Source organism: Streptomyces sp. NPDC003720 (assembly GCF_042875075.1).
Classification (GTDB): domain Bacteria; phylum Actinomycetota; class Actinomycetes; order Streptomycetales; family Streptomycetaceae; genus Streptomyces.
Genome location: NZ_JBIANZ010000012.1, coordinates 1 through 56,394 on the forward strand (window position 1 = coordinate 1; position 56,394 = coordinate 56,394).

Annotated in this window: 53 protein-coding genes and 1 rRNA gene (1 of these 54 only partly in view); 37 read left to right on the forward strand and 17 right to left on the reverse strand. The window is 72.6% G+C overall.

Annotated features, from left to right (window positions below; genetic code table 11):
- From rrf to ACFYU0_RS29880, 10 genes are all read left to right on the forward strand, one after another.
- Positions 1–92: ribosomal RNA gene (gene rrf, locus ACFYU0_RS29835) — 5S ribosomal RNA — on the forward strand; the annotation flags it as partial.
- A gap of 71 nt (positions 93–163) precedes the next feature.
- Positions 164–808 (forward strand): HAD family hydrolase, encoded by a 645-nt coding sequence (locus tag ACFYU0_RS29840; RefSeq protein WP_389305172.1) that lies wholly within the window; start codon positions 164–166, stop codon positions 806–808.
- A gap of 93 nt (positions 809–901) precedes the next feature.
- Positions 902–1,642, forward strand: a complete 741-nt coding sequence (locus ACFYU0_RS29845) for a VC0807 family protein (protein ID WP_389305174.1) — start codon at positions 902–904, stop codon at positions 1,640–1,642.
- Between the two features lie 81 nt (positions 1,643–1,723).
- Positions 1,724–2,938 (forward strand): MFS transporter, encoded by a 1,215-nt coding sequence (locus tag ACFYU0_RS29850; RefSeq protein WP_351667501.1) that lies wholly within the window; start codon positions 1,724–1,726, stop codon positions 2,936–2,938.
- Positions 2,889–4,061: an acetoin utilization protein AcuC gene (locus tag ACFYU0_RS29855; protein ID WP_351667502.1), complete on the forward strand. Its 1,173-nt coding sequence runs from the start codon at positions 2,889–2,891 to the stop codon at positions 4,059–4,061. Before ACFYU0_RS29850 ends, ACFYU0_RS29855 begins: the two co-directional genes overlap by 50 nt.
- Before the next feature lie 84 nt (positions 4,062–4,145).
- Positions 4,146–4,961 (forward strand): phosphatase, encoded by an 816-nt coding sequence (locus tag ACFYU0_RS29860; RefSeq protein WP_351667503.1) that lies wholly within the window; start codon positions 4,146–4,148, stop codon positions 4,959–4,961.
- Between the two features lie 129 nt (positions 4,962–5,090).
- Positions 5,091–5,303: a helix-turn-helix domain-containing protein gene (locus tag ACFYU0_RS29865; protein ID WP_004984898.1), complete on the forward strand. Its 213-nt coding sequence runs from the start codon at positions 5,091–5,093 to the stop codon at positions 5,301–5,303.
- A 133-nt stretch (positions 5,304–5,436) separates the two neighbouring features.
- A complete protein-coding gene (locus tag ACFYU0_RS29870) occupies positions 5,437–5,535 on the forward strand; it encodes a 30S ribosomal protein bS22 (RefSeq protein ID WP_003948845.1) in 99 nt (32 codons plus the stop codon).
- Positions 5,536–5,776: 241 nt separating this feature from the next.
- Positions 5,777–6,838, forward strand: coding sequence for an NAD-dependent epimerase/dehydratase family protein (locus ACFYU0_RS29875; RefSeq protein ID WP_389305177.1), 1,062 nt, complete (start codon positions 5,777–5,779; stop codon positions 6,836–6,838).
- A gap of 14 nt (positions 6,839–6,852) precedes the next feature.
- The gene (locus tag ACFYU0_RS29880; RefSeq protein ID WP_351667505.1) at positions 6,853–7,908 is read left to right on the forward strand and encodes a lysophospholipid acyltransferase family protein; all 1,056 of its coding nucleotides are present in this window, start codon (positions 6,853–6,855) and stop codon (positions 7,906–7,908) included.
- Positions 7,909–7,992: 84 nt separating this feature from the next.
- Here the strand turns inward: ACFYU0_RS29880 and ACFYU0_RS29885 are convergent, their stop codons facing one another.
- From ACFYU0_RS29885 to ACFYU0_RS29895, 3 genes are all read right to left on the reverse strand, one after another.
- The gene (locus ACFYU0_RS29885) at positions 7,993–9,216 is read right to left on the reverse strand and encodes a DUF5667 domain-containing protein (RefSeq protein WP_389305180.1); all 1,224 of its coding nucleotides are present in this window, start codon (positions 9,214–9,216) and stop codon (positions 7,993–7,995) included.
- A 235-nt stretch (positions 9,217–9,451) separates the two neighbouring features.
- On the reverse strand, positions 9,452–10,231 hold the full coding sequence (locus tag ACFYU0_RS29890) for an ECF subfamily RNA polymerase sigma factor, BldN family (protein ID WP_351667507.1): 780 nt from the start codon (positions 10,229–10,231) through the stop codon (positions 9,452–9,454).
- 303 nt (positions 10,232–10,534) lie between these two features.
- Positions 10,535–11,455 carry an HAD-IB family hydrolase gene (locus tag ACFYU0_RS29895; RefSeq protein ID WP_351667508.1) on the reverse strand — a complete coding sequence of 307 codons (921 nt, stop codon included), beginning with the start codon at positions 11,453–11,455 and terminating at the stop codon, positions 10,535–10,537.
- 94 nt (positions 11,456–11,549) lie between these two features.
- Here ACFYU0_RS29895 and ACFYU0_RS29900 point away from each other — a divergent pair, with 94 nt between their 5' ends.
- From ACFYU0_RS29900 to ACFYU0_RS29940, 9 genes are all read left to right on the forward strand, one after another.
- Entirely contained in the window at positions 11,550–11,834 is a 285-nt protein-coding gene (locus ACFYU0_RS29900) for a glutaredoxin family protein (RefSeq protein WP_351667509.1), read from the forward strand.
- A gap of 266 nt (positions 11,835–12,100) precedes the next feature.
- A complete protein-coding gene (locus ACFYU0_RS29905; RefSeq protein ID WP_351667510.1) occupies positions 12,101–12,865 on the forward strand; it encodes a redox-sensing transcriptional repressor Rex in 765 nt (254 codons plus the stop codon).
- A complete protein-coding gene (locus tag ACFYU0_RS29910) occupies positions 12,862–14,577 on the forward strand; it encodes a glutamyl-tRNA reductase (protein WP_389305183.1) in 1,716 nt (571 codons plus the stop codon). The genes ACFYU0_RS29905 and ACFYU0_RS29910 overlap by 4 nt, the downstream gene beginning before the upstream one ends.
- On the forward strand, positions 14,574–15,533 hold the full coding sequence (gene hemC, locus ACFYU0_RS29915) for a hydroxymethylbilane synthase (RefSeq protein WP_389305185.1): 960 nt from the start codon (positions 14,574–14,576) through the stop codon (positions 15,531–15,533). The genes ACFYU0_RS29910 and hemC overlap by 4 nt, the downstream gene beginning before the upstream one ends.
- A complete protein-coding gene (locus ACFYU0_RS29920) occupies positions 15,530–17,236 on the forward strand; it encodes a bifunctional uroporphyrinogen-III C-methyltransferase/uroporphyrinogen-III synthase (protein WP_351667514.1) in 1,707 nt (568 codons plus the stop codon). Before hemC ends, ACFYU0_RS29920 begins: the two co-directional genes overlap by 4 nt.
- A gap of 103 nt (positions 17,237–17,339) precedes the next feature.
- Entirely contained in the window at positions 17,340–17,744 is a 405-nt protein-coding gene (locus ACFYU0_RS29925; protein WP_389305188.1) for a hypothetical protein, read from the forward strand.
- 207 nt (positions 17,745–17,951) lie between these two features.
- A complete protein-coding gene (locus ACFYU0_RS29930; RefSeq protein WP_351667518.1) occupies positions 17,952–18,386 on the forward strand; it encodes a VOC family protein in 435 nt (144 codons plus the stop codon).
- Between the two features lie 73 nt (positions 18,387–18,459).
- Complete coding sequence (gene hemB, locus ACFYU0_RS29935; protein ID WP_389305191.1) at positions 18,460–19,452, forward strand: porphobilinogen synthase; 993 nt, start codon at positions 18,460–18,462, stop codon at positions 19,450–19,452.
- Positions 19,453–19,730: 278 nt separating this feature from the next.
- Positions 19,731–20,096 (forward strand): DUF805 domain-containing protein, encoded by a 366-nt coding sequence (locus tag ACFYU0_RS29940; RefSeq protein WP_351667522.1) that lies wholly within the window; start codon positions 19,731–19,733, stop codon positions 20,094–20,096.
- A 123-nt stretch (positions 20,097–20,219) separates the two neighbouring features.
- On the opposite strand, the gene ACFYU0_RS29945 is transcribed toward ACFYU0_RS29940, so the two are convergent.
- Positions 20,220–21,062 carry a DUF4253 domain-containing protein gene (locus tag ACFYU0_RS29945; protein ID WP_389305193.1) on the reverse strand — a complete coding sequence of 281 codons (843 nt, stop codon included), beginning with the start codon at positions 21,060–21,062 and terminating at the stop codon, positions 20,220–20,222.
- Between the two features lie 63 nt (positions 21,063–21,125).
- Positions 21,126–22,355: a GNAT family N-acetyltransferase gene (locus ACFYU0_RS29950; RefSeq protein ID WP_389305195.1), complete on the reverse strand. Its 1,230-nt coding sequence runs from the start codon at positions 22,353–22,355 to the stop codon at positions 21,126–21,128.
- 141 nt (positions 22,356–22,496) lie between these two features.
- On the opposite strand from ACFYU0_RS29950, the gene ACFYU0_RS29955 reads away from it, so the two are divergent.
- Positions 22,497–24,482: a P-loop ATPase, Sll1717 family gene (locus ACFYU0_RS29955; RefSeq protein ID WP_389305197.1), complete on the forward strand. Its 1,986-nt coding sequence runs from the start codon at positions 22,497–22,499 to the stop codon at positions 24,480–24,482.
- A 13-nt stretch (positions 24,483–24,495) separates the two neighbouring features.
- A complete protein-coding gene (locus ACFYU0_RS29960; protein ID WP_389305199.1) occupies positions 24,496–26,121 on the forward strand; it encodes a protein kinase in 1,626 nt (541 codons plus the stop codon).
- A gap of 30 nt (positions 26,122–26,151) precedes the next feature.
- On the opposite strand, the gene argS is transcribed toward ACFYU0_RS29960, so the two are convergent.
- Complete coding sequence (gene argS / locus ACFYU0_RS29965) at positions 26,152–27,915, reverse strand: arginine--tRNA ligase (protein ID WP_351667530.1); 1,764 nt, start codon at positions 27,913–27,915, stop codon at positions 26,152–26,154.
- A 140-nt stretch (positions 27,916–28,055) separates the two neighbouring features.
- Between argS and lysS the strand changes: the two genes are divergently transcribed.
- Positions 28,056–29,798: a lysine--tRNA ligase gene (gene lysS, locus ACFYU0_RS29970; protein ID WP_351667532.1), complete on the forward strand. Its 1,743-nt coding sequence runs from the start codon at positions 28,056–28,058 to the stop codon at positions 29,796–29,798.
- A gap of 108 nt (positions 29,799–29,906) precedes the next feature.
- Here the strand turns inward: lysS and ACFYU0_RS29975 are convergent, their stop codons facing one another.
- From ACFYU0_RS29975 to ACFYU0_RS29985, 3 genes are all read right to left on the reverse strand, one after another.
- Positions 29,907–31,157 carry a DUF2637 domain-containing protein gene (locus tag ACFYU0_RS29975; protein ID WP_389305404.1) on the reverse strand — a complete coding sequence of 417 codons (1,251 nt, stop codon included), beginning with the start codon at positions 31,155–31,157 and terminating at the stop codon, positions 29,907–29,909.
- A gap of 99 nt (positions 31,158–31,256) precedes the next feature.
- Positions 31,257–32,159 carry a DUF3558 family protein gene (locus ACFYU0_RS29980; protein WP_351667536.1) on the reverse strand — a complete coding sequence of 301 codons (903 nt, stop codon included), beginning with the start codon at positions 32,157–32,159 and terminating at the stop codon, positions 31,257–31,259.
- A 128-nt stretch (positions 32,160–32,287) separates the two neighbouring features.
- Positions 32,288–33,112, reverse strand: coding sequence for a DUF3558 domain-containing protein (locus ACFYU0_RS29985; RefSeq protein WP_351667538.1), 825 nt, complete (start codon positions 33,110–33,112; stop codon positions 32,288–32,290).
- A 227-nt stretch (positions 33,113–33,339) separates the two neighbouring features.
- Here ACFYU0_RS29985 and ACFYU0_RS29990 point away from each other — a divergent pair, with 227 nt between their 5' ends.
- Complete coding sequence (locus ACFYU0_RS29990; protein ID WP_389305203.1) at positions 33,340–34,533, forward strand: RtcB family protein; 1,194 nt, start codon at positions 33,340–33,342, stop codon at positions 34,531–34,533.
- Between the two features lie 7 nt (positions 34,534–34,540).
- On the opposite strand, the gene ACFYU0_RS29995 is transcribed toward ACFYU0_RS29990, so the two are convergent.
- From ACFYU0_RS29995 to ACFYU0_RS30010, 4 genes are all read right to left on the reverse strand, one after another.
- On the reverse strand, positions 34,541–36,163 hold the full coding sequence (locus tag ACFYU0_RS29995; RefSeq protein ID WP_389305205.1) for an alpha/beta hydrolase: 1,623 nt from the start codon (positions 36,161–36,163) through the stop codon (positions 34,541–34,543).
- A 158-nt stretch (positions 36,164–36,321) separates the two neighbouring features.
- Positions 36,322–36,468, reverse strand: coding sequence for a hypothetical protein (locus ACFYU0_RS30000; protein ID WP_351667546.1), 147 nt, complete (start codon positions 36,466–36,468; stop codon positions 36,322–36,324).
- A complete protein-coding gene (locus ACFYU0_RS30005) occupies positions 36,468–37,244 on the reverse strand; it encodes an SDR family NAD(P)-dependent oxidoreductase (RefSeq protein ID WP_351667548.1) in 777 nt (258 codons plus the stop codon). The genes ACFYU0_RS30000 and ACFYU0_RS30005 overlap by 1 nt, the downstream gene beginning before the upstream one ends.
- Before the next feature lie 52 nt (positions 37,245–37,296).
- Entirely contained in the window at positions 37,297–37,635 is a 339-nt protein-coding gene (locus ACFYU0_RS30010) for a YnfA family protein (RefSeq protein WP_389305208.1), read from the reverse strand.
- Positions 37,636–37,750: 115 nt separating this feature from the next.
- Between ACFYU0_RS30010 and ACFYU0_RS30015 the strand changes: the two genes are divergently transcribed.
- The 7 genes from ACFYU0_RS30015 to ACFYU0_RS30045 all read left to right on the forward strand — a co-directional run bounded on the left by ACFYU0_RS30015 (position 37,751) and on the right by ACFYU0_RS30045 (position 43,686).
- Positions 37,751–38,221 (forward strand): hypothetical protein, encoded by a 471-nt coding sequence (locus ACFYU0_RS30015; RefSeq protein WP_351667552.1) that lies wholly within the window; start codon positions 37,751–37,753, stop codon positions 38,219–38,221.
- Between the two features lie 199 nt (positions 38,222–38,420).
- Positions 38,421–38,900, forward strand: coding sequence for a MarR family transcriptional regulator (locus ACFYU0_RS30020; protein WP_351667554.1), 480 nt, complete (start codon positions 38,421–38,423; stop codon positions 38,898–38,900).
- 93 nt (positions 38,901–38,993) lie between these two features.
- Positions 38,994–40,079 carry an LLM class flavin-dependent oxidoreductase gene (locus ACFYU0_RS30025; RefSeq protein WP_389305211.1) on the forward strand — a complete coding sequence of 362 codons (1,086 nt, stop codon included), beginning with the start codon at positions 38,994–38,996 and terminating at the stop codon, positions 40,077–40,079.
- A gap of 8 nt (positions 40,080–40,087) precedes the next feature.
- Entirely contained in the window at positions 40,088–40,684 is a 597-nt protein-coding gene (locus ACFYU0_RS30030) for a CE1759 family FMN reductase (protein ID WP_389305406.1), read from the forward strand.
- Positions 40,685–40,781: 97 nt separating this feature from the next.
- Positions 40,782–41,516 (forward strand): response regulator transcription factor, encoded by a 735-nt coding sequence (locus ACFYU0_RS30035; RefSeq protein WP_351667560.1) that lies wholly within the window; start codon positions 40,782–40,784, stop codon positions 41,514–41,516.
- Complete coding sequence (locus ACFYU0_RS30040) at positions 41,516–42,949, forward strand: HAMP domain-containing sensor histidine kinase (protein ID WP_351667562.1); 1,434 nt, start codon at positions 41,516–41,518, stop codon at positions 42,947–42,949. Before ACFYU0_RS30035 ends, ACFYU0_RS30040 begins: the two co-directional genes overlap by 1 nt.
- A gap of 173 nt (positions 42,950–43,122) precedes the next feature.
- Positions 43,123–43,686: a GNAT family N-acetyltransferase gene (locus ACFYU0_RS30045; RefSeq protein ID WP_389305214.1), complete on the forward strand. Its 564-nt coding sequence runs from the start codon at positions 43,123–43,125 to the stop codon at positions 43,684–43,686.
- Here ACFYU0_RS30045 and ACFYU0_RS30050 read toward each other — a convergent pair.
- The 3 genes from ACFYU0_RS30050 to ACFYU0_RS30060 form a co-directional block, all read right to left on the reverse strand.
- On the reverse strand, positions 43,670–45,448 hold the full coding sequence (locus ACFYU0_RS30050) for a phosphatidylglycerol lysyltransferase domain-containing protein (RefSeq protein ID WP_351667566.1): 1,779 nt from the start codon (positions 45,446–45,448) through the stop codon (positions 43,670–43,672). The two genes, ACFYU0_RS30045 and ACFYU0_RS30050, sit on opposite strands and share 17 nt — an antisense overlap.
- A 98-nt stretch (positions 45,449–45,546) precedes the next feature.
- On the reverse strand, positions 45,547–45,828 hold the full coding sequence (locus tag ACFYU0_RS30055) for a hypothetical protein (protein ID WP_351667568.1): 282 nt from the start codon (positions 45,826–45,828) through the stop codon (positions 45,547–45,549).
- A 135-nt stretch (positions 45,829–45,963) separates the two neighbouring features.
- Positions 45,964–46,449 (reverse strand): hypothetical protein, encoded by a 486-nt coding sequence (locus tag ACFYU0_RS30060; RefSeq protein ID WP_351667570.1) that lies wholly within the window; start codon positions 46,447–46,449, stop codon positions 45,964–45,966.
- A gap of 216 nt (positions 46,450–46,665) precedes the next feature.
- On the opposite strand from ACFYU0_RS30060, the gene ACFYU0_RS30065 reads away from it, so the two are divergent.
- From ACFYU0_RS30065 to ACFYU0_RS30095, 7 genes are all read left to right on the forward strand, one after another.
- Positions 46,666–48,099, forward strand: coding sequence for a chloride channel protein (locus ACFYU0_RS30065; RefSeq protein WP_389305218.1), 1,434 nt, complete (start codon positions 46,666–46,668; stop codon positions 48,097–48,099).
- Positions 48,096–49,061 carry a cyclase family protein gene (locus tag ACFYU0_RS30070; RefSeq protein ID WP_389305220.1) on the forward strand — a complete coding sequence of 322 codons (966 nt, stop codon included), beginning with the start codon at positions 48,096–48,098 and terminating at the stop codon, positions 49,059–49,061. The genes ACFYU0_RS30065 and ACFYU0_RS30070 overlap by 4 nt, the downstream gene beginning before the upstream one ends.
- A 111-nt stretch (positions 49,062–49,172) precedes the next feature.
- A complete protein-coding gene (locus ACFYU0_RS30075; RefSeq protein ID WP_389305222.1) occupies positions 49,173–50,753 on the forward strand; it encodes a GMC oxidoreductase in 1,581 nt (526 codons plus the stop codon).
- Between the two features lie 174 nt (positions 50,754–50,927).
- Positions 50,928–51,767: an SDR family oxidoreductase gene (locus ACFYU0_RS30080; RefSeq protein WP_389305224.1), complete on the forward strand. Its 840-nt coding sequence runs from the start codon at positions 50,928–50,930 to the stop codon at positions 51,765–51,767.
- Positions 51,768–51,803: 36 nt separating this feature from the next.
- On the forward strand, positions 51,804–53,225 hold the full coding sequence (locus ACFYU0_RS30085) for a cytochrome ubiquinol oxidase subunit I (protein ID WP_389305226.1): 1,422 nt from the start codon (positions 51,804–51,806) through the stop codon (positions 53,223–53,225).
- Positions 53,222–54,262 (forward strand): cytochrome d ubiquinol oxidase subunit II, encoded by a 1,041-nt coding sequence (locus ACFYU0_RS30090; protein WP_389305228.1) that lies wholly within the window; start codon positions 53,222–53,224, stop codon positions 54,260–54,262. Before ACFYU0_RS30085 ends, ACFYU0_RS30090 begins: the two co-directional genes overlap by 4 nt.
- A 36-nt stretch (positions 54,263–54,298) precedes the next feature.
- A complete protein-coding gene (locus ACFYU0_RS30095) occupies positions 54,299–56,065 on the forward strand; it encodes a cation:proton antiporter (RefSeq protein WP_351667584.1) in 1,767 nt (588 codons plus the stop codon).
- 12 nt (positions 56,066–56,077) lie between these two features.
- On the opposite strand, the gene ACFYU0_RS30100 is transcribed toward ACFYU0_RS30095, so the two are convergent.
- On the reverse strand, positions 56,078–56,394 hold the 3' end of the coding sequence (locus ACFYU0_RS30100; RefSeq protein WP_389305230.1) for a glycoside hydrolase family 15 protein. Its footprint extends 1,522 nt past the window's final position; 317 of the gene's 1,839 nt are visible here — the last part of the coding sequence; its start codon lies beyond the right edge, outside the window; it ends in the stop codon at positions 56,078–56,080.

Consider the following 56,394-nt stretch of genomic DNA (forward strand, 5'->3'; position numbering starts at 1 on the left):
CGCCCGGTTACATTCCGAACCCGGAAGCTAAGCCTCACAGCGCCGATGGTACTGCAGGGGGGACCCTGTGGGAGAGTAGGACGCCGCCGAACAATTGTTGGGAAAACCCCCGCATCGAAAGATGCGGGGGTTTTCTGCGTTCCGGGTCGTTTAGGGTCTGGGTATGCGCTACGACCTCGTCATCTTCGACAACGACGGTGTTCTCGTCGACAGTGAGCCGATCTCCAACCGGATTCTGGCCGCCCATCTGACGGAGCTGGGGCACCCGACGACGTACGAGGACTCCATCCGGGACTACATGGGGTCCGCGATGCACCGGATCCACGATCTGGTCCTGGAGCGGACGGGGCAGCGGCTCCCGGACGACTTCGACGACGTCTTCCACGCCCGTGTGTTCGCCGCGTTCGAGCGGGAGTTGCAGCCCGTCGTCGGCGTAGACGGAGTGCTGGAGAAGCTGGCCGCGGACGGGGTGCCCTACTGCGTGGCGTCGTCCGGGAGCCACGAGCGGATCAGGGTGGGGCACCGGACGACCGGGCTCGACCGCTGGTTCACGCGGGACAGGATCTTCAGCTCCCAGGACGTCGGCCGGGGCAAGCCGGCCCCCGACCTCTTCCTGTACGCGGCCGAGCGGATGGGCGCCGCACCCGGGCGCTGCCTGGTGGTGGAGGACTCCCCGCTGGGCGTCCAGGCGGCCGTGGCGGCCGGGATGGACGTGTACGGGTTCACCGCGATGACCCCGCCGGCGAGGCTCACGGGCGCGAACCAACTCTTCTCCACCATGGGCGAGTTGGCCGACCTGCTGGTATGACCGGCGGCACCCGGCGGTGACTGACATTTGTCATGGGGACCACCGGACGATCGTTCCTACCGCCGGACCCCGCCCGGCGGCGAACCTTGGAGCATGACGAAGACCACGGGGAACCAGGACCGGACCGAGAACCCGAGCCGCGGGCAGCGCACGGGCAGACTGCGGACTTTCAAGCCGCTGCTGGTGGACGTGGCGCTGCCGATCGGCTCGTACTACCTCCTCAAGGAGGCCTTCGGGATGAGCACCTTCGGGGCGCTCGCCTGGAGCAGCGTGGTGCCGGCGGTGCGGACGGTGTGGGGCGTGGTCAGGGAGCGCACGGCCAACGCGTTCGCCCTCCTCACTCTGGTGGTGAACGTCGTGAGCCTGGTGGCCGGCTTCGTGTCCGGCGATCCCCGGCTGATGCTCGCCAAGGACGGTGCGGTCAGCAGCACTCTGGCGATCGGCATCCTGGTCTCGGTCGCGCTCGGCAAGCCGGCCATGACCGCGGGGATGAAGCCCTTCCTCGTCAAGGGCGACGCCGGCCGTGAGGCCGCCTGGGAACGGCTCGCCTCGGGCGCGGCTGCCGGTTCGGACGCCTTCCGGCGCAAGGAGCGGACCTTCTCGCTGGTGTGGGGGACGGCCCTGCTGCTCGAGTGCGTCGCCCGGGTCGTCGGCGCCTACACCCTCCCGGTCGACACGATGGTCTGGCTCGGCACGGTCGTCATCGCGGTGGTGCTGACGGCGGCGTTCGTGGTCGGCGGTGGCCTCGCGGCCGAGCCGATGGCGCGGCTGCTCACCGCCGAGGCGAACGCCGGCAAGGCCGGCCGGCGCCCCGAAGTGGCCGTCGCCGCCTGATCCGCCGGACGGCGAAGGTGAGGGAAACTCACCTTTGGCTGGATCTACCCACAGGTAGCCCGGGGCCCTACGCTCGCCGCCATGACTGATGTGCTGCGGCGCGGCAGGGCCTCGCTGGCGTTCAGCTTCTTCGCGCAGGGCGTCGCGTTCGCGCTGCTGGTGACGCGCATCCCGGCCATCCAGGACCGCTACGGGATATCCGACGCGCTGCTTCCGGTCTTCCTGGCCGCCGTCCCGATCCTCGCCGGGGCCGGCAGTGTGACGACCGAGCAGCTCGTGAAGCGGATCCGGCCCAGCCGGCTGCTGCGCTGGTCGCAGCCGGTGGTGCTGCTGGCCCTGGTCGGCGTCGGAGCCGGTGACGGGCTGGCCGGACTCGGCGTGGCCCTGGCGGTGTTCGGTCTCTCCGTCGGCGCGCTGGACGCCTCGATGAACATGCTCGGGGTGAGCCTGCAGCGGACGTACGGGCGCAGCATCATGCTGAGCTTCCACGCGGTGTACAGCCTGGGCGGAATCGTCGGCGCCTCGCTGGCCTGGGCCGGGGCGCACTGGCATCTCGCGCTGTGGGTGTCGTACCTGCCGGTGGTGGCCGTGCTGCTGCCGGCGGCGCTGGTGGGCAGCCGGTGGTACGTCGACGGGGTGGCGGAGCCGGTGGCCGACCGGCCGGCCGGGCAGGGCGGGGGTCTCGTCTTCAAGCTGCTGCTGCCGCTGTGCCTGGTGATGACGTTCGCGTACATCGGGGACTCGACCGTCTCCAACTGGAGCGCGAAGTACCTGAAGGACGTGCTGGGCAGTTCGGAGCAGCTGGCGACCGTGCCGTACAACGTGTACATGGTGACCACGCTGGTCGGCCGGTCCATCGGGGACTTCGGGGTGCGGCGGTTCGGCGCGGCCGCGGTGGTGCGGCTCGGGGCGCTGGTGGCGGCCGCCGGGTTCGCGGTGGTGTCCGTGGCGCCGGACGCGTGGCTGGGGATGCTCGGGTTCACCCTGCTGGGGCTGGGGCTCTGCGTCCTGGTGCCGCAGACGTTCGCGGCGGCCGGCCGGCTGTTCCCGGACGCCTCGGACGCGGCGATCGCGCGGCTCAACATCTTCAACTACGTGGGGTTCCTCGTCGGTTCGCCGCTGGTGGGTGCGCTCGGGGACGCCTGGAGCTACCGCGGGGCCATGCTCGTGCCGATGGTGTTGGTGCTGGTGACGCTCGTGTACGCCAGGTCGTTCGCGGCTCAACCGGACCGATACGGTGGCGGGCATGAGCGGCCGCGCACAGCTGATGTGGGACGAGGCAGTAACGGGCTATGACTTCGGCCCGGACCATCCGATGGATCCGGTCCGGCTGGAGCTGACCCGGAGGCTGGTGGGCGCCTTCGGGCTCGACCGGGAGCTGCGGGTCGTCGCGGCGAAACCGGCCGGTGAGTCGACGCTGCGGCTGGTGCACCGCCCGGACTACATCGACGCCGTGAAGGCCGCTTCCGCCGACCCGCGCTCGGCCCGCGGGGCGTACGGCCTCGGCACGGAGGACGATCCCGCGTTCGCCGGGATGCACGAGGTGTCCGCGCTGATCGCCGGGCAGTCGGTGGGCGCGGCGGAGGCGGTGTGGCGCGGGGACGCACTGCACGCGGTGAACTTCACCGGCGGGCTGCACCACGCGATGCCGGGCGGCGCCTCGGGGTTCTGCATCTACAACGACGCGGCGCTGGCCATCGCGCGGCTGCTGGAGCTGGGCGTCGAGCGGGTCGCCTACGTGGACGTCGACGTACACCACGGGGACGGGGTGCAGGCGGCGTTCTGGGAGGACCCGCGGGTGCTGACGGTCTCGCTGCACGAGCATCCCCGTACGTTGTTCCCGCAGACCGGGTGGCCGCAGGAGACCGGCGCGGGCGAGGGCGAGGGCACCGCGGTGAACGTGGCCCTGCCGGCCGGGACCGGGGACGCGGGATGGGTGCGGGCGTTCCACGCGGTGGTGCCCGAACTGCTCGCCGGGTTCCGGCCCCAGGTGCTGGTCTCGCAGCACGGCGCGGACACGCACTTCGAGGATCCGCTGGCGCATCTCGCGGTGTCGCTGGACGCCCAGCGGGCGGTGCAGGTGGCGTGCCACGAGCTGGCGCACGAGTACGCGGACGGCAGGTGGGTCGCGCTCGGGGGCGGTGGCTACGCGGTGGTCGAGGTGGTGCCGCGGTCGTGGACGCACCTGGTGGGGATCGCGGCGGGCCGTGAGGTCGATCCGGCGGCGGAGATTCCCGAGGAGTGGCGGCAGGAGGTGTTCGCGCGGACCAGGCAGCCGGCGCCGCGGCGGATGACCGACGGGCGGTGGCCGGTGTCGTTCGCCTCCTGGGAGGAGGGCTACGACCCCGCCGATCGCCTGGACCAGGCCGTCCTCGCCACCCGCCGCTCGGCGTTCCCGCTGCGCGGGCTGCTGCCCTGAGCGCCGGGGCGGCCACTGGGCCAACCGTGCGGTGTTCGCCCGTTCCGCCACCGGGCCGCCGCCCGGTGCGTCAGCATCGCAAGCGTGTGGACCGCCGAGGGCCTTCGTGCGCATCTGCTGGCCGCCCGGCTGGCCGGTGAGATCGGGACGTCCCGTGAGGCCAGTCTCCGCCGGTACCGGCTGTTCGCGGCCCGGGACCCGCGGGCGCTGATCGGAATCGACCCCGAGTCGCCGTGGGGGCAGCGGGAGTTGCTCGCCCTGATGGCGGCCAGGTGCGGGGTTTCGGCCGATCCCCGGTGCACCTCCGGCCCGGACGTGATCGATCCGGAACGGACGCTGGCGGCGCTGGACGCGTTCGCGGAGCGGATCCGGAGGGTGGCCGGGCGGGGCGCGCCGGTGCTGCTGGGCACCGGGCATCCGCATCGGCTGCTCGGGTTCTACGGCGGCTTGGCGGACGCGCTGTCGGCGGCGGGATGTGAGGTGCTCACCTCCGCGCAGGGTCGCTGTGTCGACATATTGACCCGGTTCGGTCTACGCACGTACCGAGTCGACTACGTCCGCGGGGTTGCCCTGGTGCGGGAACCGGACGGCGGGCGCCCCGGTTGTGAGCCGGGTGCGCACTGCCACTCGCCGCTCCCGGTTCGGGTGGTCCTGGCCGCCGCCGCCGAGGCCGGCGGACCGCTGCCGGAGCTGGTGATCGGCGACCACGGCTGGGTCTGCGGTGCTGGTCAGCTGGGGTTCGAGGCCATCGGACTGGCCGACACCGACGATCCGGCGCTGTTCGTGGGGGAGGCGGAGGGAGTCGTGTCCGTCGTCGTTCCGGTTGACGACGGCATGCCGTCTGGTCACTATCTGCCGCTGGCCCGCTACGTACTCAATCGAGCCCGTCTGTCACAGTAGGCCGCCGATGGGTGCACCTCTTCCCCACTCGCATCACCCGCCCCTACATTGGGGAGTGAGCACGCAACGACGAAGAGTCACCGGAAGGGGAAGCCGGTGGCCGTCGAGTGCGGAAGGTTCAGGTGTGTCATGGCTGCAGCTGGCGAGAGGCCTCTGAACGAGGTCCAGTTCCTTACCGTGGCGGAGGTCGCCTCGGTGATGCGAGTGTCGAAGATGACCGTGTACCGGCTGGTGCACAGCGGTCATCTGCCCGCGATCCGGGTGGGGCGGTCCTTCCGCGTCCCCGAGCAAGCGGTACACGAGTACCTCCGCGAGAGTTATGTGGGGGTGGAGACGGCCTGACGGCGCTCGGGAAGACCCCGGGCAACCCCTCGATTACGGGCTCGGCGCTCGACCGGGTAGGCTGACCCCTCGTAGGTCGTGTGGGCCCATGGCGCCCAAACAACCGAGTGATGAGAAGTGAGCGAGGGTAGTCGTGGGCTCTGTTATCAAGAAGCGGCGCAAGCGGATGGCCAAGAAGAAGCACCGCAAGCTGCTCAAGCGCACGCGCGTTCAGCGCCGCAACAAGAAGTAAGCGGCGCCGCGAGAGCGTGTTCTGTGGCCCCCCACCTGAAAAAGGCGGGGGGCCACAGTCGTGTCCGGACCCGGGCGCCCGCCGGCCTTCGGCGGGGTCGGCATGTTCCGACTGGGGAAATTCCGTCACTTCACGCATCGGGTGGCCATCACAGCGCAACATCGACCCGCTAAGTTTGCCGACACGGGGAACGCGGCAGGGGCCAGGTCCCGTACGAGGTCGGGAAGGGAAGGCGCTGATCTTGGGCAAGGTCGTGCTCGTCACCGGAGTGGCCCGGCAGCTCGGCGGCCGGTTCGTACGGCGGATCCTGCGGGACCCGGACGTGGACCGGGTGATCGCCGTGGACGCGGTGCCGCCGGCGCATCATCTGGGCGGAGCCGACTTCGTCCAGGCCGACATCCGGCAGCCCGGCATCGCCCGGGTGCTCGCCGAGACGGGCGCCGACACGGTCGTCCACCTGGACGTGACCGGTACCGCGCTGGGCGGCGGCAGCCGGGCCACGGTCAAGGAGACCAACGTCATCGGCACCATGCAGTTGCTCGGCGCCTGCCAGAAGTCGCCGAGCGTGCGCCGGCTGGTGGTGAAGTCCAGCACCAACGTCTACGGGTCCGCGCCGCGCGACCCCGCCGTGTTCACCGAGACGACCCCGGCCAAGTCGCTGCCCAGCGGCGGGTTCGCGAAGGACACGGTGGAGGTCGAGGGGTACGTCCGCGGGTTCGCGCGGCGGCGGCCGGACGTCGCCGTGTGCGTGCTGCGCTTCGCCAACATCCTCGGGCCGGCCGCCGACACCCCGCTCGCGGCGTACTTCGCGCTGCCGGTGCTGCCGACCGTGTTCGGCTACGACCCGCGGCTGCAGTTCGTGCACGAGGACGACGTCGTCGAGGTGCTGCGGCTGGCCTCCCACGAGCCGCGCCGGGGCACGCTGAACAGCGGCACCTTCAACATCGCCGGGGACGGCGTGCTGCTGCTCTCGCAGTGCTCGCGGCGGCTCGGGCGGCCCACGGTCCCGTTGCTGCTGCCCGCCGTCACGTGGGCCGGTTCGCTGGTGCGTACGCTGGGAATGACGGACTTCTCGCCCGAACAGATCAGGCTGCTCACCCACGGCCGGGTGGTGGCCACCGACCAGATGCGCGAGACGCTGGGCTTCCGGCCCAAGTACACGACGGCGGAGACGTTCGCGGACTTCGCGAGCGGCCAGGGCCCCGGCCTGCTGCCGCCGGAGGCCCTCGCGGGGGCCGTGGACCGGGTCGCCGCGCTCGCCGCGAAGAGCGGCGGGCACCTCCCGACGCAGAGCGCCAACTGAGGAGCGCAGCAACGATGGCGGACGCCAAGGTCATTCCGTTCGACGACGACCGGTCCCGCGGGAGCGCCGCCCAGCGGCCGTCGCGGCGCCGCGGCGCGGGGAACCGGCGCGGGGCGGCCGGGGAGGCCGGGCCGGTTCGTGAGGTCCAGCCCCTGCCCACCAGTGCGGCCGGGCAGGATGATGTCCCGGTGACCGCAGAGGAAGGGCCGCCCGCCGCGCCGCACGACGACGGCGGTCTCGAGCGGCGCATCGCGAGCGGTCTGTCGTTCCTGCGCCGCCGGCTCACCGGGGACTACGAGGTCGACGACTTCGGCTACGACGAGGAGCTGACCGACCAGGTCCTGATGTCGCTGCTGCGGCCGGTGTACGAGAAGTACTTCCGGGTCGAGGTGAAGGGCGTCGAGAACATCCCGGCCGACGGCGGGGCGCTGATCGTCGCGAACCACTCCGGGACGCTGCCGCTGGACGGCCTGATGATGCAGGTCGCCGTGCACGACCACCACCCGGCCGACCGGCATCTGCGGCTCCTCGCGGCCGACCTGGTGTTCGTGCTGCCGGTGGTCAACGAGCTCGCCCGCAAGCTGGGCCACACCCTGGCCTGCGCGGAGGACGCCGAACGGCTGCTGGCGCAGGGCGAACTGGTCGGCGTCATGCCGGAGGGCTTCAAGGGCATCGGCAAGCCGTTCAGCGAGCGCTACAAGCTCCAGCGGTTCGGCCGCGGCGGTTTCGTCTCCACGGCTCTGCGACAGGGAGTGCCGATCATCCCGTGCTCGGTCGTCGGCGCCGAGGAGATCTACCCGATGCTCGGCAACGCCAAGACCCTGGCGCGGCTGCTGGGCTTCCCGTACTTCCCGCTGACCCCGACCTTCCCGTGGCTCGGGCCGCTCGGGGCGATTCCGCTGCCCACCAAGTGGACCATCCAGTTCGGCGAGCCGATCCCCACGGACGGCTATCCGCCGGAGGCGGCCGACGACCCGATGCTGATGTTCAACCTGACCGACCAGGTCCGCGAACAGATCCAGCACACGCTCTACAAGCTGCTGGTGCAGCGGCGGTCGGTGTTCTTCTGACGGCTGCTCCGCCGGCCGTGCGACGGTACGGCGACGGGGGCGCCCCTGCTCGGAAAGGGGCGCCCCCGTCGCCGTCGTACCGCGCTAGTCCGCGTTCTGGCCGTCGATGCCCAGGCCGGGCAGCAGGCCCGGGAGGAGCGGCGGAAGGGTGACGTCCGGCGCGCTCGTCGGGGACTTGCTGGGGGTCGGGGAACCACCGTCGCCGCCGATCTTCGGCGGGTCGAGCAGACCGCCCGTGCTGCCCCCGATCAGGCTGTCGTCGCTGTCGCGGGTGGCCGATCCGGTCGGGCTGCCGGAGCCGGTGCGCCCGGTGGACGGCGTGCCGCCGGTGCTGGGCGCCGTCGGACGGTGGCTGCGGGAGGAGCCGGTGGACGCCTCGCCGGAGCCCTGCCGTTTGCCGTCGCCCGTCGAAGCGGGCGGCTGCGGCAGCAGGGACTGCAGCGGGGCGACCTCTTCGTCTATGGCGTCGAAGACCGACGACACCTGCTGTTTGACGTCGCCCAGCTGCACGGGCAGCTTGTCGCTCAGCGCGCTCCAGGCGTCCCGGTGGGACTCGGAGAAGCTGGAGAGCGCCTGGATGGGCCCGAGGGAGTCCGGGTCCCGCTCGTAGGCCTCGTGCAGCAGGCGGTGGCCCTCGGTGACGTCGTGCCGCATCCCGGACAGGGTGCGGCGGATCTCACCGATGGACTCGTGGTCGAGCTGCTGTCCGCCACGGGCGCGCTCCATCAGCCGGCGGGCCTCGCTCAGCCGGGTGGAGGCCTGGTCGAGGTACGTCTGGCCGCGCTGGTCCTCGCCGTCGCTCAGGTAGTTGAGCCTGAAGTCCTCGATGCCGCGCTTGAGGCCGTACAGCGAGTCGCCGGGCAAGGCGTCGGAACTCGCGGCGGCGACTCCGCCGAAGGCCCCGGCGGCCACGCCGACGCTCAGTCCGCCGGCCGCGAGCCCCTTGGTCAGTCTGGAGCGCGGCTGGAGCTTGCCCAGCGGGCTCGCCCGGTGTGCGCCGCGCCCGCGGGAGCGCTGTTCGGGTACGGCTGTGTCCGCCGCCCCGCCCTCCTGGAGCATGGCCTCCATCGCGGCCACCAGCTGGGCGCGCTGGACGACCTTGACCTCGGGGTCGAGCTGCGGCCTGGGCAGTGCGCCGAGGTCAGCGGCCAGGGCCAGGAGCTCGCCCCGCTCGGACTGTTCCTCGGCGGTCGGCGGCGGTCCCGCCGCCGCTGTGGACTGCTCGGCCGCCATGTCCCGGTCGGACTGCTCCTCCAGGGCCTGGGCGAAGGCGTTCGCCCGCCGGTGCGCCGATACGTTCGCGATCACTGGCGGCACCTCCTCTCGTCATCACGGTCGACTCCCCAGGGGGTCCTGAGGGTTGCACGCCCACGACCTCTTCCACACGATCGAGCGATGGAGTCGGCCGGGACGTGACCACAGGGAGCCTGTATCCCGCACAACGAGCGGTCCGGCACTTGGGTTACGGACGGCGGATGATCGGGTCGGAAAGTCAACGGGCCGCGACCGGGTGTGAGTTGGTGGTGGCTGAGTGTCGCCGGCGTCAGCGGGCGTCGTCCGGCAGGAGCCGGGCGAGCGTCCGCACGGCGCGGTACTGGAGGGTCTTGATGGCGCCTTCGTTCTTGCCCATCACACGGGCGGTCTCGGCCACCGAGAGGCCCTGCAGGAAGCGCAGGGTCACGCACTCCTGCTGCTGGGGGTTGAGCCGGCGCACGGCGTCCAGCAGCGCCGCGTTGGAGAGGGACTCCAGGACGGAGTCCTCCGGGGAGCGCTCGACCTCGTTGGCGTCCAGCATCTCGCCGGTGGTGACCTCGAGCCGGAACCGGCTGGACTTGAAGTGGTCCGCCACCAGGTTCCGGGCGATCGTCACCAGCCAGGCGCCGAAGTCGCGGCCCTGCCAGGTGAACGTGCCGATCCTGCGGAGCGCCCGCAGAAAGGTCTCACTCGTCAGGTCCTCGGCGGTCGCCTTGCCGCCCACCCGGTAGTAGATGTAGCGGTACACGGTGTCGCTGTACTGGTCGTAGAGGCGGCCGAAGGCCTCGGCCTCACCGGCCTGGGCGCGCTCCACGAGGTCCATCATCCGGGCGCTGTCGCTGTCCGCGGCCGGTCGGCGGGCGGTGGCCGCGCCGGTGGCGCGGCCGCGTCTGCCGACCGCGGCGCTGCCCTCGGCCAGTGCGTAGCACGGGCCCAGGGGGGCGGCGGTGGCGAAGGCGGGGACGGCGTACGCGGTGGGGACGGCGCCGCGCAGCGTCTCTTTGACCGCCGCGACCGTCGCGCGCAGCGTAGCCAGGCCCGAGGCGTCAACCCCGACGTGTGGGTACACGGGACTCCCAGAGGCAGAGCTTGCATCACGTGCAGTGCGGAACCGTTCACCCGTCGTAGCGACGGAGGGGTACCGGATTGCGTCTGAGGAGAATAACGCTTCGTACAGGCACTGCTACACCGAGTTGCTCAAATCACCGATTGCGTCGCTTCTGTTGCCGATTGGCGGCTCATCAGGCGTCGCTAGTTGACCGGTTGTTGATCGGAAAAGGGCGTATTTCGGCGAAGTGCGGGGCGTGTTGGGGGCGGGGCGGCATAATCCGGGGTTCTCCGCACCGCCCAGGCGTGTCGCGGCCGGCGAGCGCTAGCGCCGGCGCCGGCTCAGGGCGATGGCCGCCGCGGTGCCGCCGGCGACCGCGCCGACGCCCGCCGCCGCCGGGATGCCGACCTTCGCGGCCTTGCGCCCGGTGCGGTAGTCCCGCAGCCGCCAGTCCTGCTCGCGGGCGTGCCTGCGCAGCTTGGCGTCCGGGTTGATGGCGTACGGGTGCCCCACCAGCGACAGCATCGGGATGTCGTTGTGGCTGTCGCTGTAGGCGGCGCAGCGGTTCAGGTCCAGGCCCTCCGCCGCGGCCAGGGCCCGCACCGCCTCCGCCTTGGCCGGCCCGTGCAGGGGTTCGCCCACCAGCGCGCCGGTGTAGACGCCGCCGACCGACTCCGCGACGGTGCCCAGTGCGCCGGTCAGGCCGAGCCGGCGGGCGATGACCTGGGCGATCTCCACGGGGGCCGCGGTGACCAGCCACACCTTCTGGCCCGCGTCCAGGTGCGCCTGGGCCAGGGCCCGGGTGCCCGGCCAGATGCGGTCGGCCATGTACTCGTCGTAGATCTCCTCGCCGATGGTCTCCAGCTCGGCGACCCGGTGGCCCTTGACGATGGAGAGCGCCGAGTCGCGCGCCTCCTGCATGTGCTCGGGGTCCTCGACGCCGGCCAGCCGGAACCACGCCTGCTGCCAGGCGAACCGGGCCAGGTCGCGGGTCTCGAAGAACTTCCGCTTGTACAGGCCGCGCCCGAAGTGGAACAGCGCGGCGCCCTGCATCACGGTGTTGTCGAGGTCGAAGAAGGCGGCGGCCCTGTCGTCGCCGAGGACCGGGAACTCCGGTTCCCGCTCGGCTGCCTGCGGGATCTCCCGCGAAGACTTCCGGGCGGCCTCCGCCGAAGCCTCGCCTGCCAACACGCTCCGCGCCGTGGCGGAGCGCCTACGGGGAGTGAGCCATCCGAGAGCGGCCATGGCGTGAGCATAGCCAGTCCGCTCCGTGGTTCCGGAGCCGCGCGGTTCGAAGGGTGTGAACTCTCCACGACGGCGCCGTTAAGGAGGCGGGAGAATGGCCGGCATGAGTCCCCTCTTCCGGCGTAAGGCCGATCCCAGCGAACGGTCGGTCACGCTCATCCGCAAGCCCGGCTGCCATCTGTGCGACGACGCGCAGGCCGTGATCGAGAAGGTCTGCGGGGAACTCGGCGTGCCCTGGGAGCAGCAGGACATCACCCAGGACCAGCGGCTGCACGACCAGTACTGGGAGCAGATCCCGGTGGTCCTGGTCGACGGCAGCCAGCACACCTTCTGGCGGGTGGACGAGGCCCGGCTGCGCAGGGAGCTGACCGGCGGCTGACCGGCGGCCGGCCCGGAAACTGACCGACCAGTACAACGAAACCCCGGAGGTCGCTTAGGATCGTTGGAGTTTTTGTCTCGGGGGCGGGATTCACGAGGAGCGTTGACGTTTTGCCCCCACGAAAGACATGCGTGACCCCGGTCACGTTGGCCGGGCAAATCGGACACAATCTTTGTGCACGCGTTCACAAAGGCATAGCCTGCTGTGGACGGGGCGGTCCGGGAACGTATGACCGCCTGCAGCCCCGCTCTACCCGCAGGAGCACCGTGGCAACTGGCCGAACTCACCGACCGGCGACCCGCAGCCGAGGGATTCCCGAGGCCACCGTCGCCCGGCTTCCGCTGTACCTCCGCGCGCTGACCGCACTGTCGGAGCGCTCGGTCCCCACGGTCTCCTCCGAGGAGCTGGCCGCGGCGGCGGGGGTCAACTCCGCGAAGCTGCGCAAGGACTTCTCGTACCTGGGTTCCTACGGAACGCGCGGTGTCGGCTACGACGTGGAGTATCTCGTCTACCAGATCTCCCGTGAACTGGGCCTGACCCAGGACTGGCCGGTTGTGATCGTCGGTATCGGCAACCTCGGCGCCGCCCTGGCCAACTACGGCGGGTTCGCCTCCCGTGGTTTCCGGGTGGCCGCGCTGATCGACGCCGACCCGGCGATGGCCGGAAAGCCGGTGGCCGGCATCCCCGTGCAGCACACCGACGAGCTCGAGAAGATCATCAAGGACAACGGCGTCTCGATCGGCGTGATCGCGACCCCCGCCGGCGCCGCCCAGCAGGTCTGCGACCGGCTCGTGGCCGCCGGTGTCACCTCGATCCTGAACTTCGCGCCGACCGTGCTGACCGTCCCGGACGGGGTCGACGTGCGCAAGGTCGACCTCTCCATCGAGCTGCAGATCCTCGCCTTCCACGAGCAGCGCAAGGCCGGTGAGGAGACCGCCGCCGGGGACGGCGCGCTGCCCGCCGCCACCACCCGTGGCGCCTCCGGCGACCAGGGACCCGACGGGGACGTGCCCGCCGTGATGCCGGCATGAGCCTCCTCGTCGTCGGGCTGAGCCACCGCAGTGCCCCGGTCAGCGTGCTGGAGCGGGCCGCGCTGAGCGCGGACGCCCGGGCCAAGCTGGTCCAGGACACGGTCGCCGCCGAGCCGGCCACCGAGGCCGCGGTGCTCGCCACCTGCAACCGCATCGAGCTGTACGCCGACGTCGACAAGTTCCACGCCGGTGTGGCCGAGCTGTCCACGCTGCTCGCCCAGCACAGCGGTGTCGGTCTCGAGGAGCTGACCCCGTACCTCTACGTGCACTACGAGGACCGGGCCGTCCACCACCTGTTCTCGGTGGCCTGCGGCCTGGACTCGATGGTCGTCGGCGAGGGGCAGATCCTCGGCCAGATAAAGGACTCCCTGGCCCGCGCCCAGGAGCTGCACACCGCCGGCAAGCTGCTGAACGACCTGTTCCAGCAGTCCCTGCGGGTCGGCAAGCGCGCCCACTCCGAGACCGGCATCGACCGGGCCGGCCAGTCGCTGGTCACCTTCGGCCTCGAACAGCTGGCCGCGGGCGGCGCCGTCGAGGAATGGGCCGCGGGACGCAGGGCGCTGGTCATCGGCGCCGGGTCGATGTCCTCGCTGGCCGCCGCCACGCTGGCCCGCGCCGGCGTCGGCGAGATCGTCGTCGCCAACCGCACCTTCGAGCGCGCCGAGCGCCTCGCCCGGATACTCACCGAGGGCGACGACACCGCGGTGTCCGCCCGCGCGGTGCGGATGGACGCCGTGCCGGGCGAGCTGACACGTGCCGACGTCGTCGTCTCCTGCACCGGGGCGACGGGCCTGGTGCTGACGGCGGACTCGGTCGCGCAGGCGGTCGAGGGCCGGGTCGTGGGCGGGACCGCCGACCCCGTGGCCGACGCCGCCGCCCGTCCGGCCGCGCGGACCGCTCCGGCGGCCGCCGGCTCCGGCACGGCCGCCGCCGAGGAGAACTGCCCGCTGGACCTGGCCGCCGTGCAGGGCTCGACCGGCTTCTCCGTGCACGGCGAGGCCGCCGTCGCCGGACTGGACGCGGCCACCCTGGAGCAGCACGGGGCCTGGGTCGCGGGCGGCACCGTGGACCGCCGGGACACCGCCCGGCGCAGCCCCGAGACCGACGCCGAGCTGATCACCGCGCTCGCCGCGACCGCCGCCACCGTCGGCCGCATCCCCGAGCTCCGCAGGCCCGAACCGGTCGCCGTGATCCCGCGCCCGGCCCCGGCCCTGTTCCTCCTCGACCTCGCCATGCCCCGCGACATCGACGCGGCCGCGCACCGGCTGGCCGGGGTGCGCCTGGTGGACATCGAGTCCCTCGCCGAGGCCTCGGCCGACGCGCCGATGGCGGCCGACGTGGACCAGGTCCGGCGTATCGTCTCGGACGAGGTCGCGGCCTTCGGCGCGGCCCAGCGGGCGGCGCACATCACGCCTACCGTGGTCGCGCTGCGCACCATGGCCGCCGACGTCGTCGCCGGTGAGATCGCGCGGCTCGACGGCCGCCTGCCCGACCTGGACGAACGCCAGCGCGGCGAGATCCGGCAGGCCGTGCACCGGGTCGTCGACAAGCTGCTGCACGCGCCCACCGTCCGGGTCAAGCAGCTCGCGGCCGAGCCCGGCGGCGCCGGGTACGCGGACGCGCTGCGCACCCTGTTCGACCTCGACCCCGAGACGGTGGCCGCCGTCTCCCGGGCCGGGGACAGCACAGACAAGAAGGACCGACCGGCATGACAGAGAAGGCTTTGAGGCTGGGGACGCGGCGCAGCAAGCTCGCCATGGCCCAGTCCGGGCAGGTTGCGGACGCCGTCCGCCGGGTGACCGGGCGTCCCGTCGAGCTGGTCGAGATCACCACGCACGGCGACGTCTCCCGCGAGCACCTCACGCAGATCGGCGGCACCGGCGTGTTCGTCACGGCGCTGCGCGACGCGCTGGTCGGCGGCGAGGTGGACTTCGCGGTTCATTCGCTCAAGGACCTGCCGACCACGCAGCCCGGGGAACTGGCCCTGGCCGCCGTACCGGTGCGCGAGGACCCCCGTGACGTGATCGTCGCCCGGGACGCGCTGAAGTTCACCGACCTGCCGCGCGGCGCCCGCATCGGCACCGGGGCGCCGCGCCGCATGGCGCAGCTCAACGCGTACGCCCGCGCCCACGGACTGGACATAGAGACGGTCCCGATACGCGGCAACGTCGACACCCGGATCGGTTTCGTGCGGGACGGTGAGCTGGACGCGGTCGTCCTGGCCGCCGCCGGACTGAACCGCATCGGCCGGATCGACGAGGTGACCGACTTCCTGTCGGTCGACACGGTTCTGCCCGCCCCCGGCCAGGGGGCCCTGGCGATCGAGTGCACCGCGGACGCCGCGGACCTCGTCGCCGCACTCGGCGAGCTCGACGACCCGCTCACCCGGGCCGCCGTGACCGCCGAACGGTCCCTGCTCGCCGCCCTGGAGGCCGGTTGCAGCGCACCCGTGGGTGCGTTGGCCGACCTCGTGGCCGACGGGCAGATTGTCAAGGAAATGCGCCTGCGGGGCGTCGTCGGCACGACCGACGGCACCCGCATGGTGCAGCTGTCCACCACCGGTCCCGTGCCCCGAACGCACGACCAGGCAATGGCACTCGGACGCGAACTCGCGACCGAGATGCTGAACCAGGGCGCGGCCGGTCTGATGGGGGAGCGAGCACATTGAGCCCCACCACCCTTCCCACCGGCCTTGAACACGGGCACGTCACCTTCCTGGGTGCCGGACCCGGGGATCCGGGGCTGCTGACTCTGCGCGCCGTGGAGGCGCTGTCGAACGCGGATGTCCTGATCGCCGAGCACGACGTGCTCGATGTGATCCGGACGCACGCCCGGCAGGGCGTGTCCGTCGTGCCGATGGACGCGGACTCCTCGGTGTCACCGCCGGGCACGGGCGCGCCGCAGCTCACGGTCGTTGACGGCGCGTCAACACCCGCTGCGGTCCCGACTCCTGCCCGGGATGCCGCTCATCTTGTCATGGAGGCCACGCGGGGCGGCAGGCGGGTCGTCCGTGCGGTTGCCGGGGACCCGGGACTTGATACGTACGCGGCCGAGGAAATGCTCGCCTGCGCCGCCGCCGGTGTGCCCTTCGAGGTCGTACCGGGTGTGGCGGCCGCCGTCGGCGTCCCCGCGTACGCCGGTGTGCCGCTGCGCGACCCGCACGGCGCGGACGTCCGGTTCGTGGACGCCCGTACCGCCTCCGACCGCTGCTGGACGGAGGTGGGCGCCTCCGACGGCACGGTGGTGGTCTCCACGACGCTGGACTCGGTGGCCGCCGCGGCCGGCGAACTGGTGTCCTCGGGCCGCAAGCCGGACACCCCGCTGACCGTCACCGTCGCCGGCACGACGACCCGGCAGCGCACCTGGACGGCGACGCTCGGCACCATCGCGCAGACGCTGAAGCAGGCGAAGGTCCTGCCGTCCCCGGACGGCGGCCGGCCCGTGATAGCCGTGGTCGGCGAGCGAAGCGCGGCCGCCCAGCGCGACCAGCTGTCGTGGTTCGAGTCCAAGCCCCTGTTCGGCTGGAAGGTGCTCGTGCCGCGCACGAAGGAGCAGGCGGCTTCGCTCTCCGACCAGTTGCGGTCCTACGGCGCGGTGCCGCACGAGGTCCCCACGATCGCGGTGGAGCCCCCGCGCACCCCGCAGCAGATGGAACGCGCGGTCAAGGGCCTGGTCACCGGCCGGTACGAGTGGATCGCCTTCACGTCCGTCAACGCGGTCAAGGCGGTGCGCGAGAAGTTCGAGGAGTACGGCCTCGACGCCCGTGCCTTCGCGGGCATCAAGGTCGCCGCGGTGGGCGAGCAGACGGCCAGGGCGCTGATCGCCTTCGGTGTGAAGCCCGACCTGGTGCCGAGCGGTGAGCAGTCGGCGGCCGGCCTCCTGGAGGACTGGCCCCCGTACGACCCGGTCTTCGACCCGATCGACCGCGTCTTCCTGCCCCGGGCCGACATCGCCACCGAGACCCTGGTGGCCGGTCTGATCGAGCTGGGCTGGGAGGTCGACGACGTCACGGCCTACCGGACCGTGCGCGCCTCGCCGCCTCCGGCGGAGACCCGCGAGGCCATCAAGGGCGGTGGCTTCGACGCGGTGCTGTTCACGTCGTCCTCGACCGTCCGGAACCTGGTGGGCATCGCCGGCAAGCCGCACAACGTCACGGTGATCGCCTGCATCGGTCCGGCGACGGCGAAGACGGCCGAGGAGCACGGTCTGCGCGTCGACGTCATGGCCCCCGAGCCCTCGGTCCACAAGCTGGCCGAGGCGCTGGCCGACTTCGGCATGAAGCGCCGGACGGCCGCCCTGGAGTCCGGCGACCCGGTGACCCGCCCGAGCGAGCGGCGCCCGGGGGCGCGCAGGCGTCGTTCGACGACGTGAGCGCGCGGAGACGATGAGGTGACGGGACGTGCCCTGCGGGCGCGTCCCGTCGCTGCGTGACGGCCCCTGCCCGGTGCGTTGTGTGCATGCCATGATCGGGTGCATGAGCGAGCACGCTGGATACGCGGGGATCGTCTACTGGCGGCGGAGTCTGTGGAACGGCGCGCGGTGCGTGCCCGTCGTCCTGAGCCTGACCCCGGAGGAACTGCGGGCTCAGGACCGGGACGGGCAGGTCGTCTTCCGGGGCGATCCCCGGAAGGTCGACGGGCGGCTGACCCGGCTCGGCACTCTGGTGGTCAACGTCGAGGGGAAGCGCTACGCGCTCGTCGGGCGGGGCAGTGACCTGTCGCCCGCGCCGACGTCCGGGCAGCACGCGGCCGTGAGCGGCTACCGGCCGCCGTCGGACGTGTCCGCCGGCGCGTTCGACCAGATCATGAACGGCGGCGCCATGGCGCGGATGCGCGGCTGGCACTCCTGGCTCGGCGCGGCCGGGGCGCGGCTGCGCTGACCGGCGCGTGGGAAATTCGGCCGATTCCGGCGTCCGCCGCATCCGGCAGCGGCCGAACGGGCGAATCACCGGTGGGTTCCCCGTTCTGTGACCTTCCCCGAGGCGGGACGGGGAGCCCGCCCGGCGCCGTCGTCCACGAGTCGCCCTCACCTTCAACGCTCCGGATAATCGGGTGAGTTGGTGATCGGCGGCTGTTAGGGTGCGCCGATGCCATCGATCAAGCAGTTCCAGGTCACCTTCGACTGCGCGGAACCCGAGCGCGTCGCCCGCTTCTGGTGCGAGGTGCTGGGGTACGTACTTCCGCCGCCCCCGGAGGGGTTCGCCACCTGGGACGACTACGGCCGCTCGCTGCCGCCGGAGGAGCAGGGCTCGTGGGCCGCCTGCGTCGATCCCTCGGGTGCGGGCCCTCGGCTGTACTTCCAGCGCGTCCCCGAGGGCAAGGTCGCCAAGAACCGGGTGCATCTCGACGTGCGGGCGGGCACGGGACTCGTGGGGGACGAGCGGCTCGCCACGCTCCAGGCCGAGTGCGCACGGCTGGTCGCGCTCGGCGCGGTCTGCGTGCGGGTGCTGGTCGCCGACGAGCACAACGAGTCGTGCATCGTGATGCAGGACGTCGAGGGCAACGAGTTCTGTCTCGACTGAGCGCCCGGGCCGGCGGCCGGCGCCGACGGGCCGTCGGCAAAGGTGGTCCCAAGGCGGGCGTAGCGTAGAAGGCATGACGAAGTACGGATCTTTTCCCGGTACGCGTCCCCGGCGACTGCGGACCTCGCCCGTCATGCGGCGCATGGTCGCCGAGACGCGACTGCACCCCGCCGACTTCATCCTGCCGGCCTTCATCCGTGAGGGCGTCGGCGAGCCGGTGCCGATCTCGGCCATGCCGGGCGTCGTCCAGCACACCCGCGACAGCCTGAGGAAGGCCGCGGTGGAGGCGGCGGAGGCCGGGGTCTCCGGGATCATGCTGTTCGGGGTGCCGGAGGACGGCAAGAAGGACGCCCTGGGCACGGTCGGCACCGACCCGGACGGGATCCTCCAGGTCGCGCTGCGCGACGTACGGGCCGAGGTGGGCGACGACCTGCTCGTCATGTCCGACCTGTGCCTGGACGAGTTCACCGACCACGGCCACTGCGGGGTGCTGGACGCCGAGGGGCGGGTCGACAACGACGCCACGCTCGAGCGGTACGCCGAGATGGCCCAGGTGCAGGCCGACGCGGGCGCCCACGTCGTCGCGCCCAGCGGGATGATGGACGGGCAGATCGGTGTCGTCCGGGACGCGCTCGACCAGATCGGCCGCGAGGACGTCGCCATCCTCGCCTACACCGCCAAGTACTCCTCCGCCTTCTACGGCCCCTTCCGCGAGGCCGTCGCCTCCTCGCTCCAGGGCGACCGCAAGACGTACCAGCAGGATCCCGCCAACTGGCGCGAGTCCCTGCGGGAGCTGGAACTGGACCTCGCCGAGGGCGCCGACATGGTGATGGTCAAGCCGGCCGGACCGTACCTCGACATCCTCGCCCGGGTCGCCGACGCCGTGGACGTGCCCGTGGCCGCCTACCAGATCTCCGGCGAGTACTCGATGATCGAGGCCGCCGCCGAGAAGGGCTGGGTCGACCGGGACCGTGCCATCCTCGAGACGCTGACCGGCATCAAGCGGGCCGGGGCGCGGACCATCCTCACCTACTGGGCGACCGAAGTGGCGCGAAAGCTGCGCTGACGGACACGGTTGGAGATCGTTCCGGTACCGAAACGGCGGCGGCCCGGCTGCGGTGTGCTGTCGTTTCGGCAACGGAACGAGTGCGATTTCGCGAACGTCCGGTGATGGTTCCGCGGGCAGCCCGTGATCATGGGTGTTTCTGTCCTGAAAACGATGTTTGAAGCCCGTCCGGACGCACGGTTCGACTGTGTATGACGCGCTCCTGCCAACCCCTTAATGTCTGCGCCTGGCCTGATCCACTCCGGGATGGGCTGAACGTCGATCCCTGGGGGGATGTCATGAGCTGGTTCCTCGCCGCTCTCAAGAAGTACGCCGTCTTCAGCGGCCGCGCGCGCCGCAAGGAGTTCTGGCTGTTCTCGCTGTTCGCGTACCTCATCTACATCGTGCTGGGCGGCATCGGCGCCGCGACCAAGACGCCGGCCCTGATCGCCGTCGCCGGCGTCGTCGTCCTCGCGCTCCTGCTGCCCGCCTGGGGTGTCACGGTGCGCCGCCTGCACGACACGGGCCGTTCCGGCTGGTGGATCCTCTTCGGTGTCATCCCGCTCGCCGGCCCCATCACCCTGCTGGTCTTCTACTGCCTGGACAGCGAGGCCGGCGACAACAAGTACGGCCCGAACCCGAAGGCGGCCCCGGCGCTCGTCTGACGCCCGGCCCGCGGCACCCGTGCCGCGCCCTTCGGCACACGCCGTCCCGAGGCCGCCCGGCCAGCGTCGTCCGGGCGGCCTCGGGCATGTACGGGCGCGCTCACCGGTGAGCGGCGCCGGGGCTCAGTCCCACCAGAAGGTCCAGATCTGCTCGTCGACGAGCTTCTCGGCGTAGGCGCGCAGGCCGCCCGGCTCGCCCTGGGCGACGTTGTCCGGGCAGAAGGCGCAGTGCTCCGCCGCCAGGGCCTCGGCGTCGGCCAGGGTGCTCGGCGGGGCGGCCACCGACACCACCAGGACGTCGAAGCCGAGGGCCACCACGCGTATGCCGAAGCGGTCCTCCCACGAGCGCAGGACCGCGCACAGCCGCGCCACGTCGTTCTCGTGGTTGAGCGGTCCGGTCCAGCCGATCGCGGCCGGGATGTCGGCGGAGCGACGGGACGGGACGAGGGCCAGGCGCGCGTCCTTCAGCCACGTCGCCCCGGCCAGGGAGTCGGCCACCCGCGCCGCCCGCGTCCCGGGGTCGGCGGTGAGCGCGCCGGCCGGCGCGAGGCCCGGCCACGCGGCCCCGAACGGCTCGAGCGGCTCGGCCGGTTCCCCGTCGGACCCGGCCTCGGCGCCGGGTTCGTCCTCGCCCCCTTCGTCGCCCCAGTACTCCGCGAGGACCTCCTCCGGGTCGTGGTCCCCGGGATAGGACATCTCACCGGGCAGCAACTCCCAGTTCTCCGGACCGCCCTGGGATCCGCCCAGCTCCACGAGGACCGGCAGCAGCCCGGCCCGGGCGGCGGGCGCGCCCAGGGCGGCCCAGGTGCCGGGCGCGGCCTGCTTGTCCGCGTGCCACAGCAGGGGCTCGTGCCAGGGGCCGTCGTCCGTCGCGTCGACGAGCCTGCCGGGCGGGAGCCGCAGACCGAGGGAACGTCCGCTGGGGTCGGTCGCCAGAGAGGGCAGCGGGTTGGGAAGAGTCGCCATGCCGGTGACTGTAAGGGCCGCCACTGACAACGCCGTTGGCGGACCGGGCCCCCACCCGCGCGGTCAGAACCAGTGCAGGCAGTGCGGGGTGCGGTCGGAGCGGAAGAGGGTGTCGGCGAGGGCGGCCGCGTCCGGACGGTGGGCTTGGACGTGGCCGGCGCGCACCAGTGTGCTCGGGGCGGTGCCGCCGAGGTAGACGGAGCCCAGGTCGCGCACGTCCAGGGACAGGTCGGGCGCCCGGTCCGTCGGGACGCACTCGGCCCTGCCGTCCCGGACGGTCAGCAGATGGCGGGCGTGCTCGCCGAGGAACGGGTCCTCGACGTCGAGGACGAGCTCGCCGTCCGCGAACCAGCCGCGCGCGGTCAGCGCGCGCGGGACGTCCAGCAGCCGCACCCAGAGCCAGTCCGTGTCGCCGCTCACCTCGCCGGCGCGGAAGTCCGCGAACCGCCAGTGCAGCGGATGTCCGGGTGGGACGTGCTTGAACACGACCTGGGAGACCAGGTCGTGTCCGAGTGCGAACCGGGCCAGCGCCGTGAAGGCGGCGTCGTCGCCGGCGACGGTCTCGTCGACCGTCAGGGTGCCGGCGTCCAGCGAGTAGCTCGCGTACCCGTCCGGGACGCCGTCGGCGTCCCGGTGGACGGCCACATGGCGCGGCGCCGGCGAGATCGGGGGCTGCCCCGCGCGCAGGGCCCACCACCGGTGCGGCCGGGACAGCGCGCCGGGCTGGGCGCGGCGGTACCGGTCGTAGACCTCTTCCAGGATCTCGCCGCACTCGGCCCGGCGCAGCACCTCGATGGAGCCGCCGTCCGAGCCGTCCGCCGGCGCCCGGTCCCCGCCGCGCGCCCGGGGCACGGCGAGGGCGGCCCGGTGGCGCGGCACCGTCAGCCGCGTCGTGTAGGTCGCCGGTCCGTAGCCGTACCTGCCGTAGATCGGAGCCTCGGAGGCCAGCAGCACGGAGAGGAACTCCCCGCGGGCGCGCAGTTCGCCGAGCTGATGCCGCATCATCGCGCTGAGCACGCCCTGGCGCCGGTGCGAGGGCAGCACGCCGACGGCGGTCACCCCGGCGGCCGGGACGAGGGTCTCACCGGGCAGGGTGAGCTCGAAGGAGTAGGCGCCGGCGGTGCCGACGGGCCGCCCGTCCGCCGTCACGGCGAGCACGCAACGGTCCGTCTCGAGCGCCGACCACCAGAGTCCGCCGCCCTCGACCGGGGTCTCCGGGAAGCGCCCGAAGGCGGAGTGGACCGTGTCGACGAAGACGTCGAGATCCCTGTCGGTCGTGGGACGTATCTCCATCGCTGCCGCTGCCTCCTCGGGACACCGGCACCACGGCTCGTGGTGCCCGGACACAGTGGAGCGCCCACCTCCGGCCTGGGCAAACGAATTACGGCTCCGGCGGGAGGGGGTCACGGCACGCGAAACCGGAAAACCCCTGGGGTGCGAGTTCCCGCTCTGCCGGGGCGTCTGTCTCGCTACCGTGTCCTCAGCAAGACGGGGGCGGACTTCTGGGGGGACGAGATGGCCGACGAGCCGTTACTCGCGCGTGTGCACTTCGGGCGTGAGGACGCCGAGCGGGACGTGCAGGACGGGCTGCTCCTGCGCGGCGGCTTCCTGCCCAACGCGGCGTACCGGGCCGCCGTCGACGGGCGGAAGATGCTGATCATCGGCCGCAAGGGATCGGGCAAGAGCGCCATCTGCATGCAGCTCATGGCGGACGGGGGTGAGGACGATTATCCGGGGAAGGCGCTGGTCACCCCGGACGAGACCGCGGGGGAGGAGATCCGGCGGTTCGAGCTCGCGGGGCTGCCGGGCGACTCGGCCAAGGCGCTGATCTGGCGGTACGTGTTCGCCGTGCACGCGGCACGGCATCTGGTGGCCCACGCCAAGGACGCGCACGGCTACAAGCCGGAGTCCGTGAGGACGCTCGCCAAGTTCCTGAAGCAGAACGGCGAACTGGAGGGCAACCGGCTGGCGCAGTGGGTGACGGGGCTGCGGACCTCCCTGTCCCTGGAGGCGTTCGGCGTCAAGGCGGGCCTGGACCTCGGGAGGGCGTCGTCGGAAGGCGCGCTGGCCGCACGGCAGTTGGAGCTCGTCGAGCGGGGCGTGGCCGAGGCCTTCACCGACCTCGACTGCGCCACCGAGCACAAGCCGCTGCTCCTCATGGTCGACCAGCTGGAACGCGTGTGGTCGGCCGAGCGGGACAGCAACTCGATGGTGATCGGGCTGCTGCTGGCGGCCACCCACGCGTCGGGCCTGTACGGACTGTCCGTACGGCTCCTGCTGTTCCTGCGCGCGGACATCTACGACTCCCTGTCATTCGGCGAGGGGGACAAGATCCACGGGGACGAGCTGCGGATCACCTGGTCGCAGACGGCCCTGCGGGACCTCGCGCTGGCACGCGCGCGGGCGTCCGCGGGCGGCCGGCTCACCGCCGAGCAGCTGTGGACCGAGGTCTTCCCGGCGTCCGTGGGGAACGAGGAGACGGGCGCCTACCTGTTCCGCCGCTGTCTGCCCCGGCCGCGCGACGCCATCCAGTTCCTGAACCTCTGTCAGGAGACGGCCTGGCTGACCCACGGCCGCGACCGGATCACCCCGGAGGACGTCCGCCAGGCGGAGCTGCAGTTCTCGGCGTGGAAACTCAAGGACCTGTCCCTGGAGTACCTGGTCGGGCACCCTTTCCTCAAGCACCTGTTCCCGCTCTTCCAGAACGCCGGCTACCTGGTCTCCCGCGCGGCGCTGCAGAGCCGCTTCGAGGCGGCCGAGAAGTCCCTGCACCGGCTGTTCCCCGCCTACGCCGACGCGCTGACCCTGAGCGGCGTCATCGACGTCCTCTACGACGTGGGCTTCCTCGGCGTGCGACGCGGCAACGACGTCGTCTTCGCCGGGGGCAACGACCTCCCCGTGCAGCCGCACGAGACCGAGTTCCACATCCACCCCTGCTTCCGGGCGGCGCTGGGCGCGACGAGCGCGATCGACCTGCGCCGGTACGAGCCCGGCGTGGCGGGGGACCGCCTGGTGCAGGGCAACGTCTTCGGCTTCCAGTCGGTGACGGTCAGCTTCCAGAACCGGGACACCCGGCTGCTCGGCGAGGTCGCCCGTTCCTGCCACTCGATCATCGCCCAGGCCGAACGGGCCGTCGCGCTCACCCCGGACGCCCGGGACGAGATAGTCGGCGCGATCAACCGCGTCCTGGACGACACCGACGGCGGCATCCCGCGGTTCGCCGGAAACCTCGACTTGGACGAACGGCTGTTCTACACGGCGCACTACTTCGACTCGCTCGCCGCCCAGCTCACGGCCAGCGGCCTCGCCGACGGCGCGACCGGCGCGGCGGAGGTCGTGCGCCGCCTGGAGGACGAGGCGCGGCGGCTGCGCCGGCTCGCGGGCGGCTCGTACGGCACGTCCGGCGACGCCGAGCGCTGAGGGGGAGGCACGGGTGCAGGGCGCGGTCCTCGACGAGCGCTTCAGAATCGGAGAGCTGCTCGGCTACGGCGCCGTGGGCGAGGTGTGGGCCGCGCAGGACGAGCGGCTGCAGCGCGAGGTGGCGGTGAAGCTCGTCAACGGCATGTTCGGGGCGGGGGAGGCCGAACGGCAGGCCAGGTTCCGGCGTGAGGTGCGGCTCGCCGCGCGGCTCTCCCATCCCAACATCGTCACCGTCCACGACTGGGGGGACGGGACGGTGGGCGGCCGCCACGTCTTCTACCTGGTGATGGAGCGCGTCCAGGGGCAGTCGCTGCAACGGCGGTTGCAGACGTCCCCGGGGACGCCGTGGCGGACGGCCGCGGGCTGGGCCGTGCAGATCGCGCAGGCGCTGGTGGCCGCGCACGCGCACGGCGTCATCCACCGGGACATCAAGCCCGCCAACGTCCTGTTGACCCCCGAGGGCGCCGCCAAGGTCCTCGACTTCGGAGTCGCCAAGTTCGTTGGCGAGGCGATGAGCGTGCACTACCTCACCGCGACCGGCACCCCGCTCGGCTCGCCGCCGTACATGTCGCCCGAACAGGCCGAGGGCGTACGGGAACTGGACCACCGCAGCGACCTGTACTCGCTCGGGTGCCTGCTGTACCACGCGGTGACCGGCCGGCCGCCGTTCGTCAGCGAGAGCCAGATCGCCGTGCTCCGCATGCAGCTGGACGACGTCCCGGTACCGCCGGACGCTCTCGTCGAAGGCCTGCCCGGGGCGTTGAACGATCTCATCGTCGGTCTGCTGGCGAAGAGCCCCGCCGATCGCCCCGGGGACGCCGCCGCGGTCGCCGACGCCCTGGTCACCCTGCTCATAGACGGCCCGCTGCCGTCCGGCGGCGACACACCGGACCTCGCGGGTCTGGGCCCGGCCGGCTCGGCCGCCGGGCGGCTGATCGACAAGGTGTGGGAGATGCGGCTGCGGGCGGAGGCGGACTGCGCGGCCCTGCGCAAGGTGGCCCGCCAGGAGGCCGCCCGGGAGGCCGAGCTGATCCGGTCCCGCGCGGAGAGCGACGCCGCGCTGATCCAGGCACAGGCCCAGTACGAGGCGCACCGGCTGCGCGAGGAGGCCCGCGAGGAGGCGGAGCGGATCCTGGCCGAGACGAGGGAGGAGGCGGTGCAGGGCAACGGCGCCGTACGCGAGCGACGGCCCGGCGAGCGGGTGCTGCCGCGCTTCGACGAGGAGCCGTACGGATACGAGCCCGCCGAGGTGGCACAGCGGCTCAAGGCCGCGCTGGCCGGTCTCGACCGGATGTGGGACCGCATGGCGGTCCTGGTGCAGCGGATCCGGGAGATCACCGAGCTGCTCGACGAGGGCCGGGACCTCGACGTCCGCTGGCGGCGCGTCTCGGAACTGGCCGTCAGGGCGGCGGAGCAGGCCAGGCAGCGCAGCTACCACATGCCCCGCGGACGCGGCCCGGAGTTCTCCGCGCTGTTCCCCGCCGCCGCGCAGTACGGCCACAACCGGGCCCAGGTGAACGAGTACTTCGACATGCTCCAGGGCCAGCAGGCGGCGTGGCGGAAGGTGCTCACGACCCTGGAGAAGACCGTCGACGACGGCGAACGGCTGCTGCACGGGGACGGCCCGCCCCCGAAGTGAGGACGGGCCGTCACGGCGCGGGCGCCGCCGTCAGAGCTTCTCGGGCGTCCTGATGCCCAGCAGGGCCATGCCCTGGTGCAGGGTGCGGGCCGTCACGTCGCACAGGAAGAGGCGGTTCTCCACCAGCTGCGGCGTCTCGGCCTTCAGCACGGGGCACTTGTCGTAGAACGACGTGTAGTGCGAGGCGAGCTGGTACAGGTACGCGGCCAGCTTGTGCGGGGCGTACTCCGCGGCCGCCTCCCGCACCGTCTCCGCGAACGCGTCCACGTGCAGGCCCAGCGCGCGCTCGGCCTCCGCCAGCTCCAGCCCGGGGTGCGCGGCTGGGCGGACCTCGCCGGCCTTGCGCAGGATGGACTGGATACGGGCGTACGCGTACTGCAGGTACACGCTGGTGTCGCCGTTGAGCGAGACCATCTGGTCCAGGTCGAACTTGTAGTCCCGGATCGCCGACGTCGACAGGTCCGCGTACTTCACCGCGCCGATGCCCACCTGGGCGCCGCGCTCGGCGATCTCCCGCTCGGACAGGTCCTGGGCCTTCTCGCGGACCACGGCCGACGCGCGCTCGATCGCCTCGTCCAGCAGGTCGACCAGGCGGACCGTCTCGCCCTCACGCGTCTTGAACGGCTTGCCGTCCTTGCCGAGGACCGTGCCGAACGCGAGCTGCTGCGCCTTGACGTCCTCGTTCAGCCAGCCGGCCCGGCGGGCGGTCTCGAAGACCATCCGGAAGTGCAGCGCCTGACGGGCGTCGACGACGTACAGCAGCGTGTTCGCCTTCAGGTTGAACACGCGGTCGCGGATCGCGGAGAGGTCGGTCGCCGCGTAGCCGTAGCCGCCGTCCGACTTCTGGACGATCAGCGGGACCGGGTTGCCGTCCGGGCCCTTGACGTCGTCGAAGAAGACGCACAGCGCGCCCTCGGACCGCACCGCGACGCCGGACTCCTCCAGGAGCCGGCAGGTCTCGGCGAGCATGTCGTTGTAACCGGACTCGCCGACGATGTCGGCATCCCGGATCTCCATGTCCAGCTTCTCGAAGACGGAGAAGAAGTAGATCTTCGACTCGTCCACGAACTTCTGCCACATGGCGAGGGTCTTCGGGTCGCCCGCCTGCAGGTCGACCACCCGGCGCCGGGCCCGCGTCTTGAACTCCTCGTCGGAGTCGAACAGCCTGCGCGCGGCCTTGTAGAGGCGGTCGAGGTTCGACATCGCCTGCTCGCCGGTCACCTGGGCGTCCTTGTGGTCCAGCTCGTGCGGGTGCTCGTCCAGGTACTGGATGAGCATGCCGAACTGGGTGCCCCAGTCGCCGATGTGGTGGCGCCGCACCACGTTCTCGCCGGTGAACTCCAGGAGCTGGACGACCGAGTCGCCGATCACCGCGGAGCGCAGGTGGCCGACGTGCATCTCCTTCGCCACGTTCGGCTGGGCGTAGTCGATCACCGTCGTGCCGGGGTTCGCGGCGTGCGGCACGCCGAGGCGGCCGGTGTCGTCCGCGTACCGCGCGGCCAGGTTCGCCACGATCGCCCGGTCGGAGACCGTGATGTTCAGGAAGCCGGGTCCGGAGACCTCGATGTCCTCGATCACGTCGCCCGAGTCGACCCCGGCGACGACCCGGGTCGCCAGCTCCCGCGGGTTGGACCCGGCCTTCTTGGCGAGCGCCAGGATCCCGTTGGCCTGGAAGTCCGCCCGGTCGCTTCGTCGCAGCAGCGGGTCCGCGCCGGCGGCCTCCGGCAGGGTGGCCGAGAGGGCGGACGCGAGGCGCTGCTGGACGGAATCGCTGAGGGACGTGACCGAGGCCATAGGAAGGGGTGCCGTTCTCCTCGTGGGGATGGATAGACACGGCCAGTATCCCATGGGGCACAAAGGCGTTTTCCCGGCCGCCGGGCGGTCTGGGAGAATGGGAAGGTCACCCCGTTCAAGAAGCGTTCAGAAAGAAGGACGTGCCGATCGTGGCTCAGAGCACCGAGACCGCCGACTGGGTCTCCCGTTTCGCGGATGACGTCATCGAGGAGTCGGAGCGACGGGCCCCCGGCAAACCGGTGGTCGTCGCGTCCGGTCTTTCCCCGTCCGGCCCGATCCACCTCGGCAACCTGCGCGAGGTCATGACCCCGCACCTGGTCGCCGACGAGATCCGCCGCCGCGGCCGCCAGGTCCGGCACCTGATCTCCTGGGACGACTACGACCGGTACCGCAAGGTCCCGGAGGGCATCGCGGGCGTCGACAAGTCCTGGGCCGAGCACATCGGCAAGCCGCTCACCTCGGTGCCGGCGCCGAAGGGATCGGCGTACCCGAACTGGGCGGAGCACTTCAAGGCCGCGATGATCGCCTCGCTGGCCGAGCTGGGCGTGGAGTTCGACGGGATCAGCCAGACGGAGCAGTACACCTCCGGTGTCTACCGCGAGCAGATCCTGCACGCCATGAAGCACCGGGGCGACATCGACGCGATCCTCGCCCAGTACCGGACGAAGAAGGCCCCGGCCAAGAAGCAGCAGCAGAAGCCGGTGGACGAGGCCGAGCTGGAGGCCGAGGAGGGCTCGGGCGCCGCCGCCGAGGACGACGGCAGCTCCGGCGCCGCCGGCTACTTCCCGTACAAGCCGTACTGCGGCAACTGCGGGAAGGACCTGACGACCGTCACCTCCTACGACGACGACACCACCGAGCTGGCGTACACCTGCACCGCCTGCGGCTTCACCGAGACGGTCCGGCTGAGCGAGTTCAACCGCGGCAAGCTGGTCTGGAAGGTCGACTGGCCGATGCGCTGGGCGTACGAGGGCGTGGTCTTCGAGCCGAGCGGCGTCGACCACTCCTCCCCGGGGTCCAGCTTCCAGGTGGGCGGGCAGATCGTCGGGATCTTCGGCGGCAAGCAGCCCATCGGCCCGATGTACGCCTTCGTCGGCATCTCCGGCATGGCGAAGATGTCGTCCTCGCGTGGTGGCGTGCCCACCCCGGGCGACGCGCTGAAGATCATGGAGCCGCAGCTCCTGCGCTGGCTGTACGCCCGGCGCCGGCCGAACCAGTCCTTCAAGATCGCCTTCGACCAGGAGATCCAGCGGCTCTACGACGAGTGGGACAAGCTCGCGGGCAAGGTCGCCGACGGCTCCGCGCTCCCGGGCGACGTCGCCGCGTACACGCGGGCCGTGGGCACGGCGGCCGCCGAGCTGCCGCGGACCGCGCGTCCGCTGCCGTACCGCACGCTCGCGTCCGTCGCCGACATCACCGCCGGCCACGAGGACCAGGCGCTGCGCATCCTCAGCGAGCTGGACCCCGAGCAGCCGCTCGGCTCGCTCGACGAGGCGCGGCCCCGGTACGACAAGGCGGAGGCGTGGATCAACACCCACGTCCCCGCCGACCAGCGCACCATCGTCCGCGACGAGCCCGACGCCGAGCTGCTCAAGTCCCTCGACGAGGCCTCCCAGCAGTCGGTGCGGCTGCTGCTCGACGGGCTCGCCGAGCACTGGTCGCTGGACGGGCTGACGCACCTCGTCTACGGCGTCCCCAAGGTGCAGGCCGGATTCGCGGCCGACGCCACGCCCAAGGAGCTGCCGCCGGAGATCAAGACGGCCCAGCGGTCGTTCTTCGCCCTGCTGTACCACCTGCTGGTCGGCCGGGACACAGGGCCGCGGCTGCCCACCCTGCTGCTCGCCGTGGGCCAGGAGCGGGTGCGGGCCCTGCTCGGGGAGTAGGGCGCGCGAGCACACACGAAAGAGGGGCCCTCGTGACCGAGGGCCCCTCTTTCGTGTCTCTCCACGCGTGCGATCGCGTGCGACCGCCTGCGTCCTCGTGCGCCGCCGCTAGGCGATGTGGTCCTCCTCCATCTCCGCCGTGTGGCGCTGCTGGAAGCGTTCCGCGAGCTCCTTCAGGGTGCTGGGGCTCAGCGTGTTGCCGTACGTCGCCTCGATGTTGTCACCGAGCACGCGGGGCGTCGGGTAGCTGCCGTCGATCGACTGGCGGAAGACCTGGTAGTACGCGTCCTCGTCCGGCTCCGGGGGGCCGCCGCCCTCGCCCAGCTCGCGGGTGCGGTTGGGACCCACCGGGATCGGGAAGCTGCCGGTCTCCTCGGGGGAGGGCTGCTGGAACTGCTCCACCGGCTGCTCGTCGTACCAGCCCTCGTACTCCTCCTCCGGGACGTACTGGGGGTCCGGGACGGGGTTGTACGCCGGGTCGTAGCCGCCGTGGTAGTCCACCTCGCGCGGAGTGTGGAACCAGGGGCTCTCCTCGTCCACGGGCGGCTCGGCGCCCCGCTGCCCGGCGGGCGCCGCCTGCTGCGGGACCACCGCCTGCTGCGGAACGGGCGCCGTCGCGGCGGCCGGGCCGCCCGCGGCCGCCGTGACCCCGGGAGCGGTCAGCTGCGGCTGCGGAGCCGGCGGCAGCAGCAGCGGTTCGATGCCCGCCGCCGCCAGGCCCGCCGGGGCCGTCTCCGCGAGGGGGACGCCGTAACGGGCCAGCCGCAGCGGCATCAGGGACTCGACCGGGGCCTTGCGGCGCCAGGCCCGGCCGAAGCGGGAACGCAGCCGCGCCTGGTAGACCAGGCGCTCCTGCTCCAGCTTGATCACCTGGTCGTAGGAGCGCAGCTCCCACAGCTTCATACGGCGCCACAGCAGGAACGTGGGCAGCGGGGAGAGCAGCCAGCGCGTGATGCGGACGCCCTCCATGTGCTTGTCCGCCGTGATGTCCGCGATCCGGCCGATGGCGTGCCGGGCCGCCTCCACGGCGACCACGAACAGCACCGGGATCACCGCGTGCATGCCCGTGCCCAGCGGGTCCGGCCAGGCGGCGGCGCCGTTGAACGCGATCGTCGCCGCCGTCAGCAGCCACGCCGTCTGGCGCAGCAGCGGGAAGGGGATGCGGATCCAGGTCAGCAGCAGGTCCAGGGCGAGCAGGACGCAGATGCCCGCGTCGATGCCGATCGGGAACACGTAGGAGAAGTTCCCGAAGCCCTTCTTGAGGGCCAGTTCACGGACTGCCGCGTAGGAACCGGCGAAGCCGATGCCGGCGATGATCAGCGCGCCGGAGACGACCACGCCGATGAGTATGCGGTGCATCCGAGTCAGCTGCATTGGCGCGGCCACTCGTCATCCCCTCCCATTGCGTGTTGTTGCGCGCAACAGAGTGGCACACGTGTGCGGCGCACGTGACCCGGGTCAGTCCTTCTTCGCGGCCGACTTGGACGGAGAAGCGCTGGATGAGGGCGACTTGGACGCCTGCTTCGACGGGGACTTCGAGGCGGACCCGGACGGGGACGCGCTCCCGCCCGCCGACGCGCCGGAACCGGAACCCCCGTTGTTGGCCGACGAGACGGACGCGACCGCCTCCTTGACGGCCTTCTGCGCGTCCTTCGCCAGGTCGTCCGCGCTCGGCGTCTTCTCGCCCGCCAGACCGGCGCCGTTGTAGTCGAGCGTGACGACGACGTTCTCGACCCGGGCGACCACCGTCTGCTGCTTGAAGGTGCCTTCCTTCTTCTTCAGGTCGTAGCGCACCAGCGTCGCCTCGGCGCCCGTCCCGGAGACCGGCTCCGTCCTGGTGTTCTTCGCACCGGAGACGCTCTTGGCGTCCTCCACCTGGTGCGTGAGGTAGGCGTGGGCCTGGTCGTCGCCGGAGCCGCGGGCGGCGTCGGAGTCGAACCGCAGCATCGAGACGTTCAGCCAGCGGAACTGCGAGCCCTTGACCCCGTTGTTGTCCAGGCTGTTCCACGAGCAGGAGGAGCGGGTGGCGGTGTCGTCGCTGCTGCCCTCCTTGCCCGCCTTGGCGCCCTTCGGCACCAGGTCGGTCAGCGTCTTCTTCGACAGCACCGAGCACGCCTCGGGCAGCTTGCGGTACGCGGCGGCCCGCACGGTCGGGGACGCGCTCGCGGACGGCTTCGCCGAACCGCTGCCCGCGGTCGGCCGCGCGCTCTCGCCGCCCTTGTCCGCGGAGTCCCCGGAGTCGGAGGAGCAGGCGGCGGTGATCAGCACCGCGGGAACGGCCGCCGCGCAGACAAGGGCGCGGCGCAGACGCTTGGCTCGCTGGTCATGGGCACGGTCGTTTCGCTGAGCTGCTCGCTGCATGGTTCCTTCACTCGTGACACTCGGTGTTCGTGCGGGTTCCTGCGGGGCCCCACGGTACGCGGTGAGACAGCTGTGCGGATTCCCTTCACGCGCTTTGCGGGGGACGCCGCGGCAGCCCGCGGAAGCCGTCATCCGCCCAGCGCGTCGGCCAGTTGAGAAGCCAGTTTCCGGGCCCTGTCCTGCAGTTCCCTGCTGTCGGGAACCGCTCCCGTCGCCATCGGCTGCTCCTCGTACTCGATGGTGACGACGACGTTGGACGTGCGGAACACCACAGTCACGGTCCGCTGTTCGGCCGTCGAGCCGGAGGTGGCGAGCTGGTCGTCCAGATACGCCTCGTCACCGAGATCGGCCAGCACCCGGGGCTGCAGTTCGGCCGACGGGGCGCCGGCGGCGCCGGCGGAGGACTCCGTGGCGGAGCCGGACGGGGACTGCGAGGCGGACGGGGAGGCGTCGTCGTCCGCGCTCGCCGTGGGGGCGGGGGTGGCGGAGGCGGGGGCGCTCGGCTCGGGCAGGTCGGCGGCCGTCTCCTGTTCCAGGAACAGCTTCTGCGCCTGGTCGTCGTCGCTGACCGCGTTGTCGTACGACACCACGCGCTCGAAGTCGACCGCGAGCCGGTCGGTGGCGGCGCCGGACGACGCCTTCCAACGGCAGCCCACCCTGCGGTCGGTGTTGTAGGTGAGCGCCGCCTCGCCCTGGTAGGCCTTCTCCCGCTGGTCCGGGTCGGTGATCTGCCCGATGCCCGGCAGCATCGTGTCGAGGGCGTCGTGGTCCACCGCCCCGCAGGCCTCGGGAAGGCTGCGGTACTTGCCGGGCTGGGCGGCGGGCGTGGCCGTGCCGGCGGTGCCCGGGTTGGCGTTGTCGGTGGGGCCCTCGTCCCCGGAACCGCTCGTGCAGCCGGCCAGCAGCGCCACGAGGAGGGCGGCGGTGCCGGTCACATACGCCTTCCGCTGCACGGTCGGGCTCCTCTCGACGGTCTTCGCTCGCTGGGTGATCCGCTGGACGGTCCGGGGTCCCCGCTGGTTAATCGCTTGCCGCCGCGGGGCGCTCCCTGGAGACAATGTGTACCGCACGCACTGCCGTGAACGACGGTCCCCTGTCCCTTTTCATAGACCTTGTCGCCGCTTTTGCGTTTTGCTGCTCCTAAGCCTTTTGTTGTTGTTTCCGGGGGAATGAGGAACTCATGTCGTACGTCGAGATGCCGGGCGCGAAGGTGCCGATCCGGATGTGGACCGACCCCGCGACGGTGGAGGACGTGGCCCTGCGCCAGCTCCAGAACGTCGCCACCCTGCCGTGGATCAAGGGCCTGGCCGTGATGCCGGACGTCCACTACGGCAAGGGCGCGACCGTCGGCTCGGTCATCGCGATGCGGGGCGCGGTCTGCCCGGCCGCGGTGGGCGTGGACATCGGGTGCGGCATGTCGGCGGTACGGACCTCCCTGACCGCGAACGACCTGCCGGGCGACCTGTCCCGCCTGCGCTCGAAGATCGAGCAGGCGATTCCGGTGGGACGGGGCATGCACGACGAGCCGGTGGAGCCGGGGGACTTCCATGGACTTGCCACCGCGGGCTGGGACGAGTTCTGGGGACGGTTCGGCGGGATCGCGGAGGCGGTTCGCTTCCGCGAGGAGCGGGCGGTCAAGCAGATGGGAACGCTCGGCGGAGGCAACCACTTCGTGGAGGTCTGCACCGACTCCGACGGCGCCGTCTGGCTGATGCTGCATTCCGGCTCCCGCAACATCGGCAAGGAACTCGCCGAGCACCACATCGGCGTGGCCCAGCGGCTGTCGCACAACCAGGGCCTGGTCGACCGGGACCTCGCCGTCTTCGTCTCGGACACCCCGCAGATGGCGGCGTACCGCAACGACCTGTTCTGGGCGCAGGAGTACGCGAAGTACAACCGCACGCTGATGATGGCGCTCCTGAAGGACGTGGTCCGCAGGGAGTTCAAGAAGGCGAAGCCGGTCTTCGAGCCGGAGATCTCCTGCCACCACAACTACGTGGCGGAGGAGCGGTACGAGGGCATGGACCTGCTGGTCACCCGCAAGGGAGCGATCCGGGCCGGCTCCGGCGAGTACGGGATCATCCCGGGCTCGATGGGCACCGGTTCCTACATCGTGAAGGGCCTCGGCAACGAGCGGTCCTTCAACTCCGCCTCGCACGGCGCGGGCCGGCGGATGAGCCGCAACGCGGCCAAGCGCCGGTTCTCCACCAAGGACCTGGAGGACCAGACCCGGGGTGTGGAGTGCCGCAAGGACTCCGGTGTGGTGGACGAGATCCCGGGGGCCTACAAGTCGATCGACCAGGTCATCGACCAGCAGCGCGACCTCGTCGAGGTCGTGGCCAAGCTGAAGCAGGTCGTCTGCGTCAAGGGCTGACGCCCGCTCAGGAGCGGTGTCGGGCCAGTGCTCCGCCGCCGGTGGCGATGCTGCCTACCGGGGTGGGGGCGGGGAACGGGGCTGTGTCCTGGTGGCAGGTGGTGCCGGGTGGGGGGAGGGTGCCGTCGATCAGGTAGCGGCTCTCGTATCGGGCGACGCATGCGCTGGGGTTGATCAGCGCGGTGTGGCCGTAGCCGTCGAGGGTGAGCAGCCGGGCGTCGGCCAGTTCGTCGGCCAGGGCGCGCGCGCCCGCGTAGGGGGTGGCGGGGTCGTGGCGGGTGCCGACCAGCAGCAGCGGGGCCGTCGGGCGGTTCCAGGGGCCGCTGTAGCGGTCGGCCGCGACGGCGGGCCAGGCGAAGCAGCCGACGGCGGCCCAGGTCCAGACGCGTCCGGCGTCGCCCGCCCGGGCGGCCGCCCGCTCCTCCAGCGCGGGATAGGCGCCGGGGGTGCGCGGGTTGGGGCTCTCGCCGCAGAGCACCGCGGCGGCCTGCTCGTCGCCGAGGTACGGATCGGGGTGCGGGACCGGCGGCGCGGCCGGGCGCTGCGCCTGCTCCGGGGCGCGGCCCTGCCAGAGGCGCTGGAGGGCGCGGGCGACGTCGGTCCATCCGGGGTCGACGACGTAGAGGCCGCTCACCACCTGCGCGGCGGTGCGGCCGTAGGTCCAGTCGCCCACGGGGTGCGTGCGCAGCCGACGCATCAGTTCGTCGAACTTCTCCCGGGTGGCCCGGGCGTCGCCCGCCGAGAAGGCGCAGCGGGCGGTGGTGGTGCTGCCGCACAGGGTGAGGAACCGTTCCAGCACCTCCGCCGCGCTGCGGTCCGAACCGAGCCGCAGGAACGTCGTGAGCGGGGCGTCGCCGAGGGCGCCGTCCGCGTACGCCCGTGCGTCCACGTTGCTGTCGAGGGTCATGGCGCGGACCCTGCCGGGGAAGAGGTTGGCGTAGGTGGCGCCCAGGAACGTGCCGTAGGAGATGCCGAAGTAGGTCAGCCGCGGGTCGCCCACCGCCTGCCGCAGCAGGTCCAGGTCACGGGCGGAGTCGGCGGTGGACACGTGGCGCAGCAGTTCGGGGTCGCGGCGCTCGCAGCGCCGGGCCAGGTCGCGGTAGGCGGCGAAGGTGTCCGCCTGCTGCTTCGCGCCCACCGGGATGCCGGCCGGTTTGGTCCCCGTCCACGCGGTGGCCTCCTGAGGGGTGGCGAAGCAGTCGACGGCGGTGCTGCTGCCGATGCCGCGCGGGTCCCAGCTCACGATGTCGAACCGCTCCCGCACCTCGCGCGGGAAGAACGGGTAGAGCTGCGGCATCTGCACGGTGCCGGGGCCGCCGGGTCCGCCCGGGTTGAAGAACAGGGTGCCGACGCGCCGGCCGGGGCCGGTGGCCCGGTGCCGGACGACGGCCAGGCCGACGGTGCGGCCGCCGGGGTCGTCGTGGTCCAGCGGCACCGTCGCGGTCGCGCAGTCGAACGGGCCGCCGGGAACGCAGGGGCGCCAGTCCAGGCGCGGTACGGGCGCCGTGGGGGCCGGCGATCCGCCCGCCGTCGCGTGGTCCGTTCCGGTCAGGATGGTCGAACAGGCCATCATCACCGTGACGGCCGCGGTCCAGCACCCGCGCCCCGATATGACCCCGGCCTTGCCCATGCCGCTCTCCCTTCGCGGCCGGGCGTCCGGTGCCGCCCACGCGGCGGACTCCGGGCGCCGGCGGCCGTCCGGACCACGACATCGCGGGGCACGGGTGTGGGCCAGCCGGACGCGTCCGAATGGCGGAACCCGGAGCCGTGAGGCGAGGGAGGCGCGGGCTACTTCGCGTGGCGCACGGCGTAGATCATGACGAACGCCACGAAGTGGATGCCGAAGAGGAAGTAGGCGAGGAAGTACCAGACCTGGCGTTCGTTCCTCGTCTCCTCGGCCAGCCGGCGCTTCTCCAGCGAGTCCTGGTCGGGCATCACGACTCCCGGTGCACCTTGGTGTTGGAGGCCTGGGCGCGCGGGCGCAGCACGAGGAGGTCGACGTTGACGTGGCTGGGGCGGGTGACCGCCCAGGCGATCGTCTCCGCCACGTCGTCGGCGGTGAGGGGTTCGGCCACGCCCTCGTAGACCTTCGCGGCCCGGTCGGCGTCGCCGCCGAAGCGGGTCAGGGCGAACTCCTCCGTCTTCACCATGCCGGGCGCGATCTCCACGACGCGGACCGGCTTGCCGACGATCTCCAGGCGGAGGGTCTCGGCGAGGACGTGGGCGCCGTGCTTGGCGGCGACGTAGCCCGCGCCGCCCTCGTAGGTGCCGTGGCCGGCGGTGGAGGAGACGACGACCACCACTCCGTCGCCGCTCGCCTCCAGCCTGGGCAGCAGCGCCTGGGTGACGTTGAGGGTGCCGATGACGTTGGTCTCGTACATCGTGCGCCAGTCGGCCGGGTCGCCGCTGGCCACCGGGTCGGCGCCGAGGGCGCCGCCGGCGTTGTTGACCAGCACGCCGATCGTCCGGAAGGCCGAGGCGAACTCGTCGACGGCCGCGCGGTCGGTGACGTCGAGCTGGTAGGCGGCCGCCGAGTGGCCGGCCGTGTTCAGCTCCTCGGCCAGCGCCTCGATGCGGTCCTTGCGCCGGGCGGTGAGGACGACGCGGTAGCCGGCCCGGGCGAGCTGCCGGGCCGTGGCGGCGCCGATGCCGCTGCTCGCACCGGTGACGACGGCGATGCGGGAGGCGGCGGACGGGGCTGCGGTGGCCATGGGCTGCTCCTGGGACTGCGTCGGGTCGGTTCGGTCCAGCCTAAGTGAGCCCTCAGGCGCCGTTCCGGGGCGCCCACATGATGACCGCCATGCCGGCCAGGCAGATCAGGGCGCCGGTGATGTCCCAGCGGTCGGGGCGGTAGCCGTCGGCGACGACGCCCCACAGCAGGGAGCCGGCCACGAAGATCCCGCCGTAGGCGGCGAGGATGCGGCCGAAGTGGGCGTCGGGCTGGAAGGTGGCGACGAACCCGTAGGCGCCGAGGGCGAGGACCCCGCCGGTGATCCAGAGCCAGCCGCGGTGTTCGCGGACCCCCTGCCAGACCAGCCAGGCGCCGCCGATCTCGAAGAGGGCGGCGACGACGAAGAGGGCGGCGGAGCGGAGGACCGGCATGCGGGCAGCTTCGCACGCGGGCGCGGTGTCACCTGTTGGAGGGCGCCTGCCGGACGGATTGGCGTGGCATACATCCGTACGGCGGACACGGACGGCGAGCGCGAGGTGGGACGGCATGCGGACGAGGTCGTGGGTGCTGGGTGCGTGCGGCGCCCTGCTGGTGGCCGGGGGCGGGGCCGGGCCGGCCGGGGCGGTTCCGGTGCCCGAGGCCGATCTGGCGCTGCACGGGAGCGCGGTCATGACCGGGGACCGGGTGGAGGTCGCCCTCACCCCGCGCAACGACGGGCCCGCCGCGGCGCCCGACGCGAGCGTGCTGCTGCGCTGGTCGGTGCCGCTGGCGGAGGTACAGCGGCTGCCCCAGGGGTGTGCGCGAACGGACGAGCGGACGGTGGTGTGCGGGATCGGCGCGCTGGCGCCGGACGCGGTGGGGGAGCGGCTCACGGTGGCGGTGCTGCTCAAGGAGCACCCGACCGAGGTGACGCTGGAGGTGGACACCGCCTGGCTCGGCGGCGCCGTCGACCGGGACCGCACGAACGACCGGCTGAAGGTGCTGGTCCTCGACACCGGGGACGCGTACGCCTTCTGATCCCGGGGGCGCGTACGCCTTCTGATCCCGGGGAGGCGTACGCCTTGTGACGCCCGAGGAGGCGTACGCCCGGGGACGCGTACGCCCTCCGGCATTGGGGGGGCGTCCGTCCTTCGGCGTCGGCGAGGCGTTCGCCCGCCGGGCGTCCGGGGCCGTGGTCGTACGATCACTGCACGACGCGGACGAAGGGGAGTGCGGCATGGCCGGGAAGGGGACGGGGCGGTCCGGGCTGCTGGCGGAGCTGTCCGTGGTGTCCCGGCGGTACATGGCGTCCTACGCCCTGTTCAACCAGGCCGTGGCCGACCGGATCGGGCTGCACCCGACCGATCTGCAGTGCCTGAACCTGCTCACGCTCGAGGAGGCGCCGGTCACCACGGGCCGGGTGGCGGAGCTGACCGGGCTGACCACGGGGTCGGCGACGCGGCTGGTGGACCGCCTGGAGCGGGCGGGCTACGTCGTGCGGCGGCGGGACGAGGTGGACCGGCGGCGGGTCCTGGTGGCGACCGTGCCGGAGCGGATCGCCGAGTTCGGGCGGCTGTGGGACTCACTGGCCGGTGACTGGTTCTCCCTCTTCGACGAGCTGGACGACACCGAGCTCGCGGTGATCGTGCGGCACATGGAGCGCACCGTGGACTTCGGCCGTGAGCAGGTCGCCCGGCTGCGCGCGCGGCGCGGCTGAGCCGGCCGGGCGGCCGCGGGGGCGGGGGAATAGCGGCGGGCCGGGGACCGTTCCACGGCTATAGTTGAACGGTCAACAACCTGGAGGGTGGCCATGCAGTTCGGGATCTTCACCGTCGGCGACGTCACGCCGGACCCCACCACGGGGCGGACGCCGACCGAGCGCGAGCGGATCAAGGCCATGGTCGCCATCGCGCTCAAGGCCGAGGAGGTCGGCCTCGACGTCTTCGCCACCGGCGAGCACCACAACCCGCCCTTCGTGCCGTCGTCCCCGACGACGATGCTCGGCTACATAGCCGCGCGGACCGAGCGGCTCGTCCTCTCCACCTCCACCACCCTGATCACCACCAACGACCCGGTGAAGATCGCGGAGGACTTCGCGATGCTCCAGCACCTGGCCGACGGGCGCGTGGACCTGATGATGGGGCGCGGCAACACCGGACCGGTGTACCCGTGGTTCGGCAAGGACATCCGGCAGGGCATCGACCTCGCCATCGAGAACTACGCCCTGCTGCACCGGCTCTGGCGCCAGGACGTCGTCGACTGGGAGGGCAAGTTCCGCACCCCGCTGCAGGGCTTCACCTCCACGCCGCGGCCCCTGGACGGCGTGGCGCCGTTCGTCTGGCACGGCTCGATCCGCTCGCCTGAGATCGCCGAGCAGGCGGCCTACTACGGCGACGGCTTCTTCCACAACAACATCTTCTGGCCCGCGGACCACACCAAGCGGATGGTCGAGCTGTACCGCAAGCGGTACGCCCACTACGGGCACGGCACCCCCGAGCAGGCGATCGTCGGCCTCGGCGGCCAGGTGTTCATGCGCCGCAACTCGCAGGAGGCGGTGCGGGAGTTCCGGCCGTACTTCGACAACGCGCCGGTGTACGGGCACGGCCCGTCGCTGGAGGACTTCACCGAGCAGACCCCGCTGACGGTGGGCTCGCCGCAGCAGGTGATCGAGAAGACGCTGTCGTTTCGCGAGTACGCCGGTGACTACCAGCGCCAGCTCTTCCTGATGGACCACGCGGGACTGCCGCTGAAGACGGTCCTGGAGCAGCTCGACATGCTGGGCGAGGAGGTCGTGCCCGTGCTGCGCGAGGAGTTCGCGAAGGGGCGCCCGGCGGACGTGCCCGAGGCGCCGACCCACCAGTCCCTGCTGACCGCGAAGGAGGCGGCAACGGTATGAGCGATCACCTGAAGCTCGTCGTCGTGTCGGCGGGACTGGGCGTGCCCTCCTCCACCCGGCTGCTGGCCGACCGGCTGGCCGCCGCGGTGGACCGGCGGAGGCCGGTGGACGTCCAGGTCGTCGAGGTGCGGGACCTCGCGGTCGAGATCGCGCACAACTTCACCAACGGGTTCGCCGGCAAGGCCCTGGCCGCCGCCCAAGAGGCGGTGGCGGGGGCCGACGGGCTGATCGTCGTCACGCCGGTGTTCAGCGCCTCGTACAGCGGGCTGTTCAAGTCCTTCTTCGACGTGCTGGACAAGGACGCGCTGACCGGCAAGCCGGTGCTGATCGCCGCCACCGGGGGCACCGGCCGGCACTCCCTGGTGCTGGAGCACGCGCTGCGGCCGCTGTTCGCGTACCTGCGGGCCGTGGTGGCACCCACCGGCGTCTACGCCGCCTCGGAGGACTGGGGGGCCGAGGGGCTGGCCGAGCGGATCGAGCGGGCGGCGGGGGAGCTGGCCGGGCTCATGGCGGGCCTGTCCGCCGCCGGGACGGCGTCCGTGGCCGCGCCGCGGGTCGTGCCGTTCGAGGAACAGCTCGCGCGGCTCGGCGCCGCCGGCGCCTGACGCGGCCCGCCGCTGTGACGGTGAGAGCGCGGTAAAAAGGGTGATCGTCGGCCTGCGGGCCCGGCGGAACCGCCCGGGGCCTTGGCAGACTGGGGGCGTGCCCCAGACTGTGCTGCTCGCCGAAGACGACCGTGCCATCCGTCATGCCCTCGAGCGTGCCCTGACGCTCGAGGGCTACGAGGTGACGGCCGTCGCCGACGGGGTCGAGGCGCTGGCCCAGGCGCACCGGACCCCGCCGGACGTCCTGGTGCTGGACGTGATGATGCCGGGCATCGACGGGCTCCAGGTCTGCCGGGTGCTGCGGGCCGAGGGCGACAGCACCCCGATCCTCATGCTCACCGCCCTGGTGGAGACCGCCGACCGCATCGCCGGCCTGGACGCCGGCGCCGACGACTACGTGGTGAAGCCCTTCGACGTGGAGGAGGTCTTCGCCCGGCTGCGGGCGCTGCTGCGCCGCACCAGCCCGGTGCCGGCGGGCGGGGCCGGCGCGCCGCCCGCCGGTGACGGCGGCCGGGACGCGCAGGCCTCCGACCGGCAGGTGGGCGCCGCGAACATCCGGATGGACCTGCAGGCCCGCCGCGCCTGGCGGGGCGGCCGCGAGCTGGAGCTGACCCGCACCGAGTTCGAGCTGCTGGAACTGCTGGTCCGCAACGCCGGGATCGTGCTCGACCACTCCACGATCTACGACCGGATCTGGGGCTACGACTTCGGCCCCGGCTCCAAGAACCTCGCCGTCTACGTCGGCTACCTGCGCCGCAAGCTGGACGAGCCCGGCGCCCCGCAGCTGATCCACACCGTGCGGGGCGTGGGTTACGTGCTGCGGGAGGACTAGTGGGGCGCGGCCGGCGGCCCGGCGCCGGGCCCCGGCCCCGGCTGGTCTCACTGCGGACCACCTTCGCGGTGTCCTTCGCGGCCGTCACCGCCGCCGTGACCATCCTCGTCGGCATCCTGTCCTACAGCTCCGCCGCCCGGCTGGTCCGGGTCGACCAGCAGTCGGTGTTCACGCAGGTGGTGTCCGACGTGCGGGACGAGGTGCGGCAGCACGAGATGGTCCCCGAGGACTTCTCCTCCTCCCGGCCCGGCCACGACCTGGTCCGGCCGGCCCGCACCGATGTGCAGGTGCTGGGCGCGCGGGGCGAGATCGTCGACCACGGCAGCCCGGTGCTGCCGGTCACCGCCCGGGACCGGACCGTGTCCGGGGCGCGGACGGCCGGCCGGGTGGTCGAGCACAAGGACGTCCGGGTCGGCGAGGACCTGTTCCGCATCGCCACGGTCTCGCTCGGCGACGGCAAGGGCGCGGTGCAGGTCGCCCAGGAGTTCAGCGACACCGAGGACCTGCTGCGGGCGCTGCAGCAGCGGACGCTGATCCTGATGTCGGCGGTCGTGGTCGCCGCGGGCCTGTTCGGCTGGTGGCTGGCCCGCCGGATCACCCGGCGCCTGATCATCCTCACCTCCGCCGCCGAGGACGTGGCCCGCACCCGCCGGCTGGGCATCCAGGTGCCCGTGACCGGACTGGACGAGGTGGGCCGGCTCGGCCGCGCCTTCGACCGCATGCTGGGCCGCCTCGCCCAGTCCGAGGAGGACCAGCGGCGGCTGGTCCAGGACGCGGGGCACGAGCTGCGGACGCCGCTCACCTCGCTGCGCACGAACATCTCGCTGCTGCGCAGGATCGACGAGCTGCCGCCCGACAGCCGGGAGGAGCTGGTCGCCGACCTCACCCAGGAGGCCCGGGAGCTGACCGACCTGGTCAACGAGCTGGTGGACCTCGCGGCCGGGCAGTCCGACAGCGAGCCGCCGCAGCAGGTGGACCTCGCCGACATCGCCGAGGACGTGCTGGGGCTGGCCAAGCGCCGTACCGGCCGGGAGATCGTGCTGCGCGCGAGCGGTGACACGCGCACCGACGGGCGGCCCGGGATGCTCCAGCGGGCGCTGTCCAACCTGGTCGAGAACGCGGCCAAGTTCGACCGGGGCGGCCAGGAGCCGATCGAGATCGCCGTGACCGGTCCGGCGCGCCCGGGAACGGTCCGGGTCGAGGTGCTCGACCGGGGGCCCGGCATCGCCGAGGGTGACCTCATCCGCATCTTCGACCGCTTCTACCGGGCCGCCGACGCGCGCTCCCTGCCGGGCTCGGGCCTGGGCCTGTCCATCGTCCGCGAGGTCGCCATGGCCCACGGCGGGGCGCCCTTCGCCTACCGGCGGGAGGGCGGCGGAGCGGTCATCGGGTTCACCGTCGGGGGCGGGATCGTGGCCGACGGGAGCGCCTGAGGTGCCCTGGGCGCGGGGGACGCCGGTCGCGCACGGAGCGCGAGTGCGTGTGCCTGCGTGAGGTGAACGGGGTGGTCCGGGCGTCGGTGCCCACCGCGCTGCGGGCGGCGGGGATGCGGTGAGCGCGGCGTACGCCCGGCCCGCTGCCGGGGGCGCGCGATAGGTTGCCGGCCATGCCCCGACTCCCGTACGCGGCCTGGCCGCCCGCTCCGATCAGGACCGAGCGGCTCGTGCTCCGCACGCCCGAGGCCCGGGACCGTCCGGCGTTCGTCGAGCTGTTCGCGTCGCCGGAGGTGGGCGCCTTCACCGGCGGCGCGCAGCCGGGTGACGAGCTGGAGCGCCGGATGCCCGAGACGCCCCAGCGGCGCCCCGGCCGCTTCGTGGTCGAGCTCGACGGAGCGATGATCGGCATGGTCGAGCTCAAACCGCACGACGCGGGTTCGGCCCACGCCCGTCCGGACGTCGGGGAGACCGAGATGGGCTACCTGTTCCTGCCGCGGGCCTGGGGACGCGGGTACGCCGCCGAGGCGTGCGCGGCGGCGCTCGGCTGGTTCGCCGGCGTGCTTCCCGGCACGCCGGTGGTGGTCGCCACCCAGACCGCCAACGACCGCTCGATGCGCCTCGCGGCGAGGCTCGGGTTCACCGAGGTGCAGCGGTTCGAGGAGTGGGGGGCCGAGCAGTGGCTGGGCGTGTGGTCCCCGGACGTGGGGCCGGCCGGCGCTACGACCGGCCCCTGAGCACCGGCAGGGTCAGGAAGCCCTCCGCGCGGGCGCTGGCCAGGCCGATACGGGGGATGTCGCTGCTCTTGGCGAACAGCAGGAAGCGGGGTTCCCACAGCGGGCGGTACTTGGCGTTGGCGCGGTAGAGGGACTCGATCTGCCACCAGCGGGAGAAGAAGGTGAGGACCGAGCGCCACAGGCGCAGCACCGGTCCGGCGCCGAGGCGTGAGCCGCGTTCGAAGACCGAGCGGAACATGGCGAAGTTCAGGGACACCCGCTGGACGCCCGACTCCTCGGCGCGCAGCAGCAGTTCCACCACCATGAACTCCATCAGGCCGTTCTCGCAGCCGCGGTCCCGGCGCATCAGGTCCAGCGACAGGCCGTGCTCGCCCCAGGGGACGAAGCTGAGCAGCGCCCGGGGGACGCCGTCCGCGTCCCGGCACTCCAGCATCACGCAGCGGCCGTCGCCGGGGTCGCCGAGCCGGCCCAGGGCCATGGAGAAGCCGCGCTCGGTGGCGCCGTCGCGCCAGTGGTCGGCGCGGTCGACGAGGAGGGCCATCTCGTCCTCGGGGATGTCCTCGTGGCGGCGGACGCGGACGGTGTAACCGGCCCGGCGGACCCGCTTGTGGGCCTGGCGGACCGCCCGCATGGCGCGGCCCTCCAGGGTGAAGTCGGCCAGCTCGACGATCGCCTCGTCACCCAGTTCGAGGGCGTCCATGCCGTGCCGCGAGTAGACGGTGCCGGCGTCCTCGCTCGCGCCCATGACGGCCGGCGTCCAGGCGTGCCGGCGGGCCTCGGCGAGCCAGGCGTCGATGGCGCCGGGCCAGGCCTCGGGGTCGCCGATGGGGTCGCCGGAGGCGAGGCTGACCCCGCCGACGACGCGGTAGGTGACGGCCGCCTTGCCGCTCGGCGAGAAGATGGCCGCCTTGTCCCGGCGCAGCGCGAAGTAGCCGAGGGAGTCGCGCTCGCCGTGGCCGGCGAGCAGTGCGCGCAGCCGCCGCTCGTCCTCCTCGCCGAGCAGGCACGCCCCGCGCGGGGCGCGGAAGCAGGCGTAGAGGACGAGGAGGAAGGTCGCCGCCATCAGCACGTTGACGGTCATGTCCGCCCAGCGGGGGGCGTCCACGGTGTCCACGCGGTCGGCGAGCGGGCCGACGCTGATGCCGCGCAGCAGGGTGTAGGAGATCTCCTCCTTGAGGGTGGCGCCGGGGATCCGGTTCGTCTCGCGCACCAGCAGCGTGCCCAGCGTGGCGCTGACCAGGGCGCCGCCGGCGCCGACGGCGAGGGCGAGGCGCGGGTTGGAGCGGTCGCCGATGGCGTCGAACTCGCGCCGGCCGAGCAGCAGGGCGGCCACGAACAGGCCGGTCAGGGCGGCGGAGAGCCAGTTGAAGAGGTGCTCGCGGTAGGGGGCGCGGGTGAGCGCGAGGACGTAGAGGCCGAAGAGCGGTCCGGCCAGGAGCAGGTTGAAGACCCAGGCGGCTCGTTTGCGGCGGCGCATCACCACGGCGAGGAAGAGGGCGAGGAACGCTGAGACCAGGCCGGCGGTGGCCAGGTAGGGCGTGAAGAACGACCCGACGTTGTGCTCGTGCACCTCCTCGCGGAAGGGCAGGGAGAGCACCGCGAGGATGTTGAGCGCGGCCTGCAGCCGCAGGTACCAGACGGTGGCCGCCGCCGCGCGCCTGCGCAGCAGGCCGTCGCCGGCCGGCGGGGTGGGCGCGCCGGGGCGGGGCGCGTGCTGGGCGGGAGCCGGTGGGGAGACCAGGCTCGGCTGTCGTGCGGGCATGGTGACGGGCACCTTGGGGGAGGGGACGGGGCGAGCCCGACCCTACAGCTCGTAGGGTAACGCGAGTGCAAAGGTGCGCACATGCGGTGCACAGGTTCTCATCCGGACTTGTCCACCCCGCGCCGGGCCACCGCCAGCGTCCAGGCCAGGTTGCCCACCGCGGCCCCGGCCGCCACCGCGGCGACGATCACCCCGCCGGTGGCCAGGCCGTCGCTGAACAGGTGCGGACGCCGGTCGAGGCTGTGCAGGCCGAAACCGCACAGCTCGTAGACGCCGACGGCGGCGACCACGAGGCTGACGACCAGCACCGTCAGCGTCGGGGCGAGTCGGTGTACGGCGATCCGCGCGGCCGGGACCGGCTCCGTGTGTGTGTCCCGCATGGTGTCCCCCCGATGAACAGACGTGTGACCGTGGACGCTCGGGCATCCACGATATGGCCGGGAACGCCGCCACCGTCGCACCAGGCGTGCCGGCCCCGTCCCGTCGGTGCGGGTCCGGGCGGGGTGCGGGCGGTGTCAGTAGCGCACCGCCGCGTTGACGGTCGCGTGCACGTCGCCGGTCAGCTTGCGGTGGCTCTGCGCGGTGGCGTCGCCGGTGGCGCCGGCCGCCACGTCCTTGACCGTCACCACGGTGACGTCCAGCAGATTGCCGTGCGCGTCGGCGAAGTTGACCTGGACGGCGAAGGACTTGGCCGAGGACGCCGTGTTCCTGGCGCTCACCTTGACGGTGGCCTTGCCGTCGCTTCCCGTCGCCGTGGTGCCGAGCGTGACGTCGTCCTTCGCCTTCACCCCGTTCTTGACCCCGTCGAGCTTCTGCTTGGCCTCCGCCGAGGCCGAGGCCAGCGCGTCGCCGCCCTTGGAGGCGAGCGAGGAGGCCGCCGAGGCCGCCTTGCTGGCGGCGCCGGACGTGTCGCCGCCGGTGTCGGAGCAGCCCGCCGCCGCGGCCGCGACGGCCCCGGCGAGGACCAAGCCCGCCGCTCCCCTTGTCCATCTGCCGGTCATGGCCGCCTCCAGAGGATTCCCGAAACGGGCTGTCCTCCCAGTGAAGGGGCCGTCGTCGCGGACTGCATCCCGAACGGGGCCCCGAGGCCCGGGCCGCAGGCGACGTTGGGAGTGCGGGGCCCGCGGGCGGATGCTGCAATGGCTGGAGGGAGGGGGCGCTGCCGGGCACGGGTCCGTGAGCGCGACATCCCCGGCCGACACGGGAGGAACGGTGCCGTGACGCCGCCGCCGGACACGTCCGCCGCCCCCGCCGCCGGCACCCAGCCGGAAGAGGCCGACCGGCTGCGCGAGTTGCTGCGTTCCCGCCCGTACCAGAAGGCGCTGGTGCTGTCGGCCGCCGTCGGCGTCCCGGTCTCGCTGGCCGCCTTCTTCTTCCTCGCCGGACTCCACGAACTCGAACACCTGCTGTGGGCCGAGCTGCCCGCCGGGTTCGGCTGGAGCGTCCCCCCGTGGTGGTGGCCGCTGCCCCTGCTGACGGTCGCCGGACTGGTCGTCGGCCTCGTCGTCACTCGTCTGCCGGGCGCCGGCGGACACATCCCCGCCGGCGGCCTGCACACGGCGGGGATGGCACCGGCCGCCCTTCCCGGGGTGATCCTCGCGGCCGCGGCGAGCCTGCCGCTCGGCGCCACCCTCGGCCCCGAGGCCCCGCTGATCGCGCTCGGCGGCGGCCTCGCGCTGTGGTTCCGGAACCTGGCCCGGGCCCCGGGCACCCCGCAGAGCACGGCCCTGCTCGGCGCGGCCGGCGCCGCCGCCGCCCTGGCCACGATCTTCGGCAACCCGCTGATCGCCGCCGTCATCCTGATCGAGGTGGCCGGGGTGGGCGGCCCGCAGCTCTTCGCGGTCATGCTGCCCGCGCTGCTCTCCAGCGGGATCGGGTCGCTGGTGTTCACCGGTTTCGGCCGCTGGACCGGCTTCGCCACCGGCTCCCTCTCGGTGAAGGTGGGCGTCCCCTTCCCCCGGCTCGACGCGGGGGACGTGATCTGGTCGGTGCTGATGGCCGTCGCCGTGGCCGTCGCCGTCCACCTGACGCTGTCCACCGGCAGGCGGGCCGCGGCCTTCGTCGCAGCGGGCCGGCCGGTCGTCCACACCACGCTGTGCGCCCTCGCCGCCGGCGTGTGCGCCGCCGTGTACGCGCTGACCGTGCACCGGTCCCCGGGCGACGTGGCCTCGTCCGGTCAGGCCGTCCTGGCCCGGCTGGCCGCCGACCCGTACGCCTGGGGCGTCGGCGCCCTGGCCGCCGTGCTGCTGTGCAAGGGCCTCGCCTACGCGCTGTGCCTGGGCAGCCTGCGCGGCGGGCCCATCTTCCCCTCGCTGTTCCTCGGCGCGGCGGCGGGCGTCCTGCTCGCCCCGCTGCCCGGCCTCGGCGTCGTGCCCGGCATGGCGGCGGGCATGGCGGCCGCGTCGGCGGCCGCGCTGCGGCTGCCGGTCAGCAGCGTGCTCCTGGTCGTCCTGGTGCTCGGCAGCGTCGCGATGATCCCCGTGGTGATCCTCGCCGCCGTCGTCGCCTTCGTGACCGTCGAGTTGCTGCCGCCCGGCCGCCCCGTGCCTCCGGTGGGCAGGCCGGCCGGTCCGCCCGCCGCCCGGCCCGCCGCCACCTGGGACGACGGCGCGGAGCACGGCGCCGGGCCGAAGCGGAGGACCACGCGATGACCTCGGAGGAACCGGCCGCCCCCGCGCCCCCGGCGACCCCGGGCACCCTGACCGACGAGGCCTTCCGGGACCTGTACCGCTCCCTGCGGCAGCAGGCCGCAGAGGCGGCGGGGCGGGGCCGGGGCGCGCTGGACCGGCTCACCCCCGAGCGGGTGGCGGCGGCCGCCGCCGGGGTGCGGTCCGGACGCACCGTGTCGCTGGCCGCGCCCGTCGAGACCGCGACCGCCCCGGACAGCCCCGAGCCCGCCACCCACCGGATGACCGCGCCGGGCCGGCGGGAGCGCGACGAACCCGGACTGCACTTCGCCCGCGACCGGTTCGCCATGAACGTGCACGGCGACGTCGACAGCCACCTCGACGCGCTGTGCCACGTGATCTTCGACGGGGAGCTGTACGGCGGCGTCCCGGCGAGCACCGTGACCCCGGACGGCGCCGGGGCGCTCACCCTGGACCTGGTGCGCGACGGCCTGGTCGGCCGCGGTGTCCTGCTGGACATCCCGCGCCTGCGCGGCGTGCCGTGGCTGGAGCCGGGCGAACAGGTCACGGCCGAGGACCTGGCCGCGGCCGAGGCCGCCCAGGCGGTGCGGGCCGGGCCGGGCGACGTGCTGCTGGTCCGGGTCGGTCACCGGCTGCGCCGCCGCGACCTCGGCGCCTGGGACGTGACCCGGGCCAGGGCGGGACTGCACCCGCGGGCCATGCGCTTCCTGGCCGAGCGGCAGGTGTCCGTCCTGGGCTCGGACGGCAACAGCGACGCGGCGCCCAGCGCGGTGGCCTCGGTCCCCTTCCCCGTGCACGTCCTCGCCGTCAACGCCATGGGGCTGCACCTGCTCGACTGGCTCGACCTGGAGGAACTGGCCACGGCGTGCGAGGAGAGGGGCCGCCGGGACTTCCTGTGCGTGGTCGCCCCGCTCCGGCTCCCCGCGGCCACCGGTTCACCGGTGAACCCGATCGCCGTGCTCTGACCGGACGGCCGGCGCGCGTCCGCTCCGGGTGCCGCCTTCCCTCCTGGCGCGTACGTTCGAAGAGGCGGAGCCCGCAACGGCCGCGGACCGGAAGACGAGGACGGTGTTGCCGTGGACGGCCAGAACTCCTACGACGTCATCGTCATCGGCACCGGTGCCGGCGGCGGCACGATCGCCCACCGGCTCGCCCCCTCGGGCAAACGCGTGCTGATCCTCGAACGCGGCGACTACCTGCGGCGCGAGCGCGACAACTGGGACTCCACGGCCGTCTTCGTCAAGGCCAAGTACCGGGCCCCGGAGTTCTGGCTCGACCGGCACGGCGACGAGTTCCCGCCCGAGGTCAACTACTACGTCGGCGGCAACACCAAGTTCTACGGCGCCGCCCTGTTCCGGCTGCGCACGGAGGACTTCGGCGAGCTGCGCCACCACGACGGCGTCTCGCCCGCCTGGCCCCTCGGTTACGACGACCTGGAGCCGTACTACACCCAGGCCGAGCACCTCTATCTGGTGCACGGCCGGCACGGCGAGGACCCCTTCGAAGGGCCGAGCAGCGCCCAGTACGCCTACCCGCCGGTCGAACACGAGCCGCGCATCGAGCAGTTGAGCCACGATCTGGAGAAGCAGGGGCTGCACCCCTTCCACCTGCCGATCGGGGTGAACCTCACCCAGGACGAGTACGGCCGCGCCACGCACGGCAGCGCCTGCATCCGCTGCGACCGGGTGGACGGCTTCCCCTGCCTGGTGCGCGGCAAGTCCGACGCCCAGGTGGTCTGTGTGGAGCCGGCCCTCGCCCACCCCAACGTCGCGCTGGTCACCAACGCCCGGGTGACCAGGCTCGAGACGAGCCCCGACGGGCGCAGCGTCACCACCGTCGTCGCCCGGCTGCCCGGCGAGGAGGAGGCCCGGTTCTCGGCCGACGTGGTGGTCGTGGCCTGCGGGGCCGTCAACTCCGCCGCCCTGCTGCTCGCCTCGGCGAACGACCGGCACCCGCGCGGCCTGGCGAACAGCTCGGACGTGGTCGGCCGGTACTACATGCGCCACAACAACCTGGCCCTGATGGCGATCTCCAAGGAGCCCAACGACACCCGGTTCCAGAAGACCCTCGCGCTGCACGACTGGTACCTGGGCGCGGACGACTTCGAGTTCCCGCTGGGCGGGATCCAGATGCTCGGCAAGTCGGACGCCGAGCAGATCCACGGTCAGGCCCCGCGCTGGGCCGGGGCGGTGTCCCCGGACATGCCCTTCGAGGTGCTGGCCCACCACGCCGTCGACTTCTGGCTGTGCGGCGAGGACCTCCCGCAGCCGGACAACCGGGTCACCCTGGAGAGCGACGGCCAAATCCGGCTCACCCTCGACGAGTCCAACAACGTGGCCGGCCTGAAGCACCTGCGGCACAAGCTGCAGCACATGCTCGGCCGGCTCGGTATGCACGAGCACAAGCTGCTGTCCCGCAGCATCTACCTGCACAAGGGCATGCCGATCGGGGCCACCGCCCACCAGGCGGGCACGGTGCGCTTCGGCACCGACCCGGCGTCCTCGGCGCTGGACCTGAACTGCAGGGCCCACGACCTGGACAACCTGTACGTCGTCGACACGAGCTTCTTCCCGAGCATCGGTGCCGTCAACCCGTCCCTGACGGCCATGGCGAACGCCCTCCGGGTGGGCGACCACCTGCTGGAGCGGCTGGGCTGACCCACCCGAACCCGCCGGCCGGGTCGGGCGTCCGACCGGGCGAAGATCCTCGGCCGCGCAGCGCAACGCGGTCCGTCCCGGCGTGCCGGCCGGGCGCACCGGTGCTTGGCTGGCGGGGAATCCCCGGGCTCACGGCCCGGCCGGTCCGGGCACGCAGGCAAGGAGCAGGGCATCGTGAGTTCCACCGAGGGCGCACCGCGGGGTGTGATCCCCGCATATCTGCTGAAGGGCCAGAAGGCGCTGGTCACCGGCGCGAACTCCGGGATCGGCAGGGCGACGGCCGTCGCCATGGGCCGGGCCGGGGCCGACGTCGTGGTGAACTACGTGGCCGGCCGCGAGGAGGCCGAGCAGGTGGTGGAGGAGATCACCGCCTTCGGGGTCAAGGCCGCCGCGTACGAGGCGGACGTCTCCAAGGAGGACCAGGTCGTCGCCATGGTCGACCGGATGGTCCAGGAGTTCGGCACGATCGACATCCTGGTCGCCAACGCGGGCCTGCAACGGGACGCCCACCTCACCGACATGACCCTCGCCCAGTGGCAGAAGGTCCTCGACGTCAACCTCACCGGGCAGTTCCTCTGCGCCCGCGAGGCGACCAGGGAGTTCCTGCGCCGCGGCGTGGTCCCGGAGGTGTCCCGGGCGGCCGGGAAGATCATCTGCATGAGCTCCGTGCACCAGCTCATCCCCTGGTCCGGGCACGTGAACTACGCCTCCTCCAAGGGCGGCGTGCAGATGATGATGGCGACCCTCGCGCAGGAGCTGGCCCCGAAGAAGATCCGGGTGAACGCGGTCGCCCCGGGCGCCATCAAGACCCCCATCAACCGCGGCGCCTGGGAGACCCCGGAGGCCGAGCAGGACCTCCTGCGGCTGATCCCCTACAACCGGGTCGGCGACCCCGAGGACATCGCCAACGCCGTCGTGGGCCTCGCCTCCGACCTCATGGACTACGTCGTCGGGACCACGCTGTACGTCGACGGCGGTATGACCCTGTTCCCGGGCTTCGCCACCGGCGGCTGACCCGCACCACCCGCGTCGGCTTCCGGAAAGGCGCGCATGCACACGGTCCTGTCCCTGGCGGACGTGCCCCCGCAGACCCTCCCGGCCCGCTCGATGATGGCCTTCACCCTGGCCTCCCACATCATCCTGGTGCCGTTGGGCGTCGCACTCCCGCTGATCACGCTCATCATGCACGGCTACGGACTGCGCCGGAACGACGAGACCGCGCTGCTGCTGGCCCGGCGCTGGTCGGCCGCCATGGCCGTCCAGTTCGCCATCGGCGTCGTCACCGGCACCGTGCTGTCCTTCGAGTTCGGGCTGCTCTGGCCGGGCATGCTCGGCCGGTGGGGCGACGTCTTCGGCATCGGGTTCGGCGTCGAGGCCTGGGCCTTCTTCCTGGAGGCCGTGCTCATCGCCGTCTACCTGTACGGCTGGCGCAGGCTGCCCTCCCGCACCCACTTCCTGCTCGGGCTGCCGCTGCCCTTCGTGGCCCTGCTCGGCGCCTTCGGCATCCTGGCCGCCAACTCCTGGATGAACACCCCGCGCGGCTTCACCCTCGACGCGGCCGGAAACCCCGTGGACGTGAGCCTCTGGAAGGCCGTCTTCACGCCCATGTTCGGGCCGCAGTACTGGCACTTCGTCGTCGCGATGTTCGTGACGGCCGGCTACGTGGTGGCCGGCGTCTACGCGACCGGCTGGCTGCGCGGCCGCCGGGACCGCTACCACCGGCTCGGCTTCACGATCCCCTTCACGGTCGCCGCCGTCTTCACGCCGGTGCAGTTCGTGCTCGGCGACTCCATCGCCCGGCAGGTCTTCCACAAGCAGCCGGTGAAGTTCGCCGCCATGGAGATCGTCTGGAAAACCGACACGCACCAGGCGGAGTACCTCTACGGCCGGCTGCGCCCCGACGGCAGCGTCGCCGGCGGCATCCGCATCCCCCAGCTCGACTCGATCCTCGCCGGCTTCCGGCCGGACACGAAGGTCACCGGTCTCACCTCGGTGCCGGCCGCCGACCGGCCGACCCCCGCCGAGGCGACGATCGCCCACTTCGCCTTCGACACCATGGTCTTCATCGGCTCGCTGCTGATCCTGCTCGCCCTCTGGTACGCCCTCGTGTGGCTGCGCCGCCGCCGGCTGCCGGCCTCCCCGTGGTTCTACCGCGTCGCCGCGTGCGCCGGCGTGGCCTCCGTGGTCGCCGTCGAGTGCGGCTGGATCACCACCGAGGTGGGCCGCCAGCCGTGGATCGTGTACCAGAACATGCGCGTCGCCGAGGCGGTGACGTCGACCCGCGCCGGCGCCCTGTGGCTGATGTTCGCCCTGGTGATCGTCGTGTACGTCTTCGTCTTCGGATCGTTCCTGGTGGTCCTGCTGAAGATGCGCTCCCGCTGGCGGAAGCCGGACACCGCCGGCGGGCCGCCGCCCCCGACGCCGGAGACCGACACGCCGTACGGGCCGCGCTCCGCCGGGAGGTTCCTGTGATCGCCGGGGTCATCGCCGTCGTCCTGCTGCTCGGCGTGGCGGCCTACGCCTGCGGCGGCGGCACCGACTACGGCGCCGGGTTCTGGGACCTGACGGCGGGCGGAGCCGAGCGCGGCGAGCGTCCGCGGCGGCTGATCGACCACGCGATGGCCCCCGTCTGGGAGGTCAACAACGTCTGGCTGATCTTCGTGCTGGTCATCATGTGGACGGGGTTCCCCGCCTTCTTCCAGCGGGTGTTCGTCTCGATGTGGCTGCCGCTGGCGCTGGCCGCCCTGGGGACCGTGCTGCGCGGCGCCGGTTTCGCCCTGCGCAAGCCGGTCCGCAGGCTGGCCGGACGGCGCCTGTACGGGGCCATGTTCGCCGTCGCCTCGCTCCTGACGCCGTTCTTCCTCGGCGCCGCCGCCGGGGGCGTCGCCTCGGGCCGGGTGACCTCGACGACCACCGCGTCGACGGACGCCTGGGCCAACCCCACCTCGCTGCTGTTCGGGCTGCTCGCCATCGCGGCCACGGCGTCGCTCGGCGCCGTCTTCCTCGCCGCCGACGCCCGGCGCTTCGCCGCGCCGGACCTGGACGGCTACTTCCGGCGGCGGGCACTGGGCGCGCTGGCCGCCCTCGCCGTGCTCGCCGTGATCACCCTCGTCGTCACGCACGGGGACGCCCCGCACGTGTGGCACGGGCTCACGCACGGCGTCGGGCTGTTCTTCGTCGTCGTCGCGGCGGTGTGCACCGCGGCCACCGGCCTTCTGCTGACCCGCCCGTCCGGGGCCTGGTCGCGGGTGACCGCGGTCGCCGCGGTCGCCTCGGCCGTGCTCGCCTGGGGCATGGCGCAACGTCCCTACCTCGTACCGACCTCGCTGACCGTCGCCGAGGGCGCGGGCGCGCACACCACGCTGCGCTGGCTGGGCCTCGTCATCCTCGTCGCCCTGGTGCTCGTGGTCCCCGCGGTCGCCCTGCTGTACTGGCTGGACACCCACGGCGAGCTGGAGGGCCTCACCGAGGCGGACCTACGGAGCGCCGGCACCGGTGACGAGGCCTGATCCGGTGGCCGGTTCGCAACCGGGGGCGCGCGCCGGGTGAGCGAGGACGACATCCTGCTGGGCTTCGGGCTGACCGTGGCCCTGGCCGTCGGATGCCAGATCCTCGCGAGCCGGCTGCGGATCCCGGCCCTGATCCTGCTGCTGCCCGCCGGGTTCGCCGCCGGCGCCCTCACCGACGACGTCCGCCCCGACCTGCTGCTGGGCCCGGCGTTCTCCCCGCTCGTGTCCCTGTCCGTGGCGATCATCCTGTACGACGCCGGGCTGGGCCTCGACCTGCGCCATCTCAAGGGCGCCACCCGCTCCGTCGTCGTCCGGCTGATGGTGCTCGGCGTGGCGCTCACCTGGGGGACCGTGGTGGGCACGGCGCCCGCCCTGTTCGGGGTGCCGGTGGCCGTGGCCAGCATGATCGGGGTCATCCTCGTGGTGTCCGGGCCGACCGTCGTGGGGCCCCTGCTGGAGCACGTCCGGCCCTCGGACGGGGTGCGCCGCGTCCTGATGTGGGAGGGCTCGCTGATCGACCCCGTCGGCGGCATCCTCGGCGCGGTCGTCTTCCACTCCATCGTCTCCGGCGGGCTGCGCAGCGGGCACTTCCGCTTCGGAGCGTTCTTCGCGGGCATCACCCTCGGACTCGTCGGCGGGGCGGTCGGCGCCGCGCTGCTCTGGTTCGCCCTCCGGCGGCTCCGGCTGGGCGAGACGCTGGGCACCCTGGCCCAGCTCGCCACCGTCGTCGCGGTGGCCGCGGGCTGCGACATGGCCTACGACGACACCGGCCTCATCGCCGCGATCGTCATCGGGCTGACCGTCGCGAACCTGCCCGGACTCGACATGCCCGCACGCCGGCCGTTCTTCGAGACGCTCGTGCAGCTCATCATCGGCCTGCTGTTCGTCTCCATCTCGGCCACCGTGACGCCGAAGTCCGTCGTCCCGGTGCTGCTGCCCACGCTCGGGCTGGTCGCCCTGCTCGTGCTCGTGGTCAGGCCGCTGGTCGCCCTGCTGTCCACCGTCCGCACGCGGCTCCGGGCGGGCGAGCGGGCCTTCGTCGGCTGGATGGCGCCGCGCGGCATCGTGGCCGCGTCCACCGCCACCACCTTCTCCGCCTCGCTCACGGCCGCGGGACTGCGCGGCGCCGGGAAGATCCTCCCCGTCACCTTCCTGGTGATCGTGGGAACCGTCCTGGTCTACGCGGTCACGGCGAAGCCCTTCGCCCGCGGGCTCGGCGTCAGCCGTCCGGCGCGGGCCCGCCCGCTGCTGGTGGGCGGCGATCCGTGGGTCGTCGACCTCGCCCGGGCGCTGCGCGCCGCCGGCGCCGACGTGCTGATGTGGGCGGGCGGCGCCGACGAGCGCGAGCGGATCGAGGCGGCGGGGCTCGAACTGGTCGCCGGGGAGCTGATGGCCACGGCCACCGACCCGCGGGCCCGGCTGGAGGGCATCACCTCGGTCTACCTGCTCACGGCCGACGACGACTTCAACGCCCTCGCCGCCATCGTCATGGAGGACAGCGTCGACGGCCCGGTCCACCGGCTCGGGCCGCCGCCCGGCGGCGAGGGCGTGGTCGCCCCCTACACGGCCGGCCGCACCCTCTTCGGCGGACGGCTGGTCCGGCACACCGTGGCCGACCGCCACGAGCGGGGCGCCCGCTTCCACGTCCAGCCGGCGTCCGCGCCCCGGCCGCCCGGGTCCGACGCCCTGTTCGTCGTGCGGCGCGGCGGCGCACTGGAACCCGTCACCGGGGCGGCGCCGCTCGCCGGCACGGCGCCGGACGACACCCTCGTGCTGCTCGGCCCCGTGCCGCCGGCGGGCTGAACCCGGGCCCCGCTAGCGGGGCGTCAGGGCGTCGTTCAGGGTGAGCGCCGCGTCGATGAGCGCGAGATGGGTGAACGCCTGCGGAAAGTTTCCCAGTTGACGACCCGTCGGATCGATCTCCTCCGAGTACAGGCCCAGGTGGTTGGCGTACCCCATCATCTTCTCGAACACCAGCCGGGCCCGGGTGGTGCGTCCGGCCCGCGCCAGCGCGTCGACGTACATGAAGGTGCACAGCGAGAAGGTGCCCTCCGAACCGCGCAGGCCGTCCGGCGAGGCCTCGGGGTTGTAGCGGTAGACCAGGCTGTCGCTGACCAGTTCCTGCTCCATCG

Excerpts from the sequence above, each read along its gene's own strand:
- ACFYU0_RS30015 (WP_351667552.1), top strand. The coding sequence starts at position 37,751 with ATGCGGACGAGGTCGTGGGTGCTGGGTGCGTGCGGCGCCCTGCTGGTG.
- ACFYU0_RS30045 (WP_389305214.1), top strand. The coding sequence starts at position 43,123 with ATGCCCCGACTCCCGTACGCGGCCTGGCCGCCCGCTCCGATCAGGACC.
- ACFYU0_RS29975 (WP_389305404.1), bottom strand. The coding sequence starts at position 31,157 with ATGCACCGCATACTCATCGGCGTGGTCGTCTCCGGCGCGCTGATCATC.
- ACFYU0_RS30000 (WP_351667546.1), bottom strand. The coding sequence starts at position 36,468 with ATGCCCGACCAGGACTCGCTGGAGAAGCGCCGGCTGGCCGAGGAGACG.
- ACFYU0_RS29945 (WP_389305193.1), bottom strand. The coding sequence starts at position 21,062 with ATGGCGACTCTTCCCAACCCGCTGCCCTCTCTGGCGACCGACCCCAGC.
- ACFYU0_RS29995 (WP_389305205.1), bottom strand. The coding sequence starts at position 36,163 with ATGGGCAAGGCCGGGGTCATATCGGGGCGCGGGTGCTGGACCGCGGCC.
- ACFYU0_RS29845 (WP_389305174.1), top strand. The coding sequence starts at position 902 with ATGACGAAGACCACGGGGAACCAGGACCGGACCGAGAACCCGAGCCGC.
- ACFYU0_RS29980 (WP_351667536.1), bottom strand. The coding sequence starts at position 32,159 with ATGCAGCGAGCAGCTCAGCGAAACGACCGTGCCCATGACCAGCGAGCC.
- ACFYU0_RS29950 (WP_389305195.1), bottom strand. The coding sequence starts at position 22,355 with ATGGAGATACGTCCCACGACCGACAGGGATCTCGACGTCTTCGTCGAC.
- ACFYU0_RS29990 (WP_389305203.1), top strand. The coding sequence starts at position 33,340 with ATGTCGTACGTCGAGATGCCGGGCGCGAAGGTGCCGATCCGGATGTGG.
- ACFYU0_RS29900 (WP_351667509.1), top strand. The coding sequence starts at position 11,550 with ATGGCCGGCATGAGTCCCCTCTTCCGGCGTAAGGCCGATCCCAGCGAA.
- ACFYU0_RS30060 (WP_351667570.1), bottom strand. The coding sequence starts at position 46,449 with ATGACCGGCAGATGGACAAGGGGAGCGGCGGGCTTGGTCCTCGCCGGG.
- ACFYU0_RS29880 (WP_351667505.1), top strand. The coding sequence starts at position 6,853 with ATGGCGGACGCCAAGGTCATTCCGTTCGACGACGACCGGTCCCGCGGG.
- ACFYU0_RS29865 (WP_004984898.1), top strand. The coding sequence starts at position 5,091 with ATGGCTGCAGCTGGCGAGAGGCCTCTGAACGAGGTCCAGTTCCTTACC.
- ACFYU0_RS29855 (WP_351667502.1), top strand. The coding sequence starts at position 2,889 with ATGAGCGGCCGCGCACAGCTGATGTGGGACGAGGCAGTAACGGGCTAT.
- ACFYU0_RS30005 (WP_351667548.1), bottom strand. The coding sequence starts at position 37,244 with ATGGCCACCGCAGCCCCGTCCGCCGCCTCCCGCATCGCCGTCGTCACC.
- ACFYU0_RS29910 (WP_389305183.1), top strand. The coding sequence starts at position 12,862 with ATGAGCCTCCTCGTCGTCGGGCTGAGCCACCGCAGTGCCCCGGTCAGC.
- hemB (WP_389305191.1), top strand. The coding sequence starts at position 18,460 with ATGACGAAGTACGGATCTTTTCCCGGTACGCGTCCCCGGCGACTGCGG.
- ACFYU0_RS29930 (WP_351667518.1), top strand. The coding sequence starts at position 17,952 with ATGCCATCGATCAAGCAGTTCCAGGTCACCTTCGACTGCGCGGAACCC.
- ACFYU0_RS30020 (WP_351667554.1), top strand. The coding sequence starts at position 38,421 with ATGGCCGGGAAGGGGACGGGGCGGTCCGGGCTGCTGGCGGAGCTGTCC.
- argS (WP_351667530.1), bottom strand. The coding sequence starts at position 27,915 with ATGGCCTCGGTCACGTCCCTCAGCGATTCCGTCCAGCAGCGCCTCGCG.
- ACFYU0_RS29850 (WP_351667501.1), top strand. The coding sequence starts at position 1,724 with ATGACTGATGTGCTGCGGCGCGGCAGGGCCTCGCTGGCGTTCAGCTTC.
- ACFYU0_RS29925 (WP_389305188.1), top strand. The coding sequence starts at position 17,340 with ATGAGCGAGCACGCTGGATACGCGGGGATCGTCTACTGGCGGCGGAGT.
- ACFYU0_RS30050 (WP_351667566.1), bottom strand. The coding sequence starts at position 45,448 with ATGCCCGCACGACAGCCGAGCCTGGTCTCCCCACCGGCTCCCGCCCAG.
- ACFYU0_RS30070 (WP_389305220.1), top strand. The coding sequence starts at position 48,096 with ATGACCTCGGAGGAACCGGCCGCCCCCGCGCCCCCGGCGACCCCGGGC.
- ACFYU0_RS30025 (WP_389305211.1), top strand. The coding sequence starts at position 38,994 with ATGCAGTTCGGGATCTTCACCGTCGGCGACGTCACGCCGGACCCCACC.
- hemC (WP_389305185.1), top strand. The coding sequence starts at position 14,574 with ATGACAGAGAAGGCTTTGAGGCTGGGGACGCGGCGCAGCAAGCTCGCC.
- ACFYU0_RS29840 (WP_389305172.1), top strand. The coding sequence starts at position 164 with ATGCGCTACGACCTCGTCATCTTCGACAACGACGGTGTTCTCGTCGAC.
- ACFYU0_RS30010 (WP_389305208.1), bottom strand. The coding sequence starts at position 37,635 with ATGCCGGTCCTCCGCTCCGCCGCCCTCTTCGTCGTCGCCGCCCTCTTC.
- ACFYU0_RS29895 (WP_351667508.1), bottom strand. The coding sequence starts at position 11,455 with ATGGCCGCTCTCGGATGGCTCACTCCCCGTAGGCGCTCCGCCACGGCG.
- ACFYU0_RS30085 (WP_389305226.1), top strand. The coding sequence starts at position 51,804 with ATGCACACGGTCCTGTCCCTGGCGGACGTGCCCCCGCAGACCCTCCCG.
- ACFYU0_RS30055 (WP_351667568.1), bottom strand. The coding sequence starts at position 45,828 with ATGCGGGACACACACACGGAGCCGGTCCCGGCCGCGCGGATCGCCGTA.
- ACFYU0_RS29940 (WP_351667522.1), top strand. The coding sequence starts at position 19,731 with ATGAGCTGGTTCCTCGCCGCTCTCAAGAAGTACGCCGTCTTCAGCGGC.